The organism is Bradyrhizobium sp. 138, assembly GCF_023074075.1.
Lineage (GTDB): Bacteria > Pseudomonadota > Alphaproteobacteria > Rhizobiales > Xanthobacteraceae > Bradyrhizobium.
This window is the reverse complement of sequence record NZ_JADPKT010000071.1, coordinates 115,343-171,003: the sequence shown is the minus strand read 5'-3', so window position 1 is coordinate 171,003 and position 55,661 is coordinate 115,343. Positions and strand designations below refer to the sequence as shown.

55 protein-coding genes and 2 pseudogenes (2 of these 57 running past the window's edge) are annotated in these 55,661 nt (G+C 64.1%); 36 read left to right on the top strand and 21 right to left on the bottom strand.

Translation table 11 applies throughout. The annotated features are described in order from the left end of the window. Positions 1-274: the 3' end of an Hsp70 family protein gene (locus tag IVA79_RS24185; protein WP_247557555.1), read on the top strand. 1,058 nt of this gene lie to the left of the window's left edge; only the last 274 of its 1,332 coding nucleotides appear in the window; the start codon falls outside the window, past its left edge; its stop codon occupies positions 272-274. A 282-nt stretch (positions 275-556) separates the two neighbouring features. Here IVA79_RS24185 and IVA79_RS24180 read toward each other — a convergent pair whose 3' ends face one another. The 4 genes from IVA79_RS24180 to IVA79_RS24165 all read right to left on the bottom strand — a co-directional run bounded on the left by IVA79_RS24180 (position 557) and on the right by IVA79_RS24165 (position 4,279). Further along, positions 557-1,000, bottom strand: coding sequence for an SRPBCC family protein (locus IVA79_RS24180; RefSeq protein WP_247557553.1), 444 nt, complete (start codon positions 998-1,000; stop codon positions 557-559). Between the two features lie 191 nt (positions 1,001-1,191). Further along, a complete protein-coding gene (locus IVA79_RS24175; RefSeq protein WP_247557551.1) occupies positions 1,192-2,181 on the bottom strand; it encodes a tripartite tricarboxylate transporter substrate-binding protein in 990 nt (329 codons plus the stop codon). Continuing rightward, positions 2,178-3,593 (bottom strand): 3-carboxy-cis,cis-muconate cycloisomerase, encoded by a 1,416-nt coding sequence (gene pcaB, locus IVA79_RS24170; RefSeq protein ID WP_247557548.1) that lies wholly within the window; start codon positions 3,591-3,593, stop codon positions 2,178-2,180. Before pcaB ends, IVA79_RS24175 begins: the two co-directional genes overlap by 4 nt. Next, positions 3,587-4,279, bottom strand: coding sequence for a glutathione S-transferase family protein (locus IVA79_RS24165; RefSeq protein ID WP_247557546.1), 693 nt, complete (start codon positions 4,277-4,279; stop codon positions 3,587-3,589). The genes pcaB and IVA79_RS24165 overlap by 7 nt, the downstream gene beginning before the upstream one ends. A gap of 136 nt (positions 4,280-4,415) precedes the next feature. On the opposite strand from IVA79_RS24165, the gene IVA79_RS24160 reads away from it, so the two are divergent. Continuing rightward, the gene (locus tag IVA79_RS24160; protein ID WP_247557544.1) at positions 4,416-5,390 is read left to right on the top strand and encodes an alpha/beta fold hydrolase; all 975 of its coding nucleotides are present in this window, start codon (positions 4,416-4,418) and stop codon (positions 5,388-5,390) included. Positions 5,391-5,464: 74 nt separating this feature from the next. Here the strand turns inward: IVA79_RS24160 and IVA79_RS24155 are convergent, their stop codons facing one another. The 4 genes from IVA79_RS24155 to IVA79_RS24140 form a co-directional block, all read right to left on the bottom strand. Continuing rightward, complete coding sequence (locus IVA79_RS24155) at positions 5,465-5,662, bottom strand: hypothetical protein (protein WP_247557542.1); 198 nt, start codon at positions 5,660-5,662, stop codon at positions 5,465-5,467. Positions 5,663-6,028: 366 nt separating this feature from the next. Beyond that, entirely contained in the window at positions 6,029-7,306 is a 1,278-nt protein-coding gene (frc, locus tag IVA79_RS24150) for a formyl-CoA transferase (RefSeq protein WP_247557540.1), read from the bottom strand. Positions 7,307-7,367: 61 nt separating this feature from the next. Then, positions 7,368-9,101 carry an oxalyl-CoA decarboxylase gene (oxc, locus tag IVA79_RS24145; protein WP_247557538.1) on the bottom strand — a complete coding sequence of 578 codons (1,734 nt, stop codon included), beginning with the start codon at positions 9,099-9,101 and terminating at the stop codon, positions 7,368-7,370. Between the two features lie 61 nt (positions 9,102-9,162). Beyond that, positions 9,163-9,858, bottom strand: a complete 696-nt coding sequence (locus tag IVA79_RS24140; RefSeq protein WP_166819518.1) for a GntR family transcriptional regulator — start codon at positions 9,856-9,858, stop codon at positions 9,163-9,165. A 351-nt stretch (positions 9,859-10,209) separates the two neighbouring features. Between IVA79_RS24140 and IVA79_RS24135 the strand changes: the two genes are divergently transcribed. From IVA79_RS24135 to IVA79_RS24105, 7 genes and pseudogenes are all read left to right on the top strand, one after another. After that, positions 10,210-12,339, top strand: a complete 2,130-nt coding sequence (locus tag IVA79_RS24135) for an acetate--CoA ligase family protein (protein ID WP_247557536.1) — start codon at positions 10,210-10,212, stop codon at positions 12,337-12,339. Between the two features lie 69 nt (positions 12,340-12,408). Further along, positions 12,409-13,251, top strand: a complete 843-nt coding sequence (locus tag IVA79_RS24130) for an IclR family transcriptional regulator (protein WP_247557592.1) — start codon at positions 12,409-12,411, stop codon at positions 13,249-13,251. Between the two features lie 108 nt (positions 13,252-13,359). Beyond that, positions 13,360-14,328, top strand: coding sequence for a tripartite tricarboxylate transporter substrate binding protein (locus IVA79_RS24125; RefSeq protein WP_247557534.1), 969 nt, complete (start codon positions 13,360-13,362; stop codon positions 14,326-14,328). Further along, on the top strand, positions 14,325-14,810 hold the full coding sequence (locus IVA79_RS24120; RefSeq protein WP_247557532.1) for a tripartite tricarboxylate transporter TctB family protein: 486 nt from the start codon (positions 14,325-14,327) through the stop codon (positions 14,808-14,810). Before IVA79_RS24125 ends, IVA79_RS24120 begins: the two co-directional genes overlap by 4 nt. Further along, positions 14,810-16,309 (top strand): tripartite tricarboxylate transporter permease, encoded by a 1,500-nt coding sequence (locus tag IVA79_RS24115; protein ID WP_247557530.1) that lies wholly within the window; start codon positions 14,810-14,812, stop codon positions 16,307-16,309. The genes IVA79_RS24120 and IVA79_RS24115 overlap by 1 nt, the downstream gene beginning before the upstream one ends. Before the next feature lie 52 nt (positions 16,310-16,361). Continuing rightward, a pseudogene (locus IVA79_RS24110) lies at positions 16,362-17,149 on the top strand (NYN domain-containing protein). Between the two features lie 84 nt (positions 17,150-17,233). Then, positions 17,234-19,036 carry an adenine deaminase C-terminal domain-containing protein gene (locus IVA79_RS24105; RefSeq protein WP_247557528.1) on the top strand — a complete coding sequence of 601 codons (1,803 nt, stop codon included), beginning with the start codon at positions 17,234-17,236 and terminating at the stop codon, positions 19,034-19,036. A gap of 20 nt (positions 19,037-19,056) precedes the next feature. Here the strand turns inward: IVA79_RS24105 and IVA79_RS24100 are convergent, their stop codons facing one another. Together IVA79_RS24100 and IVA79_RS24095 are read right to left on the bottom strand one after the other, a co-directional pair. After that, positions 19,057-19,596, bottom strand: coding sequence for a hypothetical protein (locus tag IVA79_RS24100; RefSeq protein ID WP_247557526.1), 540 nt, complete (start codon positions 19,594-19,596; stop codon positions 19,057-19,059). A 19-nt stretch (positions 19,597-19,615) separates the two neighbouring features. Continuing rightward, positions 19,616-20,275, bottom strand: a complete 660-nt coding sequence (locus IVA79_RS24095; RefSeq protein WP_247557523.1) for a hypothetical protein — start codon at positions 20,273-20,275, stop codon at positions 19,616-19,618. 263 nt (positions 20,276-20,538) lie between these two features. Between IVA79_RS24095 and gcl the strand changes: the two genes are divergently transcribed. The 4 genes from gcl to IVA79_RS24075 all read left to right on the top strand — a co-directional run bounded on the left by gcl (position 20,539) and on the right by IVA79_RS24075 (position 24,518). Next, positions 20,539-22,323: a glyoxylate carboligase gene (gene gcl, locus IVA79_RS24090; RefSeq protein WP_247557520.1), complete on the top strand. Its 1,785-nt coding sequence runs from the start codon at positions 20,539-20,541 to the stop codon at positions 22,321-22,323. Between the two features lie 11 nt (positions 22,324-22,334). Further along, the gene (gene hyi, locus IVA79_RS24085; protein WP_247557516.1) at positions 22,335-23,120 is read left to right on the top strand and encodes a hydroxypyruvate isomerase; all 786 of its coding nucleotides are present in this window, start codon (positions 22,335-22,337) and stop codon (positions 23,118-23,120) included. A gap of 13 nt (positions 23,121-23,133) precedes the next feature. Then, entirely contained in the window at positions 23,134-24,021 is an 888-nt protein-coding gene (locus tag IVA79_RS24080) for a 2-hydroxy-3-oxopropionate reductase (RefSeq protein WP_247557513.1), read from the top strand. A gap of 113 nt (positions 24,022-24,134) precedes the next feature. Then, the gene (locus IVA79_RS24075; protein ID WP_246922329.1) at positions 24,135-24,518 is read left to right on the top strand and encodes a DUF1236 domain-containing protein; all 384 of its coding nucleotides are present in this window, start codon (positions 24,135-24,137) and stop codon (positions 24,516-24,518) included. 43 nt (positions 24,519-24,561) lie between these two features. On the opposite strand, the gene IVA79_RS24070 is transcribed toward IVA79_RS24075, so the two are convergent. From IVA79_RS24070 to IVA79_RS24060, 3 genes are all read right to left on the bottom strand, one after another. After that, positions 24,562-24,939 carry a VanZ family protein gene (locus IVA79_RS24070; protein WP_247557510.1) on the bottom strand — a complete coding sequence of 126 codons (378 nt, stop codon included), beginning with the start codon at positions 24,937-24,939 and terminating at the stop codon, positions 24,562-24,564. Positions 24,940-25,015: 76 nt separating this feature from the next. After that, positions 25,016-25,624 (bottom strand): thiamine pyrophosphate-dependent enzyme, encoded by a 609-nt coding sequence (locus IVA79_RS24065; protein ID WP_247557507.1) that lies wholly within the window; start codon positions 25,622-25,624, stop codon positions 25,016-25,018. Continuing rightward, the gene (locus tag IVA79_RS24060) at positions 25,621-26,187 is read right to left on the bottom strand and encodes a thiamine pyrophosphate-binding protein (RefSeq protein ID WP_247557505.1); all 567 of its coding nucleotides are present in this window, start codon (positions 26,185-26,187) and stop codon (positions 25,621-25,623) included. The genes IVA79_RS24065 and IVA79_RS24060 overlap by 4 nt, the downstream gene beginning before the upstream one ends. A gap of 238 nt (positions 26,188-26,425) precedes the next feature. Between IVA79_RS24060 and IVA79_RS24055 the strand changes: the two genes are divergently transcribed. Beyond that, positions 26,426-27,490, top strand: a complete 1,065-nt coding sequence (locus IVA79_RS24055) for a hydroxyacid dehydrogenase (RefSeq protein ID WP_247557502.1) — start codon at positions 26,426-26,428, stop codon at positions 27,488-27,490. A 106-nt stretch (positions 27,491-27,596) separates the two neighbouring features. After that, the gene (locus IVA79_RS24050; protein ID WP_247557499.1) at positions 27,597-27,809 is read left to right on the top strand and encodes a hypothetical protein; all 213 of its coding nucleotides are present in this window, start codon (positions 27,597-27,599) and stop codon (positions 27,807-27,809) included. Between the two features lie 73 nt (positions 27,810-27,882). Here IVA79_RS24050 and IVA79_RS24045 read toward each other — a convergent pair whose 3' ends face one another. After that, the gene (locus IVA79_RS24045) at positions 27,883-28,362 is read right to left on the bottom strand and encodes an Lrp/AsnC family transcriptional regulator (protein WP_247557496.1); all 480 of its coding nucleotides are present in this window, start codon (positions 28,360-28,362) and stop codon (positions 27,883-27,885) included. Positions 28,363-28,507: 145 nt separating this feature from the next. On the opposite strand from IVA79_RS24045, the gene ald reads away from it, so the two are divergent. From ald to IVA79_RS24030, 3 genes are all read left to right on the top strand, one after another. Then, positions 28,508-29,623: an alanine dehydrogenase gene (gene ald, locus IVA79_RS24040; RefSeq protein ID WP_247557493.1), complete on the top strand. Its 1,116-nt coding sequence runs from the start codon at positions 28,508-28,510 to the stop codon at positions 29,621-29,623. Positions 29,624-29,821: 198 nt separating this feature from the next. Beyond that, positions 29,822-30,040 (top strand): hypothetical protein, encoded by a 219-nt coding sequence (locus IVA79_RS24035; RefSeq protein WP_247557490.1) that lies wholly within the window; start codon positions 29,822-29,824, stop codon positions 30,038-30,040. A gap of 120 nt (positions 30,041-30,160) precedes the next feature. After that, the gene (locus IVA79_RS24030; RefSeq protein WP_247557488.1) at positions 30,161-31,219 is read left to right on the top strand and encodes a putative sulfate exporter family transporter; all 1,059 of its coding nucleotides are present in this window, start codon (positions 30,161-30,163) and stop codon (positions 31,217-31,219) included. Positions 31,220-31,367: 148 nt separating this feature from the next. On the opposite strand, the gene IVA79_RS24025 is transcribed toward IVA79_RS24030, so the two are convergent. From IVA79_RS24025 to IVA79_RS24005, 5 genes are all read right to left on the bottom strand, one after another. Further along, positions 31,368-32,240: an ABC transporter ATP-binding protein gene (locus IVA79_RS24025; RefSeq protein WP_247557485.1), complete on the bottom strand. Its 873-nt coding sequence runs from the start codon at positions 32,238-32,240 to the stop codon at positions 31,368-31,370. Next, positions 32,237-33,148, bottom strand: coding sequence for an ABC transporter permease (locus IVA79_RS24020; protein WP_247557482.1), 912 nt, complete (start codon positions 33,146-33,148; stop codon positions 32,237-32,239). Before IVA79_RS24020 ends, IVA79_RS24025 begins: the two co-directional genes overlap by 4 nt. Further along, entirely contained in the window at positions 33,145-34,566 is a 1,422-nt protein-coding gene (locus IVA79_RS24015) for an ABC transporter substrate-binding protein (protein ID WP_247557479.1), read from the bottom strand. The genes IVA79_RS24020 and IVA79_RS24015 overlap by 4 nt, the downstream gene beginning before the upstream one ends. A gap of 181 nt (positions 34,567-34,747) precedes the next feature. After that, a complete protein-coding gene (locus tag IVA79_RS24010; RefSeq protein ID WP_247557476.1) occupies positions 34,748-35,524 on the bottom strand; it encodes a Crp/Fnr family transcriptional regulator in 777 nt (258 codons plus the stop codon). A gap of 179 nt (positions 35,525-35,703) precedes the next feature. Continuing rightward, positions 35,704-36,009: a gamma-butyrobetaine hydroxylase-like domain-containing protein gene (locus IVA79_RS24005; protein ID WP_247557473.1), complete on the bottom strand. Its 306-nt coding sequence runs from the start codon at positions 36,007-36,009 to the stop codon at positions 35,704-35,706. A gap of 194 nt (positions 36,010-36,203) precedes the next feature. Between IVA79_RS24005 and IVA79_RS24000 the strand changes: the two genes are divergently transcribed. From IVA79_RS24000 to mmsB, 16 genes are all read left to right on the top strand, one after another. Beyond that, the gene (locus IVA79_RS24000) at positions 36,204-36,977 is read left to right on the top strand and encodes a ferredoxin--NADP reductase (protein ID WP_247557470.1); all 774 of its coding nucleotides are present in this window, start codon (positions 36,204-36,206) and stop codon (positions 36,975-36,977) included. A 104-nt stretch (positions 36,978-37,081) separates the two neighbouring features. Then, the gene (locus IVA79_RS23995) at positions 37,082-38,824 is read left to right on the top strand and encodes a fumarate reductase/succinate dehydrogenase flavoprotein subunit (RefSeq protein ID WP_247557467.1); all 1,743 of its coding nucleotides are present in this window, start codon (positions 37,082-37,084) and stop codon (positions 38,822-38,824) included. Positions 38,825-38,851: 27 nt separating this feature from the next. Further along, the gene (locus IVA79_RS23990; RefSeq protein ID WP_212092390.1) at positions 38,852-39,085 is read left to right on the top strand and encodes a ferredoxin family protein; all 234 of its coding nucleotides are present in this window, start codon (positions 38,852-38,854) and stop codon (positions 39,083-39,085) included. 2 nt (positions 39,086-39,087) lie between these two features. Beyond that, entirely contained in the window at positions 39,088-40,065 is a 978-nt protein-coding gene (locus IVA79_RS23985) for a HEAT repeat domain-containing protein (protein ID WP_247557464.1), read from the top strand. 133 nt (positions 40,066-40,198) lie between these two features. Further along, complete coding sequence (locus IVA79_RS23980; RefSeq protein ID WP_247557461.1) at positions 40,199-41,371, top strand: fumarylacetoacetate hydrolase family protein; 1,173 nt, start codon at positions 40,199-40,201, stop codon at positions 41,369-41,371. Positions 41,372-41,948: 577 nt separating this feature from the next. Further along, the gene (gene ytfQ, locus IVA79_RS23975; protein ID WP_247557458.1) at positions 41,949-42,914 is read left to right on the top strand and encodes a galactofuranose ABC transporter, galactofuranose-binding protein YtfQ; all 966 of its coding nucleotides are present in this window, start codon (positions 41,949-41,951) and stop codon (positions 42,912-42,914) included. A gap of 114 nt (positions 42,915-43,028) precedes the next feature. Beyond that, positions 43,029-44,573, top strand: coding sequence for a sugar ABC transporter ATP-binding protein (locus IVA79_RS23970; protein WP_247557454.1), 1,545 nt, complete (start codon positions 43,029-43,031; stop codon positions 44,571-44,573). Further along, a complete protein-coding gene (locus IVA79_RS23965; protein WP_247557451.1) occupies positions 44,570-45,562 on the top strand; it encodes an ABC transporter permease in 993 nt (330 codons plus the stop codon). Before IVA79_RS23970 ends, IVA79_RS23965 begins: the two co-directional genes overlap by 4 nt. Further along, the gene (gene yjfF, locus IVA79_RS23960) at positions 45,559-46,539 is read left to right on the top strand and encodes a galactofuranose ABC transporter, permease protein YjfF (protein ID WP_247557449.1); all 981 of its coding nucleotides are present in this window, start codon (positions 45,559-45,561) and stop codon (positions 46,537-46,539) included. The genes IVA79_RS23965 and yjfF overlap by 4 nt, the downstream gene beginning before the upstream one ends. Beyond that, the gene (locus IVA79_RS23955) at positions 46,536-47,312 is read left to right on the top strand and encodes a FadR/GntR family transcriptional regulator (protein ID WP_247557443.1); all 777 of its coding nucleotides are present in this window, start codon (positions 46,536-46,538) and stop codon (positions 47,310-47,312) included. Before yjfF ends, IVA79_RS23955 begins: the two co-directional genes overlap by 4 nt. Then, positions 47,309-48,235, top strand: a complete 927-nt coding sequence (locus IVA79_RS23950) for a Gfo/Idh/MocA family oxidoreductase (protein ID WP_247557440.1) — start codon at positions 47,309-47,311, stop codon at positions 48,233-48,235. Before IVA79_RS23955 ends, IVA79_RS23950 begins: the two co-directional genes overlap by 4 nt. Positions 48,236-48,237: 2 nt before the next feature. After that, the gene (locus IVA79_RS23945) at positions 48,238-49,314 is read left to right on the top strand and encodes an aldose epimerase family protein (RefSeq protein WP_247557438.1); all 1,077 of its coding nucleotides are present in this window, start codon (positions 48,238-48,240) and stop codon (positions 49,312-49,314) included. Then, on the top strand, positions 49,314-50,192 hold the full coding sequence (locus IVA79_RS23940; protein WP_247557590.1) for an SMP-30/gluconolactonase/LRE family protein: 879 nt from the start codon (positions 49,314-49,316) through the stop codon (positions 50,190-50,192). Before IVA79_RS23945 ends, IVA79_RS23940 begins: the two co-directional genes overlap by 1 nt. Positions 50,193-50,265: 73 nt before the next feature. Continuing rightward, positions 50,266-51,339, top strand: coding sequence for a multiple monosaccharide ABC transporter substrate-binding protein (gene chvE, locus IVA79_RS23935; RefSeq protein ID WP_247557435.1), 1,074 nt, complete (start codon positions 50,266-50,268; stop codon positions 51,337-51,339). 111 nt (positions 51,340-51,450) lie between these two features. Then, positions 51,451-53,028 carry a multiple monosaccharide ABC transporter ATP-binding protein gene (gene mmsA / locus IVA79_RS23930; RefSeq protein WP_247557432.1) on the top strand — a complete coding sequence of 526 codons (1,578 nt, stop codon included), beginning with the start codon at positions 51,451-51,453 and terminating at the stop codon, positions 53,026-53,028. Further along, the gene (mmsB, locus tag IVA79_RS23925) at positions 53,025-54,215 is read left to right on the top strand and encodes a multiple monosaccharide ABC transporter permease (RefSeq protein WP_247557429.1); all 1,191 of its coding nucleotides are present in this window, start codon (positions 53,025-53,027) and stop codon (positions 54,213-54,215) included. The genes mmsA and mmsB overlap by 4 nt, the downstream gene beginning before the upstream one ends. Before the next feature lie 128 nt (positions 54,216-54,343). Here mmsB and IVA79_RS23920 read toward each other — a convergent pair whose 3' ends face one another. After that, positions 54,344-54,769 carry a cupin domain-containing protein gene (locus IVA79_RS23920; protein WP_247557426.1) on the bottom strand — a complete coding sequence of 142 codons (426 nt, stop codon included), beginning with the start codon at positions 54,767-54,769 and terminating at the stop codon, positions 54,344-54,346. Between the two features lie 105 nt (positions 54,770-54,874). Further along, entirely contained in the window at positions 54,875-55,030 is a 156-nt protein-coding gene (locus tag IVA79_RS23915) for a hypothetical protein (protein ID WP_247557423.1), read from the bottom strand. A 111-nt stretch (positions 55,031-55,141) separates the two neighbouring features. On the opposite strand from IVA79_RS23915, the pseudogene IVA79_RS37045 reads away from it, so the two are divergent. Next, a pseudogene (locus IVA79_RS37045) lies at positions 55,142-55,405 on the top strand (hypothetical protein); the annotation flags it as partial. A 74-nt stretch (positions 55,406-55,479) separates the two neighbouring features. After that, on the top strand, positions 55,480-55,661 hold the beginning of the coding sequence (locus IVA79_RS23910) for an HAD family hydrolase (RefSeq protein ID WP_247557420.1). The gene runs 481 nt beyond the window's last position; 182 of the gene's 663 nt are visible here — the first part of the coding sequence; it begins with the start codon at positions 55,480-55,482; its stop codon lies off the right edge, out of view.

Below are 55,661 nucleotides of genomic sequence, written 5' to 3'. Positions count from 1 at the left end.
CGCCGACGACATCGCTCGCCTCGGCGCCACTGTCGACAAGGTGCTGGCCGAAGCCGGCATCACGGCGCGCGAGGTGGAGAAGGTGTTCTTGACCGGTGGCACGTCCTTCGTGCCCGCGGTGCGAAAATTGTTTGCCGAGCGGTTCGGCAACGAGCGGCTGATGTCGGGTGACCAGTTCGAGTCGATCGCCTATGGCTTGGCGCTGATCGGGCACAGTCCTGACCCGGGTCGCTGGACCGCGGCCGGCGGGATCGGGGAGAAGGCGGGCGTGTAGCCAACGGTTGTGCCTCATTCTCCGTCATTGCGAGCGGCTTATCCGCCGAAGCTCGAAGAGCGAAGGCGGAAGCGATGCAATCCAGATTTTTTCCGCGGCGGAAGTCTGGATTGCATCGTCGCAAGAGCTCCTCGCAATGACGTGGAGAAAGCGGCGATCTGATCGAACAGTGCGGTAGGGTGGGCAAAGCGAAGCGTGCCCACGCGTCTGTCGCCGTATCGCGAGAGATCGTGGGCACGGCGCAAGTGCGCCTTTGCCCACCCTACGACGCCAATGCCTTCGCTATTGATTGATCTCGGGCTCGACGAGCTTCGCCAGATTGCGCAGCGATTCCTGCCAGCCGAGATAGCAGGCCTCCGGCGGGATGACGTCGGGGATGCCGGCCTGCGTGATGTCGATCTCGGTGCCGACCGAGACCTTCTTCAGGATCACGGTGACCTGGATCTCGCCCGGCAGATTGGGGTCGTCGAACCTGTCAGTGTAGCGCAGGCGCTCGCCCGGCACGAGCTCGACATATTCGCCGCCGAACGAATGGCTGTTGCCCGTGGTGAAATTCCGGAACGACATCTTGAACGTGCCGCCGACCTTGGGTTCGAAATGATGCACGGTGCAGGTGAAGCCGTTCGGCGGAAGCCATTTCGCCATCGCATCGGCCTCCAGGAAGGCGCGATAGACCTTCTGCGGGCTGGTGGCGAGAACGCGGTGCAGGCGGACAGTGCTGGGCATGGTTGTTATCCTCAGTGTTTGATGGGCCCGAGATTGGCGTCTATGGCCCATTCATGTCACGAGGACGACCGGGGTGGCGCCGATCCGACAGGCGTGTCGGATTTTTTTGTTGGACGTTCTGGCCGGGTTGCTAGACGGCTGCCACATCCAGCGGCGTCATTGCGAACGCCAGCCTGTAGGATCGATCGCACCTATTGATCGAGTCGAATCTGCGCGGTTTTGACAATGTCCTGCCAGCGCGCGATCTCTTCGGCCATCCGCCGCTTGAGCGGTTCGGGACCTCGCTGATCCGGCGGCGGCAGGATCAAGCCGACCAGTTCAAGCCGTCGCCGCACGCCGTCGTCGTCAAGCGCTGCGCGAAGTGCATCGGCGAACCGGTCGCGAATGGCGTCAGGCACGCCTTTCGGCAGGTAGAACGCGAACCAGCTCGACGCGACAAATTGTGGAAGCGCTGCTTCCCGGGCCGTCGGCGTGTCCGGCAATTGCGGAACCCGTGCCGGGGCCGAAACGGTCAGAAAACGTAAGTTGTTGTCGCCCAGGAAGGGAAGAACGTCTCCCAACAGTCCGCAGCTGAAGTCGCTGCGACCTGCGATCAGGTCGGTCATCGCCAGCGCCGATCCGCGATATGGCACCTCCACGGGCTTGATCCCGGTCACCGTCGTGAACAACAGACAGCTGATGTGGCTGATCGAACCGACACCCGCATGGGCCAAGGTGAGGTCCGAGCCGCGCGCCTTGGCGATCGCGATGAACGCCGAGATGCTATCTGCTCCGAGATCGCGGCGGGCGACGACGAGGATCGGTGTTTCCGCGACCAGTCCAATCGGTGTGAAATCAACCAGCGGATCGTAACGAAGATTCGGATACAGCGCGACCGACGCCGCATGCGTGCCGACGTGACCGCTGACCAGCGTATAACCGTCGGGAGCGCTTTTCGCCACGCGCGTTGAGCCGGCCGTGCCGCCCGCCCCGGCGACGTTCTCGACAATGATCGGTTGCCCGAGCTTTCGCGACATGTGTTCGGACACGATCCGGCTCATCACGTCGTTCGGGCCGCCAGCCGCGAACGGGACGACCAAGATGATCGGCCTGGAGGGAAACGGCGGCTCGGCCTGTGCCACATTCAGCGCTGTCAGCACCGCAGCTGCGACGACGACCATGCGCGTGTATTTCAGAATCATGTGGACTCGCTCCGTGTCAACGGTGCCGCCTCTGGCGCGGCGCCGGCTGGTCGATCAGCACAAGCGGCGAGGACACGATCGACCTCACGGCCCGACAGGCCGATGTATCGCGCCGGGTCCGCAGCCTTTTCGATCTCATGCGGCGCGACGTGGGCCGTCACCGCCGGATCGCGCGAAACGCTTTCGGCCAATGTCAGGCCCGAAGCGATGGCGTGCGTGCATGCTGCGCTCACCATTTCGTGCGCATGATGGCGTCCGACGTACGGAGCCAGCGCCATCATGACGGCCTCCGCGGCAATGAGCCCCTTTGTCCGCCCGAGATTGGCCTGCATCGCATCGGGTCTGACGACCAGTCCGCTGCAGAGTCGAACGGCGTTATCCATCGCCCGGGAGATCAGCAGGAACGCTTCCGGCAACAGCGACCATTCGGCTTGCCACGGTCCCGTCGCCCGTTCATGGTCGTGGACCGAAGCGTCGAGCATGGCGCTTGCGAGCCGGCGCAACGACAGTCCAGTGCTGAGAATCTGCTCGCAGACGATCGGATTTCGCTTGTGCGGCATGGTGCTGGAAGCGCCATGGCCCTGGCCGCCCGGCTCCAGCACTTCGCCGATCTCGGTCTGTGCCATTGACGCGATATCGGTTGCGATTTTGCTCAGGCTCGCGGAGATCAGCCCAAGCAGGCATACCGTCTCGGCCAATGCATCGCGCGCGGCATGCCATGCCACCAGCGGCTCGCCGAGTCCGAGTTCGCGGGCCAACGCAGCGCGGACGCGGTCGCCGTCGTCGCCGAGCGACGCGAAAGTGCCGACCGCGCCGCCGAACTGAACCTGCAGGACCCTTGGTTTGAGTTCGGCGAGACGTTGCCTGTGACGCAGAAGGCCCGACAGCCACACGGAAACCTTGAAGCCGAAGGTGATCGGGATCGCGTGTTGAAGCTTGGTCCTGCCGACCATCGGCGTATCGCGATGGAGACGCGCCAGATCCGCAATCGCCGATATCAGGCGCTCCAGTTCGCGGTGGACGAGCTCGAGCGCGTCGCGCATCTGCATCACGAGCGCGGTGTCCATGATGTCCTGACTCGTGGCACCCCAATGAACGAATTCGCCATGGGGTTTACCGGTGAGCCGGATCAACTGCTCGACCAGATTCACGACCGGCAGGCCGGCGCGCAAAGTGCCCGCCGCCAATTCGTCGAGATCGAGGAGTTCAGGACGTGCAGCGGAGGCGATCGCAGCAGCAGCCTCGGCAGGAATGACACCGAGCTGCCCTTGAACCTTGGCCAGCGCGACCTCGACCAGAAGCATGGACTGCAGTGAATTGCGCTCACCGAAAATCGTGCGCATCGGCGCGGTGCTGAAAATATCGGCGAGGTGGCGGCTACCGAAGACCGTTCCGGGCTCGAAACTCAGCATGGCTGTGTCGCGATCATGGATGACCGGACGCGGGCATGTTCAAACCAGTCGGCAAGCCTTGGTCTTTCGGGGCGCCATGACAGGTGCGCTGCGCGAAAGTCGAGATAGCCAAGTCCACAGGCGAGTCCAATGTCGCCGAGGTCGAAGCGCCGGTCATCGAGGTCGAAGCGGGCTTCAATCCATGACAGCGTCCGCGCAATCGCTCGCTCCTGACGCGCAACCCAGTCCGCCCAGCGCAACTCCGATGGCCTGCGCCCTTCGATCGCGCAGATGAAGGTTGCATCTATCAGGCCCTGACACAAAGCGGCGCGTCCAAGGCAGAGCTGTCGCGCAGGCTCCTCCTTCGGGATGAGCTGCGAGTGGGCCGTCAGGCCGTGCAAGGTCTGCGCGATCGTGTCGCTCTCGGTCACAAGCGTGCCGTTGGCGAGAACGAGTGCCGGCACTTTGGAGAGCGGGTTGGCGTCGGTGAAGTCACGCGACTCGAGCCAGGGATCGACCTCAACCAACTGAATTATGTCGTTCAATCCGAGCTCGTAAAGGGCGACCCTTACCTTGCGGGCGTAGGGCGAGGTCTGATTAAAAAATAGCCGCATCGGTATCGGTCCCCACGTCGTCGCGCTCCATTGCGCGACGTACGGCTTGGTACCGATCAGGCTAGATGACCCCTCCGTTTTATAAAAATGCATTGTTGTGATTCATGCGTTCTGAATTGAAGAACGCTGTCGGCGGTGGATCAGCCCCAATGTGTACGCCGCACAACCGAAGTCACAATTCCGCTGCCCTTCATCGTTCAACTCAAGCGTGAAACCAGGGGGACTTCCGTTGCGCAGAGCGCTTTGGGCTTTTGCTGTCATTCTCTGCTGTCTTGCTTCGGTTGCCAAGGCCGCGGGCATTCAGCTGCTCCAATCCGATCCTGCGCTATCAGGCGCAATCTGGTATCCGTGCGCGGCGGAGCCGACGCATGTCGCGCTGGGCAGTCTTTCGGTCGGCGCCGATTTCGACCTGAAGGGCGTGAAGGATTGTCCCGTCACGGGCGCAAAGCTGCCGCTCGTCATCTACTCGCACGGCCGAGGCGGATTCTTCGGTCAGCAGCACGACACGGCGGAGGCATTGGCCGATGCCGGCTTCATCGTCGCCGCGATCAATCATCCCGGCGATACGTTCAGCGATTCCTCAAAGCGCGATACCCTGTCGGTCTGGGGATCGCGTCCCGTGGACATTGTGCGCCTGCTCGATTTTCTATTGAACGACTGGAAGGATAGGGCGGTGATCGATCCCGTCAGGGTCGGATTCTTCGGCTTCTCGCTCGGAGGGACGACCGGCCTCGTGCTGATGGGGACCAAGCCGGATTTTGCGAGGGTCGCCAGTCTCTGCAAGGAGACGACCGGCGTATGCGCCCAGCTTCACAATGGCGAGACGCCGCCTGAGCCGATACACGAAGCGCGTATCCGTACCGCTGTCATCGTCGATCCCGCGCCGGGCGTCCTGACGCAGGAGAACCTCGCCGTCGTCAAGGTGCCGTTCCAGTTCTGGCGCTCGAAGCTCGGCGGCCCCGGCGTCGGCGACGGTTCGGGCACCGCGCGCGTTGCGGAGGGATTGCCGGGCAAGCCCGACGTCTACGTCGTGCCGGCCGGCCACTACGCGTTCCTCGCGCCTTGTTCGGTAGAGCTTGCGGCGGCCGTCCCGCGCATCTGCACCGATGTGCCGGCGGGGTTTGACAGGCTGGCCTTCCACCGCGAGTTCAACGCGGCGGTGGTGAAGTACTTTCGCGAGCAGCTTGCTGACGGCGCACGGTGAGCGCTCAAAGCGCGGCATCCTGTCGATGCTGGCTTAAGCTCTCCAGTGCCGTTTAATCGGCGACAGGACGTTTCCTATTTCGGCAAGCCTTTCCCGGGCAGGCTGCCCGACTTGGCCTCGCGGGCCAATCGCTCCGCCTTCAGTCGTTCGCGATTCTCGTTAAAGGAGTGCTGGTCCTTCGCATAGTCATTCATCGGCTTCTGCGTTTTGACAGGCTTGAACGCCTTGTTGGCTTCGCGCTTGGCGCGATCAGAGGATTGATCTCTCAACATTTCAGCCTCACTTCGATCAATGGGCGTGACCCGCGAGCACCGGACGAGGCGCCTCCCGCCGGCAAGCCGATATGGATTGCCTCCTCACCCTCTGTGGGGGAGGGTGGCTGCTTCTTCAGTGTTGGGCGGGTCTTTTGGCGCAACGCTTGGTCGGTCGCCGTGGAGACGGTGCGCTCGCATTTCCGAGAGCACACAGGTCGAAGGGATAACGGCGCGTTCTTGCGTCGGTTCCCCTGACTCAGTGTTAATTTAGCGTGGACCGGTTCGGCACAAGAAGCGTGCCGATCGGGCGACGCTGTCCCTTTCGATGCGCACGAAAAAAAGGCCGCCGAAACCGGCGGCCTTTCGTGGTCTTGCTGCGATGCCTTACTCGGCGGCCTGCTTCTGTGGCGGCTCGAGCGCGCCGGACTTGTGGATCTCGGCGACCTGATGGTCGCTGAAGCCGAGCACCGAGCGCAGGATCTCGTCGGTGTGCTCGCCGAGCAGCGGCGAGCGCTCCACCTCGCTCGGGCTATCCGACAGCTTGATCGGATTGCCGACCGAGATGTACTTGCCGCGGGTGGGGTGGTCGACCTCGACCACGGTGCCGGTCGCGCGCAGCGACTGGTCCTCGGCGATTTCCTTCATCGACAGGATCGGGCCGCAGGGGATGTCGTCCTTGTTGAGGATTTCCATCGCCTCGAACTTGGTCTTGGTCATCGTCCACTGCTCGATGCGGGCGAAGATCTCGTTCAGCCGCGGCAGGCGGGCGGCCGGCTTGGCGTAGTTCGGATCGGTCTTCCAGGTGGGCTCGCCGATCACGTCGCAGATCTTCTCCCAGACCGGAGCCTGGGTGATGAAGTAGATGTAGGCGTTGGGATCGGTCTCCCAGCCTTTGCACTTCAGGATGCGGCCGGGCTGGCCGCCGCCCGAATCGTTGCCGGCGCGCGGCACGGCGTCGCCGAACGGAATGCCTTCGCCGAACTGGCTGTATTCCCTAAGCGGGCCGTGGGCGAGGCGCTGCTGGTCGCGCAGCTTGACGCGGGCGAGGTTGAGCACGCCGTCCTGCATCGCAGCCGTGACGCGCTGGCCCTTGCCCGAATGCGTGCGCTGATACAGGGCGGTGACGATGCCGAGCGCCAGGTGCAGGCCGGTGCCGGAATCGCCGATCTGCGCGCCGGTCACGAGCGGCAGGCCGTCGCGGAAGCCGGTGGTCGAGGCGGCGCCGCCGGTGCACTGCGCGACGTTCTCATAGACCTTGCAGTCTTCGTACGGTCCCGGGCCAAAGCCCTTGATCGAGGCGACGATCATCTTCGGGTTGATCGCCTGGATCTTCTCCCAGGGGAAGCCCATGCGGTCGAGCACGCCGGGGCCGAAATTCTCGACCAGCACGTCGCACTTCTTGATCAGCTCGGTGAGGACTTCCTTGCCCTTGGGGTTCTTGGTGTCGAGCGTGATCGAGCGCTTGTTGTGGTTGAGCATGGTGAAATAAAGGCTGTCCACGTTCGGGATGTCCTGCAGCTGGCCGCGGGTGATGTCACCCACACCCGGACGCTCCACCTTGATCACGTCGGCGCCGAACCAGGCTAGCAGCTGCGTGCAGGTCGGTCCTGACTGGACGTGGGTGAAATCGAGAATGCGAACGCCCGTGAGCGCTTTGGTCATCGTGTTGCTCCGTACTCTGTCTGCCCCTGCACCCGCAGGGAGTAAGGGTTGAGGGGTGGACTTACTTCTTCTTCTGCAGAACGCTCTGCGGATTGAGGTTGCCGATGCGGCCGCTCTCAGAGCCTGCGGCCGGATCGATCACCGCGTTGATGAGCGTCGGTTTGCCGGACTTCATCGCTTCGCCCACGGCACGCTTGAGCTCGTCGGGCGAGGTGGCATTCACGCCGACGCCGCCGAAAGCTTCCATCATCTTGTCGTAGCGCGCGCCCTTGACGAACACCGTCGTCGCCGGATCGGCGTTGGCGCCGTTGACGTCGGTGCCGCGATAGATGCCGTCATTGTTGAAGATGACGACGCAGATCGGCAGGTTGTAGCGACAGATGGTCTCGACCTCCATGCCGGAGAAGCCGAAGGCCGAGTCGCCTTCCACCGCCAGCACGGGATGGCCGGTCTCGAGCGCCGCCGCGATCGCCTGGCCCATACCGATGCCCATCACGCCCCAGGTGCCGACGTCGAGACGCTTGCGCGGGCGGTACATGTCGATGACGCCGCGGGCGAGGTCGAGCGTGTTGGCGCCTTCGTTGACGAGGATCGCCTCGGGATACTCCTTGATGACGTTCTTCAGCACGCCGAGCGCGCCGTGATAGTCCATCGGCGACTTGTTGTTCATGAGCTTCGGCGCCATCTTGGCGACGTTCTCTTCGCGCTTGGACGAGATCGCCTTGGTCCATTCGGCGGGCGGCGCGGTCCAGCCCGTTGCCATCGCCTGGTTGAAGGCGGAGACGACCGAGCCGATGTCACCGACCACGGGCGCGACGATCTCGACATTGGAGTCCATCTCGCGCGGCTCGATGTCGACCTGGATGAACTTCTTCGGCGCTTCGCCCCAGCTCTTGCCCTTGCCGTGCGAGAGCAGCCAGTTCAGGCGGGCGCCGATCAGCATGACGACGTCGGATTCTTTCAGCACCGTCGAGCGGGCCGCGCCGGCGCATTGCGGATGGGTGTCGGGGAGAAGGCCCTTGGCCATGCTCATGGGGAGGAACGGCACGCCGCTCTTCTCGACGAAGCTCTTGATCTCCTCATCCGCCTGCGCGTAGGCCGCGCCCTTGCCAAGGATGATGAGCGGACGCTTTGCGCTCTTCAAAACATCAAGCGCGCGCTTGACCGAGGCCGGCGAGGGGATCTGCGCGGGCGCCGCATCGATCACCTTGACCAGCGATTTCTGGCCGGCATCGGCGTTCATGACCTGGCCGAACAGCTTGGCCGGCAGATCGAGATAGACGCCGCCCGGACGACCCGAGACCGCAGCGCGGATGGCGCGGGCGAAACCGATGCCGATGTCCTGGGCGTGCAGCACGCGATAGGCCGCCTTGCACAGCGGCTTCGCAATCGCCAGCTGGTCCATTTCCTCATAGTCGCCCTGCTGCAGGTCGACGATCTCGCGCTCGGAAGAGCCGGAGACGAGGATCATCGGGTAGCAATTGGTGGTGGCGTGGGCGAGCGCGGTGAGGCCGTTGAGGAAGCCGGGCGCCGAGACCGTGAGGCAGACGCCGGGCTTCTTGGTGAGGTAGCCGGCAATGCCCGCGGCATAACCGGCGTTCTGCTCGTGACGGAAGGAGATCACGCGAATACCGGCGGCCTGCGCCATGCGGCCCAAATCCGTGATCGGGATGCCCGGCACATTATAGATGGTGTTGATGCCGTTCAGCTTGAGCGCGTCGATGACGAGATGGAAGCCATCCGTCAGCTCCTGCTCGGTGCCCGGTGCCTCGGATTTGGTCGCGGTATTCAGCATGGGCCTTGTCTCCCTGGTCTCTGGTAGTGGGGCGAGTTTTTCGCCCTTCTGGTGAACGTTGCTACGTGAAGAGTTCCTGACCGTGCGCTTCGACGTAAGCGGCAAGGCCGAGGGTGTGGTCGCGGGCGCGCTTCTCCGCGAGCTCGGTGTCGCGCGCCTCCAGTGCTTCGATCATGCCGAGATGCTCGGGCAGCGAGGTCGCGGTGCGGTCCTTGCGTCCGATGGTCAGCTGGCGATAGCCGCGCACGTGCAGCAGGAGGTCGTTGGTGAGATCGACCAGAACCGGCGATTCCGACAGCGAGATCAGCGCCTGGTGGAAGGCGATGTTGGCGCGCGAATATTCCTCGACGTGATCCTCGGGCAGGCGGTCCTTGCCGAAGTCCTTGAAATAGTCGCGCAGCGCCGTGATGTCCTTCTTGCGCGCGGTGGTGGTGATGAGGCGCGCGGCCATGCTCTCCAGCGCCGCCCAGGCGCGGATCATGTCGACGATCTCGCTCTTGGTCCTGCGCACCACCATGATGCCGCGGCGCGGAACCGTTTTCACGAAACCGTCCTGCTCGAGCATCGCGATGGCTTCGCGGATCGGGGTGCGGCTGACGCCCAGGCGCTCGGACAGCGCGCGTTCGTCGAGCATCACCGGCTCGGGCGTCGAATAGATGTCCATCTTGAGGATGGCTTCCTTCAAGGCGTCATACGCCTTGTTCTTGAAGCTGCTCTCCGGGGCAATACGAACGATTGCGATGTCTGCCTCGGCCATGTTCGGCAACGCCTTGGTTGGTTTCCGTAGTGACACGACGAATCTCCTCCAGTGGGAGTCGTCTTTTACAGGATTATTGACGGGAAAGTTTTTGGCATACCACATGCCAGAATGTCAAGCTGGCTATTTTTTGCGGCGTTCTAAGGGGTGCACTGGCTTGACAAGTTGGCTTCTGGCATACCAAATGCCATCGCCAGCCATTTTTGATCCAAGGCGGCGGAGTAAACTTAGGCGTTTAGGCCGCTCCGTTTCGCCAAATGGAACAGAGCGCGGCGAATGGCAAGCATCACGGGCAGCCGCAACCACGCGCGCGCTTTGAAAAGAACGAACTGAGGTCAAGGGAGAACCCACATGTCCAATTCCAAAGATGCCGTCCGCAAGGTGCTTGATCAGGTCAAGGCGGACAACCGCACCAGCCTGACGGCGCCGGAAGGCAAGCTGGTCTGCGACGCCTACGGCATTCCGGTGCCGAAGGAGGGCGTGGCGAAGTCGGCCGGCGAGGCCGGCAAGATGGCGTCTTCGATGGGCTTCCCCGTCGTGATGAAGATCGTCTCGCCCGACATTCTCCACAAGACCGAAGCCGGCGGCGTCATCGTCGGCCTCAAGACGGCCGAAGACGCCGAGAAGGCCTACGAGACCATTCTCGGCAACGCCAAGAAGTACAAGGCCGACGCCAAGATCGAGGGCGTCCAGGTGCAGCAGATGCTGGCCGGCGGCACCGAAGTGATCGTCGGCTCGATCACCGACGGCTCGTTCGGCAAGCTGGTCGCCTTCGGCCTCGGCGGCGTGCTGGTCGAAGTTCTCAAGGACATCACCTTCCGCCTCGCGCCCGCGACCAAGGAAGATGCGCTCTCGATGCTCGACGGCATCCAGGCGCACGAGATCCTGAAGGGCGTGCGCGGCGGCGAACCGGTGAACCGCACGGCGCTCGCCGATGTCATCGTCAAGGTCTCGCAGCTCGTCACCGATTTCCCTGAAATCGTGGAACTCGACCTCAATCCGGTGTTCGCGACGGCGAAGGGCGCGACCGCCGCCGACGTCCGCATCGTCGTCGACTTCGCCTATGTGCCGAAGCCGAAGCCGCGTCCGACCGAAGAGATCGTCGCGGCCATGAGCCGCATCATGCAGCCGAAGGCGGTCGCCGTGGTCGGCGCCTCCGCCGAGGACGGCAAGATCGGCAATTCCGTGATGAAGAACCTCATCAACGGCGGCTACAAGGGCGACATCTATCCGATCCATCCCAAGGCCGCCGAGATCCTCGGCTACAAGGCGTATAAGAGCGTCAAGGACGTGCCGGGCGTGATCGACACCGCGGTGTTCGCGATCCCCGCCAAGTTCGTGGCGGCGGCGCTGACCGAATGCGGCGAGAAGAAAATCCCGGGCGCGGTGTTGATCCCCTCGGGCTTTGCGGAGGCCGGCGCGCCCGAGCTGCAGGCCGAGATCGTCGAGGTCGGCAAGAAGTACGACATCCGCCTGATGGGGCCGAACATCTACGGCTTCTATTATACGCCCGCCAATCTCTGCGCGACCTTCTGCACGGCCTACGACGTCAAGGGCCATGCGGCATTGTCGTCGCAGTCGGGCGGCATCGGCATGGCCATCATCGGCTTCTCGCGCTCGGCGAAAATGGGCGTCTCGGCCATCGTCGGCCTCGGCAACAAGTCCGACATCGACGAGGACGATCTGCTCGCCTTCTTCGAGCAGGATCCGAACACCAATTTGATCGCGCAGCACTGCGAAGACCTCAAGGACGGCCGCGCCTTTGCGGAAGCCGCAAAACGCGTCTCCAAGAAGAAGCCCGTCGTCGTGCTCAAGGCCGGCCGCACCTCGGCAGGTGCGAAGGCGGCGTCCTCGCACACCGGCGCGCTCGCCGGTAACGACAAGATCTACGAGGACGTCCTGGCGCAGTCCGGCGTGATCCGGGCCCGCAGCTTGCGGCAATTGCTCGAATTCGCCCGCGGCGTGCCGGTGCTGCCGACGCCGAAGGGCGAGAACGTGCTGATCATCACCGGTGCCGGCGGCTCGGGCGTGCTGCTGTCGGACTCCTGCGTCGACAACGGCCTGTCGCTGATGTCGATGCCGCCGGATCTGGATGCGGCGTTCCGCAAGTTCATCCCGCCGTTTGGCGCGGCCGGAAATCCTGTGGATATCACCGGCGGCGAGCCGCCGATCACCTATGTCAACACGGTGAAGCTCGGCCTCTCCGACGAGCGCATCCATTCGCTGATCCTCGGCTACTGGCACACCATCGTCACGCCGCCGATGGTGTTCGCCCGCAACATGGTCGAGGTGAAGAAGGAGATGGAGGCCAAGGGTTTTGTGAAGCCGATCGTGGCGTCACTGGCCGGCGACGTCGAGGTCGAGGAGGCCGCCGAATATCTCTACCAGAACGGCATCCCGGCCTATGCCTATTCAACAGAGCTGCCGGTCGAGGTCCTCGGCGCCAAGTACAAATGGGCGCGCGGGGCAGGGCTGCTCTGAGCGCTGTCTCTCCTGTCATTCCGGGTTCGCGCTTTCGCGCGCCCCGGAATGACGTTAGCCAAGGTCGCGATGAGCAAGAACGTGATCCGGCGCAAATCGCTTGAGCCCCGATCTTCCTCGGAGGCGGAGCACGAGGCGCGTGACGGCGGCGTGCAGTCCGTCGACCGCGCGCTGTCGATTCTCGAAACGCTGGCCGAGGACGACGAGGGCTACCGCCTCAGCGATCTCGCCGTGCGCACCGGCCTGTCGGCCTCCACCGTGCACCGCCTGCTGGCGACATTGGAAAGCCGCCGCTTCGTGCAGTTCGACCGCGCCGAATCCAAATGGCATGTCGGCGTGCGCAGTTTCACGGTCGGCGCGAGCTTTGCGCGGCGGCGTAATTTCTCCGCGCAGGCGATCCCTTATTTGCGCAAGCTGCGCGATCTCACCCGCGAGACCGCCAATCTCGCCGTGGTCGACGACGAATTCATCATCGTGCTGACCCGCATGGAAAGCCGCGAGATCATGCGCTCGCTGACCAAGGTCGGCGGCCGCGTCCCCATGGTGACCTCAGGCGTCGGCAAGGCGGTGCTTGCGACCTATTCCGACGAGGACGTCGGCGCCGTCATCCGCCACCACGGCATGCCCAGATTGACCGAGAAGTCGATCGTGCGGCCGAGCGACCTGTTCAGGGAGCTCGAGAAGATCCGCAAGCAGGGCTTTGCGCTCGACGATGAGGAGGCGCAGATCGGCCTGCGCTGCGTGGCTGCGGTGGTATACAACGCTCTGGCCGAACCGCTGGCCGCAATCTCGGTATCCGGCATGACCAGCCGGGTCACCGACGAACGATTGCCGGAAATCGGACAAATCGTGCGGGATGTCGCCGCCGAGCTGACGGCTGCGCTTGGCGGGGTGATCCCGACGCCACGCTAACCTCGCTTCCCCTCGGGGATGTCTCTGGACAGCATCGGCCGTTTTGGCTGATATGCGACCAAACGACACAATGCGGCAAACGTCCGCATGAGCCTGGAGAACGTCCTCATGTTTCAATTTCCCGCGCGCCTTGTCGGCGCAGCCGTCGCGCTGACCCTTGCGGCAGCGACGCCTTCCCTTGCCCAGCAGCTCGAGCTCAAGCTGATGGCGCCGGCCGCGCCCGGCGGCGGCTGGGACCAGACCGCACGCTCGATGCAGCAGGCGCTGGTGGCTTCTGGCGTCGCGCGCAGCGTGCAGGTCACCAACGTTCCCGGCGCCGGCGGCAGTGTGGGCATCGCGCAGTTCGTCAACGGCGCCAAGGGCGACGGCAACCAGATGATGGTGAACGGCTTCGTCATGGTGGGCGCGCTTGCCATGAACAAGTCGCCGGTGACGCTGGAGCAGGTGACGCCGATCGCGCGTCTCACCGAGGAAATCCAGGTGATCGTGGTGCCCGCCAATTCGCCGATCAAGAATGCGCAGGATCTCGCCGCTGCAGTGAAGGCCGACATCGCCAAGGTCACCTTTGCCGGCGGCTCGGCCGGCGGGGTCGATCATGTGATGGCGGCGTTGTTCGCCGGCGCGGTCGGCGCCGACGCCAAGAAGATCAACTACATCCCGTTCTCCGGCGGCGGCGAGTCGCTCGCCGCGATCCTCGGTGGCAAGGTCACCGCGGGCATTTCGGGCCTCAGCGAATATGAAGGGCAGATCAAGTCCGGCAAGCTGCGCGCGATCGGCGTGACCTCGGAGAAGCGCATCGCCGGCAGCGATATCCCGACATTCAAGGAGCAGGGCATCGACCTCGTGATCGCCAACTGGCGTTCGGTCGTGGCGCCTCCCGGGATCACGCCCGAGCAGCGCAAGACCTTGAGCGACGCGGTCGAGAAGATGGTGAAGTCGGACGCCTGGAAGGAAATCCTCAAGCAGAAGGGCTGGGAGGACGCCTATCTCGGTGGTGACGCCTTCGCCGACTTCCTGAAGAAGGAAACCGTGCGCGTCACCGACGTGCTGAAATCGGTCGGCCTCGTCAAGTCATGAACTCAGGCGATCCGGTCCAACCGCCGCGGCGCGTCGATCGCGCCGGCCTCGTCATCGCCGCCTTGCTCGCGGCGCTCGCCGCCGTGCTGGTCTTCGACTCGCGCGGCCTGCCATCCACCGCGATGTACGGCATGGGGCCGGAGGCGATGCCGGTCGTGATCGCCACCGGCCTTGCGCTGCTCGCGATCGGCAATTTCGTCGAAGCGCTGCGCGGCAATCTGCCGGCGCGCGAGAGCGCCGATCCCGTGCCGGTGGTTCTGATCCTCATCGGCCTTGCGCTGCTGATCGCCATTATCGGCTTCGGCGGCGGCTTCATTCTGGCGACCTCGGCGCTGTTCGTAACGACGTCGGCGGCGTTCGGACGACGTGCCATCCTCGTCGACAGCGTCATCGCCCTCGTGATGTCGACCCTGATCTATCTCGCATTTGACCGCCTGCTGACGCTGAGCCTTCCGGCCGGACCTCTGGAGCGACTGCTGTGATGGACACTTTTGCGGCGCTGGCCCACGGCATGGCCGTCGCCGTCCAGCCGATGAATCTGCTTTACGCGCTGATCGGCGTGTTCCTCGGCACCGCCGTGGGCGTGCTGCCCGGCATCGGACCGGCGCTGACGGTCGCGCTGCTGCTGCCTGTCACCTACAAGCTCGACCCCGGCGGCTCGCTGATCATGTTCGCCGGCATCTATTACGGCGGCATGTATGGCGGCTCCACCACCGCGATCCTGATCAACACGCCCGGCGAAAGCGCCTCGATGGCGACCGCGCTCGAAGGCAACAAGATGGCCAAGGCGGGCCGCGGCGGGCCGGCGCTCGCGACCTCTGCAATCGGCTCCTTCGTCGCCGGCACAATCGCCACCATCGGGCTCGCCTTCCTTGCACCGTGGCTGGTCGATGTCGCCGTGCGCTTCGGCCCCGAGGATTACTTCGCGCTGATGTGCGTTGCCTTCGTCACGGTGTCGGCGACCTTCGGTGATTCCCCGATCCGCGGCCTGACCAGCCTGTTCATCGGTCTGACGCTCGGCCTCGTCGGCATCGACAAGCTGACGGGTCAGGCGCGGCTTGCATTCGGCGTCCCTGAATTGCTCGACGGTGTCGAGGTGACGACTCTCGCGGTCGGCCTGTTTGCGGTCGGCGAGGCGCTCTACGTCGCATCGCGCCGCCACCACACCGAGGAGAAGCTCGAGCCGGTGCGCGGCTCGTTGTGGATGACAAAAGAAGACTGGAAGCGCTCGTGGAAGCCCTGGCTGCGCGGCACCATGTTCGGCTTCCCGATTGGCGCGCTGCCGGCCGGCGGCGCGGAGATCCCGACCTTCCTGTCCTATTCGACCGAGAAGCGGCTGACGAAACATCCCGAAGAATTCGGCAAGGGCGCGATCGAAGGCGTCGCCGGCCCCGAGGCCGCCAACAACGCTTCCGCAGCCGGCACGCTGGTGCCGCTTTTGACGCTGGGCCTGCCGACTTCGGCGACCGCCGCGATGATGCTGGCGGGCTTCCAGCAATACGGCCTCAACCCCGGGCCGCTGCTGTTCGCCGAGCGGCCTGACCTCGTGTGGGGCCTGATCGCCAGCCTGTTCATCGCCAACATGATGCTGCTGGTGCTCAACCTGCCGCTGGTTGGCCTATGGGTGCGGCTGCTCGCGATCCCGCAGCCGTGGCTCTATGCCGGCATCCTCGTGTTCGCGACCATGGGTACCATCGCGGCAAAGCCGTCGGTGGTCGAATTGTCGATGCTGGCCGGCTTCGGCGTGCTCGGCTTTCTGATGCGGCGGTTCGATTTCCCGATTGCACCCGTCGTGGTCGGCCTGATCTTGGGCCCGATCGCCGAGAGCCAGTTGCGCCGCGCGCTGGCGATCAGTCTCGGCGATCCCATGACGCTGGTGCAGAGCCCGATCTCGGCGACGCTGCTCGCGGTGGCGCTGGTTGCGCTATTGGCCCCCTTTGTGCTGAAGGGGCTGGGCCGGTTCAAGGCGAACGAGGACTAACCGTTCTGGCGCACTTGCCTTCTCGTGTCGCGTCCATTCGTGGGGAACTTTCATGCCTTCCGAGCTCCGTTCGCCCCGTCTCGCGGTTCTGATCGACGCCGACAATGCCTCCGCGAAGATCGCGGACGGATTGTTCGAAGAGATTGCCAAGATTGGCGAGGTCAGCGTACGCCGCATCTATGGCGATTTCTCCAATGCACGATCCAGGGGTTGGGCCGACATCCTGTCGAAGCACGCCATCATCCCCCAGCAGCAGTTCGCCTACACGACGGGAAAGAACGCCTCCGACATCACGCTGGTCATTGATGCGATGGACCTGCTTCACAGCGGCCGGTTCGACGGCTTTTGCCTGGTGTCGTCTGACAGCGACTTTACTCGCCTGGCTGCCCGCATCCGGGAGCAGGGCATCGACGTCTTTGGGTTCGGCGAGCAGAAGACGCCGGAAAGCTTCCGCCAGGCCTGCCGCAGATTCGTTTACACCGAGAACCTCCTTGCCGGACCTGCAAATACGCAGGACACCACCTCCAGGTCGGTATCGCTTGCGCCGCCCGATGCGGCCACGCCCATCATCAAGAAGGTCATCACCCAGATGGAGAGCGAGGACGGCTGGGTTGCTCTCGGGGAGGTCGGCCGGCAGCTTGCCAATCTCGCGTCCGATTTCGATCCGAGGACGTTCGGCTTCCGAAAGCTGAGCGACCTCGTGCGGAAGACAAATTCCTTCGAGAGCAGAAGGGGCGGTCGATCCGGATTCGGGTCAAGCCCGCTGCCGCACAGACTTCGAGACCGCGGAACTCGCGCCGAAGGGCAGCAACGGCAGGCGGTTCGGCGCCTAAAGCGTAAGCAGGGCGTGCGGCTATATTTGAGCTTGCCCGGTCTGGCGCACGGCGTAACCATCGCTGGGCCGTAACGCCACGCGAGGTCCCGATGCCCAAACTTACCCGCTTTGCCGTCGAACCGCTGCACGCGATGACCCGGCGTCTGGCCGATGTGGCCTCCGCGCGTCTCGCGCCCGATCTCGTCGTCACGGGCGCGCGGGTGCTCTCGACCTATTCGGAGCGCATCCATCAGGGTCGGGAGATCTGGATCACCGGCGGCCGCATCGCCGCGGTGAAGCCTTCGGGCGCGGCGAAAAAGGCCTGGAGCGATGTCGCGACTTACGACGCGGCCGGCGGCATCATCGCGCCGGGCCTGGTCGATCCGCACATCCACATCGAATCCTCGATGGTGACGGCCTGCGCCTACGCCGAGGCTGCGCTGCTTAACGGCACCACTACGATCTTCTGCGACAGCCACGAGATCGGCAACGTCATGGACGTCGCCGGCGTCGAGGCGATGCTGGAGGACGCGCGGCAGGCGCCGCTCTCGATCTTCCTGACCGTGCCGAGCACGGTACCGGCGACCTCGGCGGAACTGGAGACGGCGGGCGGCGACCTCACGCCGGACAAGATCGCCGGCCTGTTCGACCGCTGGCCGGAGGCTGTCGCGCTGGGCGAGAAGATGGACTTTGTGCCGGTGACGATGGGCGACGAGCGTAGTCACGCCATCCTCGCGGCCGCCTTGAAGCGTGGCCGTCCCGTCTCCGGCCACGTCTATGGTCGCGAATTCGTCGCCGCATATGCGGCGAGTGGGGTCACCGACACCCATGAAGCGATCGACCGCGACATCGCCGACGATTTGCTCGACGCCGGCGTCTGGGTGTTTTTGCGCGGCGGGCCGCCGACCACGCCCTGGCACTCGCTGCCGCAGGCCATCCGCACGGTCACCGAGCTCGGGGCCTCACACAAGCGCACGGCCGTTTGCACCGACGACCGCGACGCCGACGATCTCCTGCTGTTCGGTCTCGACTGGGTGGTGCGTGAAGCCGTGAAAGCCGGCATGTCGCCGGAGCAGGCCTGGTCGATGGGCTCGCTGCACGGCGCAACCCGCTTCGGCATGGATGACGACATCGGCGGGCTCGGCGGCGGCCGCCGCGCCGACCTCGTGCTGATGGACGATCAGCTCAAGCCGCAATGCACCTGGTATGGCGGCGAGCTGGTGGTCGAGCATGGCAAGATCACGACCCTGCTCGATCAGGCGCTGTCGCAGCGCTATCAATATCCGAAGGCGGCCTATGCGACCGTCAAGCTGCCGGAGACGATCAAGCTGACGCCGGAGCTGCCGGCGAAGGCCTGCACCGTCAATGCGATCAAGACGGCGCTGCCGGGCATCACGTTGATCCACGAGAAGGTCGCGATCGAGCCGGCAAAGGACTGGCCGTCGCTGTTTGCACGTTACGGCCTCTGCTTCGTCACGGTGGTCGAGCGCCACGGCAAATCCGCCGGCAACGTCGCCTACGGCCTGCTGAAGGATTTCGGCCTCAAGCGCGGCGCAGTTGCCTCCAGCGTCGGGCACGATAGTCACAATATCATCGTCGCCGGGACCAACGAGAGCGATATGCAGATGGCGATATCGGCCATCAAGGAGCGACAGGGCGGTGTCTGCGTCGTCGCCGACGGCCAGGTGAGGGCCCTGGTGCCGCTGCCGATCGCGGGCCTCCTCTCCGACAAGCGCGTCACGGAGGTGGCCGAAGAGGTCAAGGCGTTGAAGAAGGAATGGGCCGAGGCCGGCTGCACCATTCCCTACATGGGCTTCAATCTGATTCCGCTATCGGTCATTCCGGAAATTCGCATCACCGACAAAGGCCTCGTGCTGGTGCCGCAGATGGAGCTGGCGCCGCTGTTCGAGTGAAGCGGCGGCGTCTGGCGCGATCAGACGTGTGAAATTACCCCGCGGATGACCGTCGCATACAGGATCATGGTGGCGATGGATGCAAGGGCAAGCGCAATGCCGCCCTTGAGTGAGAGCGGTTCAAGCGCAATCGTCCGGTGGCCTGACAGATAACGTTGCAGCGCGAATAGCAGAAATGGAATGCCGATCAGGAACGATTGAAAGTAGATCGCCAGGCCGAGGCCGATCAGTACACCGATCCATCCCATGATGACGGCGAACGTTCGGTTCACCGAGCCGACGAGTGCATTGAGAATCAGACCGCCATCGAGGGGATAGATCGGCAACAGGTTGGCAGCGTTGATGATCGCGAACATCTGCGCTGCCTCGAGCAGCTCGATCTTGCCGGTCGTCTGATACATGGCGAACAGACCGAGCGTTGGGATGAGGCTGAATCCGGGTCCCATCAGCGCGATGAATCCCAGCCGGCCCTCACACCGATAGGCGGTCTTTGGAATCACTGCGCCGCCGAAGAACGGGATGAGATAGATGCCGTGAACTCCGACGCCGGTCATCAGCATCGCCATGGCGTGTCCGGCTTCATGCACTGCGATGACGATTGATAGCAGCAGGGCAGATTTCCAGCCAAACAAGTAGCAGAAGCTGAGCAATGCCAGAACCGATAGCACCAATCCGTGATTGGCGATTGCGGCAAGCTGGCTGTGCGTACCGGCTTCCAATTCGCATTGCTGCTTGATTCAACTGCGCCATTCGGCGCAGGCCGATCGGATATACGATCCGGTCGCTGAAGGAGCGGATCGTCAGCTCGTTGACCATGGTGAGTGCAGTCCCCTCGGGGGTCGCTTCAACCATCAGCCCGATCTCGCGATCGCGACCGTCTTCCGGCGGAATCGAGAGCGCGTGCTCGACCGCCCGCGAGGTCAATATGCCCTGGTCGGTGTTGCGTTCAATCTCGCGCGAGACCGCCTGCGCCGTGGGTTGGCCGCTGACAGCGACACGAGTCAGCCAAAGACCGTCGCCGTCGGGCAGGGGGCCGTGCGAAATCTCGATGATCGGCGGCCCGTTCAAGACGATCAGTTCAGCGGTGTTGAACCGCCACACGGCGTCCCGCGACGCCCTGATCAGGACAGTGGATGCAAAACGCGGTCGATTGCGCGACCGCAAGGCATCGAGGAGACCCTGCAGGACATAAAAAGCGACGCGCAACAATTCGATCGGTAACGCCAGCAATCTGAGCATATGGGAAGACTTCCGATAGACGTCTTGAGGTCATGCAACTTGCGTAAGCGGCTGGCGTAACCCGGTCAAGCCGCGCTCGGCAGGCTGCACAGAAGGATGCGGCCGCATCCCGGTTTTCACTGGTCGACCTATCTAACCAATTGAAGCGTCCACTGTTTTTCCGGCAGCTGCCGCATCGTGGAAAATAAAATCGATCTCGTTGAGATCGCGTCCTGCGCACCTGATGATCTCGCTCGCTGAGGCAACTTAGAGCGAGGTCCGATATGGCGAAGATGCGAGCTATCGATGCTGCCGTGCGAATTCTGGAGAAGGAGGGGATCTCCACTGCCTTCGGGGTTCCCGGCGCTGCGATCAATCCGCTTTACTCGGCGCTGAAGAAGCGCGGCTCGATCCGCCACATCCTGGCGCGCCATGTCGAGGGCGCCTCACACATGGCGGAGGGCTACACCCGCGCCAAGGCCGGCAATATCGGTGTCTGCATTGGAACCTCGGGGCCGGCCGGCACCGACATGATCACCGGGCTCTATTCGGCGATCGCCGATTCCATCCCGATCCTCTGCATCACCGGGCAGGCGCCGCGCGCGCGGCTCTACAAGGAGGATTTCCAGGCCGTCGATATCGAGTCGATTGCAAAGCCCGTGACGAAATGGGCGGTGACGGTGCGCGAGCCGGCGCTGGTGCCGCGCGTGTTCAGCCAGGCGTTTCATGTGATGCGCTCAGGGAGGCCGGGGCCGGTGCTGATCGACATGCCGCTCGACGTGCAGCTCGCCGAGATCGAGTTCGACGACGAGACCTATGAGCCGTTGCCGGTCTACAAGCCCGCCGCCACGCGCAAGCAGGTCGAGAAGGCGTTGGAGATGCTCAACGCAGCCGAGCGTCCGCTGATCGTGGCGGGCGGCGGCATCATCAACGCCGACGCTTCCGATCTGCTGGTCGAATTCGCCGAGATCGCCAACGTGCCTGTTGTCCCGACCCTGATGGGGTGGGGCGCGATCCCCGACGATCACGTGCTGATGGCCGGCATGGTCGGCCTTCAGACCAGCCATCGCTACGGCAACGCCACTCTGCTGGAATCCGACTTCGTGCTCGGCATCGGCAACCGCTGGGCCAACCGCCACACCGGCTCGGTCGAGACCTACACCAAGGGCCGCACCTTCGTTCATGTCGACATCGAGCCGACCCAGATCGGGCGCGTGTTCAATCCCGATCTCGGCATCGTCTCGGACGCGAAGGCCGCGCTCGAGCTGTTCGTCACCGTCGCCAGGGAGTGGCGGCGTTCAGGCAAGCTCCGCGAACGCCAGGCGTGGCCCGCTGCCTGCCGCGATCGCAAGAAGACGATGCTGCGCAAGAGCCATTTCGACAACGTCCCGATCAAGCCGCAGCGCGTCTATGAGGAGATGAACAAGGCGTTCGGCCGCGACACCACCTATGTCACCGTGATCGGCCTGTCGCAGATCGCCGGCGCGCAATTTCTCGGCGTCTACAAGCCGCGCAACTGGATCAATGCCGGGCAGGCGGGGCCGCTCGGCTGGACATTGCCCGCCGCGCTCGGCGTGCGCGCGGCATGCCCGGATCGCGAGATCGTCGCGCTCTCCGGCGACTACGACTTCCAGTTCCTGATCGAGGAGCTCGCAGTCGGGGCGCAGTTCAACCTGCCCTACATCCACGTCGTCGTGAACAATTCCTATCTCGGCCTGATCCGCCAGGCCCAGCGCGGCTTCGAGATGGACTATCACGTCCAGCTCTCCTTCGAGAACATCAACGCGCCCGAGATCGGCGTCTATGGCGTCGACCACGTGACGGTCGCCGAAGGCCTCGGCTGCAAGGCGATCCGCGTCACTGACCCCAAGGACACGCAGGCGGCGTTCGCAACCGCGCGTGAATTGATGGCCAAGCATCGGGTGCCCGTGGTGGTCGAATTCATCCTCGAGCGCGTCACCAACATCGCCATGGGCACGGAGATCGACAACATCGTCGAATTCGAGGAGGTGCTGGACCTTCCGCTCGACGAGGTCGGCACCACACGCGTGCTGCAGCCGGCGGAATAGGAGACAGCATCATGCCCAAGTTTGCCGCCAACCTCACCATGCTGTTCAACGAGATGCCGTTCCTCGACCGCTTCGCGGCGGCGAAGGCGGCGGGCTTTGCCGGGGTCGAATATCTCTTCCCCTATGATTTCGACAAGGCGCAGCTGCGCGAGCAGCTCGAGGCCCACGGGCTGACACAGGTGCTGCACAATCTCCCCGCAGGCAACTGGGCGGGGGGCGAGCGTGGCATCGCGATCCTGCCCGATCGCACCGCCGAATTCCGCGACGGCGTATTCCGCGCCATCGACTATGCCAAGGCGCTCGATTGCGAACAGCTCAACTGCCTCGTCGGCATTTCGCCCACTGACGCCGATCCGCGCGAGCTTCAGGAGACGCTGGTCGGAAACTTGCGCTTTGCGGCCTCGACACTGGCGCGGGAGAACATCAAGCTGCTGGTCGAGCCGATCAACACGCTCGACATTCCCGGCTTCTATCTGAACGGCACCGAGCAGGCGGTGCAGCTGATCTCGGAGGTGCGGTCGAACAACCTCTTCATCCAGTACGACATCTATCACATGCAGATCATGGAGGGCGATCTCGCCCGCACCATGCAGGAATATCTGGCGCAGATTGCCCACATCCAGCTCGCCGACAATCCCGGCCGCAACGAGCCGGGCACCGGCGAGATCAACTATCCCTTCCTGTTCCGCCATCTCGACGCGATCGGCTATCGCGGCTGGATCGGCTGCGAGTACAAGCCGCGCACCACGACGCTGGAAGGGCTTTCCTGGCACGCCGCGCAAACCTTCGAGACCTGAGGAAACGTAGATCATGATCGATATCGGCTTCATCGGACTTGGCACCATGGGACGGCCGATGGCCGGCCATCTTCTGGCCGCGGGCCATCGCGTTCTCCTGCACGACGTCGCGCCGGTCGCGTCTGAGCTGATTGCTGCAGGCGGCATCGCCTGCAAGTCGGCCAAAGAGGTCGCGGAGGAGGCGGACGCGGTCATCATCATGGTGCCTGATACCCCGCATGTGGAAGCCGTGTTGTTCGGCAAGGACGGGGTCGCGAGCGGCATTTCCAAGGGCAAGATCGTCGTCGATATGAGCTCGATCTCGCCGCTGGCGACGAAGGAGTTCGCGAAGAAGATCGAGGCGCTGGGGGCTGACTATCTCGACGCGCCGGTGTCGGGCGGAGAGGTGGGCGCGAAAGCTGCGAGTCTGACGATCATGGTCGGCGGCCCCGAGCGGGCCTTCGGCACCATGAAGCCGATCTTCGACAAGATGGGCAAGAACGTCACCCATGTCGGCGCCAATGGCGACGGCCAGACCACGAAGGTCGCAAACCAGATTATCGTCGCCTTGACGATCGAGGCCGTGAGCGAGGCACTGCTGTTTGCATCCAAGGCCGGCGCAAATCCTGCGCTGGTGCGCAAGGCCCTGATGGGCGGCTTTGCCTCGTCGCGCATCCTTGAGGTGCACGGCGAACGCATGGTGAAGCGCAATTTCGACCCCGGCTTCCGCATCGAGCTGCACCAGAAGGATCTCAACCTCGCGCTCGAAGGTGCGCGTGCACTCGGCCTTTCGCTGCCGAGCACGGCGGTGGCGCAGCAATTGTTCTCGTCCTGCACCGCCCATGGTGGCAAGGCATGGGATCATTCGGCGATGGTGCGAGCGCTGGAACTGATGGCGGGGCACGAAATCGCCGCATCCTGAACTGTTACGGCGTAACAGTCTCCTGATTTGGGCACGTCTTGGCGTGGGGGAACCGGAACAATGCGCCGGTCCCGCGGTTGAAGGCGCATAACAATCACTGGAGACATGAGGACATGAAAACCCGTCTTGCGATTACGTTGGCTGCCGCGTCGCTGCTGGCGTCGAGCGCAGCCTTTGCCCAGTCGACGACCGAACAAGGCGCCAGGGATGGCGCGCGCGCGGGTGGCGATATCGGCGGTCCGGTCGGCGCGATGGTCGGCGGCACCGTCGGTGCGGCCGTCGGCGCAGGTCTCGAAATTCCGAATGCGATTCTCGGCGGAATCCCGCGAAGTGACTCGGTTGTCGTGGAGGAGCGCGTTGTCGTCGGCGAGCCGCTGCCGCCGACCGTGGTACTCCGCCCGGTGCCGAACTACACCGAGTATCGCTATGCGGTCGTGAATGATCGCCGCGTGATCGTCGAGCCGCGCACCCGCCGCGTCGTCAAGATCATCGACTGATCGGCGGCAATTTATGCGTTGAAAAGACGGGCCCTGCGGAGCGTCACTCCGCGGGGCCTTCGCTTGTCACGGCGGAGCCTGTGCGAAAGCGCGTGAACAGCCAGTCGGCCGCGGCCGCGAGCGCAAAGCCGATGCAGGCAGTCAGCGCGTCGACCAGAAAATCCTCCAGCCGGGCGTGGCGTCCCGGTGCCCAAAACTGCATCAGCTCGAGCACGCCGATCAGGACGACCGCGGCCGCCACGCTCAGCAGGCGCCGGCGCGGATAGGCGAGGCCGAAGGCCAGTCCCACCAGGATGAATGCAAGCGCATGTTCGCCGTCCTGGCCGAGGTCGGAATGGGGGCGCAGGCCGGGGGGACCGAGGGTGGCGAAAGTCACGGCGGCCGCGAGCAGCCAGGCAATGGCACGAACCAAAATGGACATCTGGCTCGCTTAGCACAGATCTGCAGCGGGCTGGAACAGTCACCTTTCAGATCGCCGTGTAGTTAATGACGCAACGTTAAAGCGGCTCGCGCACACCGAGCCCGTGCATGAAGCGCTCCCGGATCTGCACGGGATCACGCCTTGTGGTGCCGACACCGGGCTTGTCGTCGATGCGGACCGCGATCAGGCTCGGTTCGGCGGCGGACATCGCCGCTTCGACCAGGCGTTCGAAATCCTCCTCGTCCGCAGCCCAGGCGCTGTTGGAGAGGCCGGAGCCGAGGGCAATGGCAACGATGTCGGCAACGCTTGCCGCAGGTGTCGGCTGCGCGCCGGTAATCTGGTAGATGCCGTTGTCCATCACGATCATGATGAGGTTCTTCGGCTTCAGGCTCGCAATCGTCGAGAGCGCGCCGAGCTGCATCAGCAGCGAGCCATCGCCTTCGAGTGCGAAGACACGGCGGTCGGGCTGCGCCAGCGCGACGCCGAGCGCAATCGGGAAGGCGAGCCCCATGCTGCCCAGCATGTAGAAATTCTGTGGGCGGTGGCCGGCGGCCCAGAGGTCGAAATTGGTGTTGCCGATGCCGCCGATCACGGCTTCCTCGTTTTTCAGCTTCGCGATCAGGCGCGAGGTGACATCGAAGCGGTTCATGATCTTGGTGTTGCGATTCTCCATGGCCGGGCTCATTTGTCGAACACCTTGCCACCGGTGAGCAGCGGGTTGAGGATCAGCGCAACGGGCGCCTGTGTCGTGACGGCCTGCTTGATCGAGCGGTCGGTGATGAATTCGAGCTCGTCGAGCCGGGTGATGGTGTGGTGCTCGAGCGCCAGCGAGTCCAGCACCGGGCGCATGGTGCGGCAGACCAGCGACTGCCCGTAGTTGAACTCGCCGAGCGTGCCGCGCTCGGAGACGAACATGATCAGCGGGATCTGATAGGGCACCGCGAGCGAGGCAAGGACGTTGGCAAGCGTGGCAAAGCCGGAGGTCTGCATCAGCACCGCGCCGCGCCGGCCGCCCATCCAGGCGCCCGAAACGATGCCGACCGCCTCTTCCTCGCGCGCGGTGGCGAAGGTGGTGAAGAAGGGATCGGCGTGCAGGCTCTTGATCAGCGGGGTCAGCACGCGATCGGGCACGTAGGGGACGAGGTCGATCTCGTTTCGTTTCAGGGTCTGCAGGACGATCTCGTGCCAGCTCCTGTCACCGGACCCGTGTGCCGCCTGGGGCGAAGTCTGCTGTTCCGCAATCGCCATTGCGTTCTCCCTCGCGCCGCGCATGCTTCTTGGTCTTGGCCGTTACGGCGGTCTGCCGAACTTGACGCAGCGGGCGGGATTGTCAACATGTCGCGGCCAGCACCGTGATCTGCGCCGGAAGACCTGCCGTGGCTGGCACCGCCATGTCATATGTGTGCGACGAAAACATGGGAGGAAGCACGGAAGGGGCGCGCGCGGCGCTGGCCTTGCTGATCCCTGGAGAGCCGGAAGGGTCCTGATGTCGGTCAACAGCAAGCGTGTCGTCTACTCCAATTATTTGGCCAATCCGATCTATATTGACATCCTCAAGGCGCGGCCCGACGTCCGGCTCGATCGCATCGAGAACGCAAGCTCCGAAGATGTCTATGCGCCGCTCCTCGGTGCTGCCCATGTCTACCAGGTCGGCGCCGCCCGCGACGAGCTCGCCCCGCATTTCCATGTCGATGCCGCCTTCCTGAGGCGCGCGCCGAACCTGCTGCTCGTATCCAGCAACGGCGCCGGTTTCGACCCGGTCGACGTCGAGGCCTGCACGGCAGCCGGCGTCGTGGTCGTCAACCAGTCCGGCGGCAACGCCCATTCGGTTGCCGAGCACGCGCTGGCGATGATGTTGACGCTGTCCAAGCGCATCATCCAGTCGGATCGCCGCCTGCGCCGCGAGCGCGACGTCAACCGCAACGATCTCGTCGGCAACGAGGTCGAGCACAAGACCGTCGGCATCATCGGCCTCGGCAATGTCGGCCGCCGCATCGCCGCGCTGTGCAAGGGCCTGCTTGGCATGAAGGTGCTGGCTTATGATCCGTACCTCACCGCCGAGGTGATGGCGGAGCGGGGCGGGGAGAAGGTGGAACTGGACGAGCTGCTACGCCGCGCCGATTTCGTCTCGATCTCCTGCCCGCTCAACAAGGGCAGCCGCAACATGATCAGCGTGCGTGAATTCGCGCTGATGCAGCCGCACGCCTACTTCATCACCACGGCGCGCGGCTTCATCCACGACGAGGACGCGCTGCTCCAGGCCCTGCGCGACAAGCGCATCGCCGGTGCCGGCCTCGACGTCTGGTCCAAGGAGCCCCCGCCGCCGGAGCATCCGCTGCTGCAGTTCGACAATGTGCTGGCGAGCCCGCACACCGCAGGCGTGACCATCGAAGCGCGCCAGAACATGGGCCGGATTGCGGCCGAGCAGGTACTGGACACGCTCGACGGCAAGCGCCCGCCGCGCATCATCAATCCCGAGGTGTGGGCGGCTTATGTGGAGCGGTTCAAGCAGGAGTTCGGGGTGATGCCGGGGCAGGGACAGCCGGAATGATCGGGCGGGCGAGAAATCGCGCTCCGACCTTGATCCGCGTCAAAATCTCCCTCCCGCATCCGGCCTAAATGGGATTAGAGTGCCGCCGGGGCAGGCAGGAGGTCCCATGTCAACTTTTGTCGTCAGGTTCATGAAGGACGTGCTCGGCCAGTACGGCCGGCAGATCGAGGTGTGCCAGGGCACGCTCGAGATCGACGCCTGCGATGAGGACGAAGCCAAAGAGCGGGCGAAGGCGAAGTTTTGCAAGGATCAAGCCTTGCACCACTGGTCGCTGCATGCCGACCGCATCCAGGTCAGACCGGCTGACTTTCCGTCCTGAGTTCTACCGGCCCGTGCCGGAATGGAAGCTGTGGCGCGCTTGACAATGCGCCCCGCGCAGCAACCCGCTTCAGCTAGCGTTTCGCCTCGCCGAACACCACCGTCGGCACCGCACGGTTGACGATCTCGCGCAGCGCGAAGCTCGATTGCACGCGCGCGACGCGCGGCAGTCGGGACAGTTCGGTGCGGTGGATGCGCTCGAAATCCTGGATGTCTCGGGCGAGCACGATGAGGATGTAGTCGTCGGTCCCCGACATCAGGAAGCAGCGTACGACGGAGGGGCATTTCACCACCTCCGCCTCGAACGCCTTCAATGCATCATCGCTCTGGCTTTCCAGCGCGATGCGAACCAGCACCGTGGTGGTGAGGCCGAACTGGGCGAGGTCGAGCGCGGCCTGGTAGGCCTGGATGTAGCCGTCGTCTTCCAGTGCCTTCTGGCGCCGCGCTAGCGCCGTGCTTGATAACCCGACCTTGTTGGCAAGCTCGGTATGACTGGCACGCGCATTGGTCGTGAGTTCCGCGAGGATCGCGAGGTCTTTCCGGTCGAGGGCCAAGGTTTCGTTTCCAGCGTGAAAGGGCACTTCAGCGCCGGAAACCGGCGCGGGCCTGCCGAAACTAGCGGATATTTGCACGAAACCAAACCGGCCCCATCGCTACGATGAGGAACAGAATCAAGGCGTTGGCAAAGGAGCCGGGAAGATGCGCGTCGGTGTGCCCAAGGAGATCAAGGTGCAGGAATATCGCGTCGGGCTCACCCCTGGCGCCGTCCGCGAATATGTCGCGGCCGGTCACGAGGTGACGGTCGAGACCGGCGCCGGCGGCGGCATCGGCGCGTCTGACGAGGTGTATCGGCGGGCAGGCGCCGCCATTGCCGAGAGCGCCCGCGACATCTTTGCCAAGTCCGACATGATCGTGAAGGTGAAGGAGCCGCAGAAAAGCGAATGGGCCCAGCTCCGGGAAGGCCAGATTCTATTTACCTATCTTCATCTTGCACCGGATCCGGAGCAGGCCAAGGGCCTGCTTGCCTCCGGCTGCACCGCGATCGCCTATGAAACCGTCACGGACGCGAACGGTCATCTCCCGCTGCTCGCCCCGATGAGCGAAGTCGCCGGCCGCCTCGCCATCGAGGCCGCCGGCGCCGCGCTCAGGCGCTCGGCCGGCGGTCGCGGCTTGCTGCTCGGCGGCGTGCCTGGCGTGCAGCCGGCGCGCGTCGTCGTGCTTGGTGGGGGCGTGGTAGGAATGCAGGCGGCCCGCATGGCCGCAGGCCTCGGTGCCGAAGTCACGGTGATTGATCGCTCGCTTCCTCGTCTGCGCCAGCTCGACGATCTCTTTGCCGGACGGGTGCGCACCCGCTTCTCGACGATCGAGTCGGTTGAGGACGAGGTGTTCGCCTCCGACGTCGTGATCGGCGCGGTGCTGGTGCCGGGCGCGAGCGCGCCGAAGCTTGTCACGCGCGCGATGCTGACATCGATGCGGCCCGGCGCGGTGCTGGTCGACGTCGCCATCGACCAGGGCGGCTGCTTCGAGACCTCGCATCCGACCACGCATACCGATCCGACCTATGAGGTCGACGGCGTCGTGCATTATTGCGTCGCCAATATGCCGGGCGCGGTGCCGGTGACCTCCAGCCAGGCTCTGAACAACGCGACGCTGCCATTCGGCCTGATGCTGGCGAACAAGGGCTTTGCCGCGGTGCTGGAAAATCCGCATTTGCGCAACGGGCTGAACGTCCATCGCGGCCGGATCACCAACAAGGCGGTGGCGGAGAGCCTCGGGCTGGAATTCGCGCCTGTCGGAAGTGGGCTGGCGGCTTAGAGGCCGCAACCTCGTCAACGCGAGCGTAACCAAGCCGCCGCAGGTATCCAAACAGGCCGGAAGAAGAAAACCATTGTCCCGGGGGTATACGCCGGAAGGACTTTCCCCTCCAGAGGACAAAAACGCCAATCGCTTCCATTGCCGTTTGGGTGGGAAACGACGACATTCCCATCAGAATTTGATGGATTGGCTACGGTCATGGAACGCACTGGATTTGAGCCCTTCGGCGAGCAGCTGGTGTCCGCAACGGACGCCCAGCCGAAATCGCGCGGGTCGAAGCTCCTGTTGCGGGCCGGCACCACGCTGTTCTGGTCGCTGGTCGCCGGCATCGTGCTGGCACGTGCGGCCTTCTTCGAGCCGGGCATCTACGACGGCTTCAGCCGGGTGGCCTCGCTGGCCAAGAACCTGATCTTCTAAGGCTCGCCCTGCGCGTTATTCCGGGCTGAGGAGAGAACTTCCCTCGGCCCTGATATGTCGAAAACTTATTCCCCAATCGGACGTCGCTGCGTATAAATCCTTCTCCCCTGGGAGAGATTTGTGTCGCAGAATCAAGCATCCAGCCCGGCCGATTCCAAGCCGACCACTGCCATCAGCCGTGTCGTCGCGCTGATTCCCGGAATTCTCCTCTGCATCGCCGTCGCCGGTGTTTCGGCCCTGCTGGAGCGGGCGGAATTGGGCGTGTTCGAGCATCCCTATGTCGAGGCGCTGGTGATGGCGATCCTGCTCGGCATGGTGCTCCGCAGCTTCTGGAAACCGGCGCCGCGCTGGCAGGCCGGCATCGCCTTCAGCGCCAAGCAACTCCTCGAAGTCGCCGTCATGCTGCTGGGGGCCTCGATCAGCTTCGCCGCCATCGCAGCCTCGGGGATCGCGCTGCTGGCATCGATCGCCGCCGTCGTCGTGGTCGCGCTCTGCGTCTCCTTCGGCCTCAGCCGCATGCTGGGCCTGTCGACGCGACTGTCGATCCTGATCGCCTGCGGCAACTCGATCTGCGGCAATTCCGCGATCGCTGCCGTGGCGCCGATCATCGGCGCCAACAACGACGAGATTGCATCCTCGATCTCCTTCACCGCCATCCTCGGCGTGATGATGGTGCTCGGCCTGCCGCTGCTGATTCCGCTGTTGCAATTGTCCGCGACGCAATATGGCATCCTCGCGGGCCTGACCGTCTATGCGGTGCCGCAGGTGCTGGCCGCGACGGTCCCGGCGGGGCTCGTCTCGACGCAGATCGGCACGCTCGTGAAACTGATGCGCGTCCTGATGCTCGGGCCGGTCGTCGTCGGCCTGTCGCTGGTTGCCTCGCGCTGGCAGAGCGACGCCAAGAAGACCAATGTCGGCTTCTTTCGCCTGGTCCCGTGGTTCATCCTCGGCTTCCTCGCGCTGGCGACTCTACGGTCACTGGAGATCGTGCCGGCCACCGTAGTGGGACCAGTGACGAAGATCACCGGCTTTCTCACCGTGGTGTCGATGGCGGCCCTCGGCCTCGGCGTCGACGTGCGCGTGCTCGCCAATGTCGGGGGCAGGGTGACGGCCGCAGTCACGCTGTCGCTGATGCTGCTGCTCGGGATCAGCATCGCGCTGGTGCACTGGTTCAAGTGAACAGAGCAAGACTGCCGTAGGCAGAGCAAGACTGCCGTAGGGTGGGCAAAGGCGCGAAGCGCCGTGCCCACGATTTCCGCCGGTGCGCAGGATTGGTGGGCACGCTTCGCTTTGCCCACCCTACGAGACCGTCAGCGGGACAGGTGATTCAAATCACATCAGCCAGCGAATGGCCATGCAGCTCGATGCTCAGCCCCTGCATGCCCATATCGTTGATCTCTCCTCCCATCGCCTTCAGGCTCTCTTCGCGGATCAGCGACATCAGCCCGCGGCGCAGGGCCAGGAATTCCGAGGACATCATCATCGATTGCTGCCGCGGACGTTCAAGGGGAATCGGGATCTCCGCCTTGATCGAGCCGGGGCGCGCGGTCATGCAGTAGACGCGGTCGGAGAGGAAGATCGCCTCGTCGATATCGTGAGTGACGAACAGCACCGAGATCTTCAGCCGCTGCCACATGTTGGTGAGGATCTGCTGCATGATGACGCGCGTCTGTGCGTCGAGCGCGCCGAACGGCTCGTCGAGCAGCAGCACTTTCGGCCCCGTCGCCAGCGCACGGACGATGCCGACGCGCTGCTTCATGCCGCCGGAGAGCTTTTCCGGATAATGCTTCTCGAACGCTTCGAGACCCGCGAGCCCCAGCAATGTGCGTGCCGCCCGCTCGCGCTGGGAGCGCGGCATGCCGCGCATCTTCAGGCCGAACTCGACGTTCTCCCGCACCGTCTTCCAGGGAAACAGTGAATATTGCTGGAACACCATGCCGCGTTCGGCGCTGGGGCCGTTCACGCGCTCGCCGTCGACGGTGACGATGCCCGTGGTCGGCTTGAGGAAGCCAGCGACCGCATTGAGCAGGGTCGATTTTCCGCAGCCGGAGGGCCCGACGATCGAGACGAACTCGCCGGGCTTCACATGGATCTGCGTGTCGGTGACGGCCTGCACCGCTCCCTCGATGGTCTCGTAGGCGAGGGAGAAATTCTTGACCTCGATATGGCCCTTCGGCGGGCTGGCAAGCACCTCGCTCATGTCGACCTCCACGGCATCACCAACTGTCCTGCGCCTCTGATCAGCAGGCTCGACCCGAGGCCGAGCACGCCGATCGCGATCATGCCGAGCGCGATGTCGGCATACTGGACCAGCGAATAGGCTTCCCAGGTGAAATAGCCGATGCCGTACTGACCGGAGATCATCTCGGCGGCGATCAGCGACACCCAGGCAACGCCCATGCCGACGGTGAGGCCGGTGAAGATGTGCGGCAGCGAGGCCGGGAAGTAGACCTCGCGGAAGATCGAGCGCTCCCGCGCGCCGAGACACTGCGCCGCGCGCACCAGCACCGGATCGACCAGCGACATGCCGTGCAGCGTGTTGACCAGGACCGGGAAGAACGAGCCGAGAAAGGTGATGTAGACGATGCTCTGCTCGTTGGTCGGCCACAGCATGATTGCCATCGGCACCCAGGCGATCGCCGGAATCGGCCGCAGCACCTCGGCGACCGGGAAGATCACCTCATGCACCAGCTTGAAGCGGCCCATGATCAGGCCGAGCGGCACGCCGACGATGGCGGCGAGCGAGAAGCCGATGAAGATGCGCCGGCAGCTCAGCACGATGTGCATCAGGAATTTGGGATCGTGAATCGCCTTGGTGAAGCTGGCATAGACCGCAAGCGGCGAGGGCACGTTGGTGAAGCGCACGAAGAACACGACGCGATAGGTCGTGAGCAGATGCCAGACCAGGAGGAACGCGAGCAGCGAGGTGATGCCGATCGCGGTCGCGCGCAGCCCCGCTCGGTTGAGCCGGTACCAGCGCAGCGCGAGTGTCCCGAAGGAGGACGGCGTCGTGGGCGGGGGGATGACGGCGGGCGCAGGGCCCGCCTCCGCAACGGCTGGTGCCGGCATGCTGTCCTTGGAATGTCTGAGGAGGGCGGGACCGCTCACGTCTTGCCTCCGCCGACGGCGGCCTTCACCGCGTCATCGAAGCCGAGCACCTTGCCGCTGATTTTGGCGGCGTAGGCTTCGGCATCCTTCTTGAGCAGGAAGGGCGCCACGTCGCCATTTCCGACCGCGAAGAAGGCCTGGTCGGCGAACAGCTTGATGCCGCGGGTGGTATCGAAGACATAGGCGACGTTGATCTTCTTGCCCTTGGCCTTGTAGTCGGCGTACGCCCCGAGGGTGCAGGCGGCGGACGAGAAGGGCATGATGCCGGCATCATCCACCCAGACCTCGCCGGCCTTGCGCGGATCGGCGATCGGCTTCTTGCAGAAGAAATCTTCGCCTGAAATCTCGTAGTTTTTGGTGCGCGCAAGCTGTGTGTCGTAGTCGAGCTTCATCTCGGCATAGGCCTTGCGGATGTAGCTGTCGTCGACCCATTTCTTCGGATCGAATTCCTTCATGCGGCCGAGGTTCTGCAATACCTTGACGTCGGCGGAGGCGGCATCGATCAGGGCGGGCTTGATCGTGGGATCAGTGGTCATGTTGCCGCTGGGGCCAAGGAAGATGTAGACCACTTCCTTGTTGATGCCGGTCCATTCCTGGATCTTTTCGGCGGCGAGCTTGGGATCGTCGCGCAGCCATTGGTTGGCGGCGATCACCGCCTTGAAATAGGCGACGACGACTTCCGGATATTTTTCGGCGAAGTCGGTGCGCACGACGATGCCGTGGAAGGTCGGCAAGTTCGTCTCGACGCCGTCAAAGATCTTTCGCGCGAAGCCGCGGAAGGGCAGGAGCTCGGCGAAGGGGACGAAGTCGGCATGCGCGTCGATCTTCTTCTCCTGCAGGTTGGTCGAGCCGACCTCGGGGCTCTGGCTGACGAGCTGGAAGAAATCGGAAGCATAGCCGCGGTCCTGCATCGCCTTCAGCACCATGCCGTGCGCGGCGGAGCCGAACGGAACGCTGACGAGCTTGCCTTTGAGATCGGCGAGGTCGTAGTAGGACGAATCCTTGTGAACGACGAGGCCATTGCCGGAGCCTTCGAGGCTGTAGGCGGCGATGCCCATCAGCCGGCTCTTGCTCTCGGGGTTGCTCTCGAACGTGAAGCCGTTCACGATCAGTGGGTAGTCGCCCATCATGCCGATCTGCAGCTTGTTCGCCATCATCGCGTTGGTGACGGGCGGGCCCGACGTGAAATTCTGCCACTCCAGCTCGAATTTGATGTTGGCGTATTTGCCTGATGTCGGCAGATATTTCTCGAGGAGATGCAACTGGCGGATGACGACGCCGGCAGTCACCGTGTTGGTGGTGGTGTCCTGCGTTCCGATGCCGAGCGTCACGGTTTCCGCGGCGGCCGGCTGCGCGACCAGAAGCGCCAGCGACGTCACCGACATCGCGATCGAGAGCGTGGGAAGATGGCGGACCATTCTCATCCTCATTCGGTTGGATGTGCTGTGGTTGCCATGATTGGGTGAGGGCCCAGACAGGGCAAATCCGGAATGACCGCCGCAGTCGATTAGTTGCCGGGAAAAGCTGATTGCATACTCCTTGGGCAGTCCTGTACTATAAAGCCGCTTGCCTGTGCACCGGGCCTGATCGCAAACTCATTCAGTCAGATGCGTGTCCACGCATCTCCTCCAGCACGTCGGTGCGGCAGACCACGATCTGCGACCGCTTCGTCAGCACGATTCCCTTCTCCTGCATGCGCTTCAGGCTGATCGTGACCCATTGCCGGGTGGCGCCGACCATGTGGGCGATGTCGGCATGGGTGAAGGCTGCGGCGATCACGCGCCCGTCGGCATCCTCGACGCCATAGAGCTCGACGAGATGGAGCAAGAGATGCGCAAGGCGCTGCGTGATCGAGCGCGTTCCCAGCATCTGCGCCAGCGCCGAATAGCATTTGCCCTTGAAGGTGAGACCCTCGATCAGGCCGATCGCGAGATTCGGGATCTCGACGGCAAGGGACCGCAGTTCCTTTCCGGGCAGGTGCACCACGCTGCAATTGCTGGATGCGACGCCGGACCATTGATGCACGGTGCCTTCGAACACTTCGGGACCGCCGACGAAATTGCCGACGTGCCAATAGGCCAGCGTGATCTCGCGCCCGAGCGGAGAGGTGTAGAACACCCGGATACGGCCGCTCTCGATCAGCCAGATACCGTCATGCCGGCCGCCCTGGCTGAACAGCGTCTGGCCGCGGTTGAGCACTTTTCGGCGGCCCTGCTTCAGCACCAGCTCCCGCTCGCGCGGCGAGAGCTTGTCCATCAGCGGCGGTGGTCCGCCGATCCATTGCTGGTTCTCCGTGAGCAGCAGCGAGGAGCTGCCGACAGGTCGGACTGCCGGGGGAACAGCCCCGCGAACCACATTGGCGGCCTGCAACATCATCTGCCTCCGGAACGTTCAAATCGTTCTAAAGAGGAGCAATGTCTGTGCCAGATTTACTCAGCTGTCGTCGCCCGGTTTGACCGGGCGATCCAGTATTCCAGAGACAGCCATGAGTTACGGAGGGGCTGCGGCGTACTGGATTCCCCGCCTTCGCGGGGAAAGACAGCGGAGCAAGAGACCTAGCGCCCCGCCAGGCTCAGCAAATACGACTTCGGGTAGATCCCCCTGTTGTGCCCATCCGAAAACGCGATGTTCAGCCCGTAGCCGAGATCGCCGATCTCGGTGATCGCAATCCCCGGAAACGCTTCCGGAAAGCGGCCGTCGAAGCGGGCGCGGGTGCAATGGGCGCATTTGCAGGAGAGGCGGAGTGTTTCGGCCGACACGCTCAGCGCGTCGTCCTGGGAGGTGTGGACGAGAAGTGCGGCAAGATCGGCGCTCGCTTCATAGTCGGCCACGGTCGGTGCCACCAATGCGGTCATGGTCATGACGAACCTCCGGCTTCTATCTATGTCGGCGCGGGCGGGCACGAATAGCAACTAATTGCCGGCGCGGGCATGGTCGCGTGCCTTCAGTTCGATCACCAGTCGCAAAATGTGAAACTAATCGACCGGGAATTTCACTTCCGAATTGCCGGACTCTCCTCTTGCCGCGACCTTGGCGTCATCGAGAAGGAGAGACCATGAGCGCATTTCAGAGGGAAACGGTTCTGTCGGTCAGGCACTGGACCGAATCCCTGTTCAGCTTCACTGCCACACGCGATCCCGGCTTTCGTTTCCAGAATGGCCAGTTCGCGATGATCGGGCTCGAGGTCGAAGGCAAGCCCTTGATGCGGGCCTACAGCATGGCCAGCGCCAACCACGAGGAAGCACTCGAATTCTTCTCGATCAAGGTGCAGGACGGCCCGCTGACCTCGCGCCTGCAGAAGATCCGGGAAGGCGACATCATCCTGGTCGGCCGCAAGGCGACGGGCACGCTGATCACCGGGAACCTCAACCCGGGAAAGCGCCTGCTGCTGCTGTCGACCGGCACCGGCCTTGCGCCCTTCGCCAGCCTGATCAAGGACCCTGACGTCTATGAGAATTATGAGACGATCGTGCTCGCCCATGGCTGTCGCCAGGTTTCCGAGCTCGCCTATGGCGAGCATGTCGTCGAAGGCCTGCGCGATCACGAGTTCTTCGGGCCCCTGATCCGCGACAAGCTCGTCTACTACCCGACCGTGACCCGCGAGCCCTTCAGGAATCGCGGCCGCATCACCGATCTGATCGCGTCGAACCAGATGTTCGACGACATCGGGCTATCCGGGCTCGATATCGAGACCGATCGCATCATGCTGTGCGGCAGCCCGGCGATGCTCGAGGAACTGCCCGCGATGTTCTCCGCGCGCGGCTTCGTCGAGGGCAATCACAGCCAACCCGGCCATTTCGTGATCGAAAAGGCCTTTGTCGAGCGCTGAGGCGCAAATCGCATCCCGGCGACAACTAATTGCTATCGCCGGCAAGCCCCCTGAACAAATCTGATGCAAAGGCGCCGGAGATGCCGGCGAACCAGGAGCAAGCGATGGCACTAGATCAGATCGTCGACGGACTTTCGGAGGTTTCCTGCGATGTGCTCGTCATCGGCGGCGGCACGGCGGGCCCGATGGCGGCGCTGAAGGCGAAGCTGAAGAACCCGAAGGCCAACGTCGTCCTGCTCGAAAAGGCCAACGTCAAGCGCTCCGGCGCGATCTCCATGGGCATGGACGGGCTCAACAACGCCGTGATCCCCGGCTACGCGACGCCGGAGCAGTACACCAAGGAAATCACCATCGCCAACGACGGCATCGTCGACCAGAAGGCGGTCTATAAATACGCGCAGAACTGCTACAGCATTATCGAAGAGCTCGATAGCTTCGGCATCCGCTTCCTGAAGAACGAGAACGGCGACTACGCGGTCAAGAAGGTGCACCACATCGGCACCTACGTGCTGCCGATGCCGAACGGCGAGACCGTGAAGAAGGCGCTGTACCGCCAGCTCCGCCGCGCGCGCATCCTGATCTCCAACCGCTATATGGCGACGCGGCTGCTCAAGTCGGCCGACGGTCGCATTGCCGGCGCGGTGAGCGTCAACACCCGCACCGCCGAGATGCTGGTGATCAAGGCCAAGGCCGTGATCCTGTGCATGGGCGCCGCTGGCCGCCTCGGTCTTCCGACCTCCGGCTACATGTTCGGCACCTACGAGAACGCCGCCAATTCCGGCGACGGCTACGCCATGGCCTATCACGCCGGCGCCGCGCTCGCGAACCTCGAATGCTTCCAGATCAACCCGCTGATCAAGGACTATAACGGCCCGGCCTGCGCCTATGTCGCCGGTCCCTTCGGCGCCTACACGGCGAACAACGAGGGATCGCGCTTCATCGAATGCGACTATTGGTCGGGTCAGATGATGCTGGAATTTTACAACGAGCTCCTCTCCGGCAAGGGCCCGGTGTTCCTCCAGCTCAAGCACCTGCATCCCGACACGATTTCCGAGATCGAGTCCACACTGCACAAGGTCGAGCGTCCCACGCGCGGGCTGTTCCAGCAGGGACGGGGCGTCGACTACCGCAGCGAGTCGATCGAGATGCACATTTCCGAGATCGGCTTCTGCTCCGGCCACAGTGCTTCCGGCGTGTTCGTCGACGACAATGCGCGCACCACCGTGCCCGGACTCTACGCCGCCGGCGACATGGCGAGCGTGCCGCACAATTACATGCTCGGCGCCTTCACCAACGGATCGGTCGCCGGCATCGACGCCATGGAATTCGCCGACAGCCATGACTTTGCGGAATTCGACGTCGCCGACGTCGCGGTGGAGCGTGACCGTGTGATGGCGCCGACGAAGCGCGAGGATGGCATTCCGCCGAACCAGATCGAGTACAAGACCCGGCGCCTCGTCAACGACTATCTCCAGCCGCCAAAGGTCACGCGCAAATACGAGCTCGGCATGCGCCGGCTGGCGGAAGCGAGGGAAGACATGCAGGAGCGCATGATCGCGCGCAACGCGCATGAGCTGCTCCGCGCGCTCGAAGTGCAGTCGATCATGGACTGTGCCGACATGGCCGCGCACGCCTCGCTCTACCGCGAGGAGAGCCGCTGGGGCCTCTATCACTGGCGCACGGATTTTCCGGAGAAGGACAACGAGAACTGGTTCTGCCACACGCTACTGAGCAAGCGGGATGGCAAGATGACCAGCGAGAAGCGCGCCGTCGAACCCTACGTCGTGCCGATCGCGGACGACGAGAAGGACCTCTACGACAAGCAGCGCATCCGCGCCACCGCCTGACCCATCGCGAAACAACAGGAGACAACGATGCCCCTCGCTTCCTTTCAGACATCGGTTCCGGTGGTCGTCGATGACGCCAAATGCATCGCGGACAAGGGGTGCACGGTGTGCGTCGACGTCTGCCCGCTCGACGTGCTCCGCATCAGCGACATGACCAACAAGGCCTACATGGCCTACGACGAATGCTGGTACTGCATGCCCTGCGAAGCGGATTGCCCGACCGGAGCTGTCACCGTCAACATTCCCTATCTCTTGAGGTGATCATGTCGAGCCCGTTCGAATCCTACGACGATCTCGAAGACGCCGACGAGCGGCTTCAAGCCGCCGATCCCGCGGAACGTCGCGTCGCCATCATCGCGCTCGGCCATTCCGGTGATCCCGCAGCCGTTGCGCATCTCGCCAACATGGTCGCAGATCCCGATGCCGGCGTGCGCCAGCAGGTCGCAATGGCGCTTGGGGAGTTCGATGGACCGGAGGCGGCAAGTGCGCTGGTGATGCTGCTGGTCGATCCGGAAAGGATCGTCGCGTCGGCCGCGGCCGACAGCATGGCCGAGTTCAAGGATCCCGCCTGCGCTGACGTGATCCTGCCGCTGGTGAAGCACGCCCACGCCTTCGTACGCATGGGCGCGCTGCGTGCGCTGAAGGAACTACGCCGCAAGGACACGCTGAAGCCGGCGCTGGAAGCGCTGCAGGATGCAGACCCCGCCGTGCGCGTGCAGGCCATCGGCGTGATCGGATTCCTCAAGCTGGAGGAATCCATCCCCGCGCTGACCGCGCTGATCAACGATCCCGATGCCCATGTGCGCCGCGCCGCGGTGAGCGCTCTGGCGTTCTCGCAGATGAAGCCGGCCGCAGAGACGATCACGCGTGCGTTGAAGGATTCGGACTGGATGGTCCGCGAGATGGCCGCGGAAACCTTGGGCCTCAACGTGAACGGCTCGCTCGCCGCCGAACAGCTCGTCGCCTGCCTTGCCGACGAGTTCTGGCAGGTGCGGCTGAAGGCAATCCGCAGCCTCGGCCGGATGAAGATCGAGCGCGCGGTGCGGCCGATCGGCAATTGCATCAACCACGACCAGGCGAATTTGCGGAAAGAGGCGGCCGCGGCGCTCGGCGAGATCGCGCATCCCGATGGCGAGGCGTTCCTGGCCGTCATCGCCGATGACGGCGATCCCGACGTGCGCAAGAATGCGCGCTGGGCGCTGCAGCAGATTGCGGCGCGCAAAGCACGCGCAGGCGCATAAAGGCGCGGGCTGGGGCATAGCGGCCCTTCGCCGCCGCTCTGGACATCCGGAGCCAGACGTTTATTGGTCTTCGCCAATGGGATCGGCTGCCGAGTGGACGCGGCCGGTCCTTAAAAGCAGCGAGGACGCGGCCATGACGACATTGACGGTGAAAGACCTTCTCCCCGAGGATGGCACAAGGGGAACGCTGGCCGGCCGCGTCTGGCTGCCGCAGGTGAATGGTCCCGCCGTGGTCGCCGTGCGCGGCGACGGCGTGTTTGACGTCACCGCAAAATTTCCGACCATCAGCGCGCTCTGCGAAGAGGACAATCCGGCCAAGGCGCTTGCCGCGACCAGGGGCGAGCGCATCGGCGATCTCGAGGCGATCGTCGCCAACACGGCGCCCGATGGGCGCGACCCGAAAAAGCCGTGGCTGCTGGCGCCGGTCGATCTGCAGACGCTGAAGGCCGCGGGTGTCACCTTCGCCATCTCCATGCTGGAGCGCGTGATCGAAGAGCGGGCAAAGGGCAATCCGGCCTCGGCTGAGGCGATCCGGAAAGAAGTGACGCGGCTGATCGGCGACGATCTGTCGAAGCTCAAGCCGGGTTCGGACCAGGCCATGCACCTGAAGCAGGTGCTGATCGACCAGAACGCCTGGAGCCAGTATCTCGAAGTCGGCATCGGTCCTGATGCCGAGGTCTTCACCAAGGCGCCGACCTTGTCGTCGGTCGGCACCGGCATGGATGCCGGGCTGCATCCGAAATCGACCTGGAATAATCCCGAGCCCGAGCTGGTGCTGTTCGTCTCCAGCCGCAGCAAGATCGTCGGTGGCGCGCTCGGCAATGACGTGAATTTGCGCGACTTCGAAGGACGTTCGGCGCTGCTGCTGTCGAAGGCCAAGGACAACAACGCCTCCTGCGCGATCGGCCCGCTGCTGCGCCTGTTCGACGACAGCTTTACGCTCGACGACGCGCGCAAGCTCGACATCAGTCTGAACGTAACGGGCACGGACGGTTTCGTCCTCGACGGCCATTCCTCGATCAGCAAGATCAGCCGCGATCCGACCGACCTCGTCGCGCAGACCATCGGCAAGATCCATCAATACCCCGACGGCTTCGTGCTGTTCCTCGGCACCATGTTCGCGCCGGTTAAGGATCGCGACGCGCCGGGGCAAGGGTTCACCCACAAGCGCGACGACATCGTCACGATCGCAGCGCCAGAGCTCGGCAAGCTCGTCAACCGCATGCGCACCAGCGACGAGTGCGAGCCCTGGACCTTCGGCATCGGTGCGCTCATGAAGAACCTGGCGCAACGGAAGGTGATCTAGCGCACTGTGCTTCGCCTCTCCCCGCTTGCGGGGAGAGGCCGGAATTGGCGCAACGCGCGAATTCCGGGTGAGGGGGATTTTCCGCGACTCGATCTGTTCAACGAACGCAGGACTCCATCCGCACCGTCATTGCGAGCGCAGCGAAGCAATCCAGAGTGCCGCCGCGGAAAGATTCTGGGGTGCTTCGCTGCGCTCGCAATGACGCGGAGGGGAAGTTGCGAGCCTGTCCTTCACCGTGATTGCGGAGAGGCCCCTCATCCCAACCCTCTCAGCGCGAGCGAAGCTCGTCGCGACCCGGTAAGAACGGGGCGAGGGGGGCGCACCTTTGCTCGGGCGGGCATGAAATTCCCTTCATCTCCCCGTTGCATTCCCGGAACAAATTCGCTCTGAGCGTGTCATAGAGCCGCCTGCCAACGCCACGTGCGTTTTTCCCCTAAATAGTCAAATAATATGACTAGTCGGAACCCATCTTCCGTGAAATAGTGCCTCCCGCCGCCTCAAAGGGTCGGCCTGCGGGTGCCATATTACCAACCGGCGCCCGAGATAACACCAGATGATTTCTTGGGAGACACGCCTGATGACCCTCAAAGCCCTCTTTGCGGCCAGTGCCACGGCCGCGTTGCTGCTCGCGCTGCCCGCCAACGCCGGCCAGCTCACCATCGGTTTTTCGCAGATCGGATCGGAATCCGGCTGGCGCGCGGCCGAAACCTCGGTCTCCAAGCAGGAGGCCAGCAAGCGCCAGGTCAACCTCAAGATCGCCGACGCGCAGCAGAAGCAGGAGAACCAGATCAAGGCGATCCGTTCCTTCATCGCGCAGAACGTCGATGCGATCTTCCTCGCGCCCGTCGTCTCGACCGGCTGGGACTCGGTGCTGAAGGAGGCCAAGGAGGCCAAGATCCCGGTCGTGCTGCTCGACCGCGACATCGATCCCTCCGGCAAGGAGCTCTATCTCACCGCCGTCACCTCCGACAGCGTGCATGAAGGCGCGGTCGCCGGCGACTGGCTCGCCAAGACCGTCGGCAGCAAGCCCTGCAACATCGTCGAGCTGCAAGGCACGGTCGGCGCCAGCGTCGCCACGAACCGCAAGAAGGGGTTCGACACCGCGATTGCCAAGCATGCGAACCTGAAGGTGGTGCGCAGCCAGACCGGCGACTTCACCCGCGCCAAAGGCAAGGAGGTGATGGAAAGCTTCATCAAGGCCGAAGGCGGCGGCAAGTCGATCTGCGCGGTCTACGCGCATAACGACGACATGATGGTCGGTGCGATCCAGGCGATGAAGGAGGCCGGTCTCAAGCCAGGCAAGGATGTCCTCACCGTCTCGATCGACGCGGTTCCTGATATCTTCAAGGCGATGGCCGCCGGCGAAGCCAATGCGACCGTCGAGCTGACGCCGAACATGGCGGGCCCGGCGCTCGATGTCGTCGCGGCCTTCAAGGAGAAGGGCACGGTTCCGCCGAAGTGGATCCAGACCGAGTCCAAGCTCTATACGGCCGCTGACGATCCGCAGAAGATCTACGACAGCAAGAAGGGCCTCGGGTACTGAGGCGGGCGTCGCCGGACCGCGCTTTGCGGTCCGGCACCCTCTTCGAAGCCGCTGCGCGAACGAATAGGCTGGGTGTCCGCAATGTCGGCGGGCGCCGGTGGGAGTGACGTCGCCATGGAGAACAGCCCCGATTCTGCTCCGCCTCTGTTGGAGGTGCGCGGGATCAGCAAGAGCTTCGGCGCTGTGCGCGCGCTGCAGGAGGTCGACTTCACGTTGCGCGCCGGCGAGATCCATGCGTTGCTCGGCGAGAACGGCGCCGGCAAGTCGACGCTGATCAAGGTCGTCACCGGAGTATTCCCGCGCGACGCCGGCATCGTCAGGATCGGTGGTGAAGAGATCGCGCCGCGCGCGGCCAAGGCCGCGCTGGCGGCGGGCATCGCCACCGTCTACCAGGAAGTCAATTTGCTGCCGAACCTCTCGGTGGCGCAAAACCTGTTCCTCGACCGCCAGCCGATGCGCTTCGGCATTGTGCGCGAATCTGACATGCGTCGCCGCGCCAAAGCGCTGCTGGCGGATTTCGGCCTGGATATCGACGTCGCCGCACTGCTCGGCAGCTATTCCGTCGCCATCCAGCACGTCACCGCGATCGCCCGCGCGGTCGACCTCTCGGCTCGCGTGCTGATCCTGGACGAGCCGACCGCGAGCCTCGACCGCCACGAGGTCGAGATTCTCTTCGGCATCATGCGCCAGCTCGCAAAGCGCGGTATCGGCATCGTCTTCGTCAGCCACTTCCTCGATCAGGTCTACGAGATCTCCGACCGCATCACGGTGCTGCGCAACGGCCGCCTGGTCGGCGAGCGCGAGACTGGTTCGCTGCCGCGGCTCGAGCTGATCCGGATGATGCTTGGTAGAGAGTTGGCGGAGACCACCAGTGCACGAGCCTCGGCAGGCGAGCACCGGGCACGCGAGGTCTGCGCCAGCTTCGAGAATTACGGCAAGGCCGGCTATGTCGCGCCGTTCAATCTGGAGCTGCGCCATGGCGAGGTCGTCGGCCTCGCAGGCCTGCTCGGCTCGGGCCGCACCGAGACGGCGCGACTGGTGTTCGGCGCCGAGCGCGCCGATGGCGGGCTGGCGAGGGTGGAGGGCGCGCCCGTGCGGCTCCAGTCGCCCCGCGACGGCGTGCGCCACGGCTTTGGCTATTGCCCGGAGGAGCGCAAGACCGACGGCATCGTCGCCGAGCTCACCGTGCGTGAGAACATCGTGCTCGCGCTCCAGGCCAAGCGCGGTCTGCACCGCCCGCTATCGCGCCGCGAGCAGGACGAGATCGCGCGCCGCTACGTCAAGATGCTCGACATTCGTCCTGCCGATCCCGAACGCCCCGTCGGCCTGTTGTCCGGAGGCAATCAGCAGAAGGTGTTGCTGGCGCGCTGGCTCGCGACCTCGCCGCGGCTCCTGGTGCTGGACGAGCCGACCCGCGGCATTGACGTCGGTGCGCATGCCGAGATCATCCGCCTGATCCGCGAGCTCTGCGATGACGGGCTTTCGCTGCTCGTGATCTCCTCCGAGCTCGACGAGATCGTGACCTATTCGGATCGCGTCGTGGTGCTGCGCGACCGCGCCCATGTCGAGGAGCTCGCGGGCGAAGCGATCGACGTCGGCAACATCCTCGCCGCTATCGCCGCCGACGGCGCGGCTGCAGCGCATGAGGCCCACGCATGACAGCGCTGTTGCCGCGCCGCGGCCTTGCCCAGATCCTGGCGCTGATCGTGATCCTCGCGGTCGATCGCGTGGTATCGCCGCAATTCTTCGACCTGCGCCTTCAGGACGGCCGGCTGTTCGGTAGCCTGATCGACGTGCTCAACCGCGGCACGCCGGTGGCGCTGCTCTCGCTTGGCATGGTGCTGGTGATCGCAACGCGCGGCATCGATTTGTCGGTCGGCGCGGTGATGGCCATTTGCGGCGCGATCGCCGCAAGCCTCGCCGACACCCATAGCCTCCCGGTGGTGCTGGCGGCCGCGCTTGGAGCGGGCCTTGCCTGCGGATTGTGGAACGGATTTCTCGTTGCGGTGCTCGGGATGCAGCCGATCGTGGCGACGCTGATCCTCATGGTGGCGGGGCGCGGCATCGCCCAGCTCATTACCGAAGGGCGCATCGTCACCTTCTCCTCGCCGGATCTGGTCTGGCTCGGCAATGGCGCGGTGCTTGGCCTGCCGGTCCCGGTCGCGATTGCGCTCGGCATGGTGATCCTGACCGGCGTCGTGGTCCGCGGTTCCGCGCTCGGGCTGCTGATCGAGGCGACCGGCGGCAATGCGCGGGCGAGCGAGCTTGCCGGCGTCGGTACGCGCGCTATGATCCTGGCGGTTTATGTCTGGTGCGGCGTCTGCGCCGCGCTTGCCGGCGTGATCGCGGCGGCCGACATTATGGGGGCGGATGCCAACAATGCCGGCCTCTGGCTCGAGCTCGATGCGATCCTGGCCGTGGTGATCGGCGGCACCTCGCTGTTTGGCGGCCGCTTCAGCCTCGTGCTCGCCGTGCTTGGCGCGCTGATCATCCAGACCATGAACACTGGAATTCTGCTGTCCGGCTATCCGCCGGAATTCAACTTGCTGGTCAAGGCAGTGGTGGTGCTCGCGGTGCTGCTGTTGCAATCACCGAAGCTGACCGGCTTTGCTGGCATCGTGGCGCGGCTGCGGAGGACCAAAGCATGAAAGGCCTGCCGCCCGTCCTGATCACGGCCATCGTGCTCGTCGCGGGCTTTGTGCTCTGCGCGGTGCAATTTCCCAACATCGCCTCGACCCGCGTGGTCGGCAATCTCCTCACCGACAACGCCTTCCTCGGCATCGTCGCGACCGGCATGACCTTCGTCATCATCTCCGGCGGCATCGATCTCTCCGTCGGGTCGGTGATCGGATTCACCACCGTCTTTGTCGCGCTGGCGATCGACCGCTGGGGCATGCCGCCGCTCGTCGCCTTCGTTGCCATCCTCGCGCTGTCGGCGGCCTTTGGCGCGGCGATGGGCGCGGTGATCCACGTCTTCGATCTGCCACCATTCATCGTGACGCTCGCCGGCATGTTCCTGGCGCGCGGCGCGAGCTTCCTGCTGTCCACCGAATCGGTGCCGATCACGGCACCGGTCTATTCGACGGTCTCTGACTTTGCGCTGCGGATGCCCGGCGGCGGGCGATTGACCGCGATAGCGATCATCATGCTCGTGATCGTCATCGGCGGAGCCTTGCTGCTGCATCTCACCCGGTTCGGCGCCAATGTCTATGCGCTCGGTGGCAGCCGGGCCGCCGCAAGCCTGATGGGCGTTGCTGTCGGCAAGATGACGGTCAAGATCTACATGCTGTCGAGCCTGCTGGCAGGGATCGCCGGCATCGTGTTTTCCTTTTATACCAGCGCCGGCTACTCGCTCTCCGCCGTCGGCGTCGAGCTCGACACCATCGCCGCCGTCGTGATCGGCGGTACGCTGCTCACGGGCGGGCAGGGCTCGGTGATTGGCACCTTCCTCGGCGTCCTGATCCAGGGCCTGATCCAGACCTACATTAATTTTGATGGTACGCTGTCGAGCTGGTGGACCAAGATCGCGACTGGCGTCTTGCTGTTTGCCTTCATCGCCTTGCAGCAGGGATTGGTCGCGCTCGCGCGCCGGCCGGTGAGGAAGAGCCTTGGAGCCGCGACATGACTTCGCGTATCGTCGTCATCCCGACGCGGCGGGCTCACTCCAACCATGCGGAGGTCGCCCGCTCGATCGGCGTCGACATCATCGCCGGTCGCTACGCAGAGGGGACGCGGCTGCCGGGGGATGCCGAGATGATCGCGATGTTCGGCGTGTCGCGGCCGGTGCTGCGGGAGAGCGTGAAGACCCTGGTCGCCAAAGGCTTGCTCACCACCAAGGCGCGGGTTGGCACCGTTGTGCGGGAGCGTGGCGCCTGGAACATGTTCGATGCCGACGTGCTGGCCTGGCATCTCGATGCCGGCATCGACAAGCGTTTCCTCAACGACCTCGCCGAGATTCGTCTTGCGGTCGAGCCGCGCGCGGCGATGCTGGCGGCCGCGCAGCGCTCGGAGGAAGATCTCGCCGAGCTTCGGCGAAGCATGGAGCGCATGCGGCACGAAGCTTCCGACTCGGTCGGCTTTGCCGATGCCGACCTCGCTCTTCACGTCGCCGTGGCGCGCGCCTCCGGCAATCTGTTCATGCGCTCGATCGGCCACGTCATCGAGGCCGCTCTGCGTGCCTCGTTCTTGCTCAGCGCCCCCGTGGAATCGGAGGACCGAGACACCGTGCTGCTTTGGCACCAGAAGATCGTCGATGCGATCGCAGCGGGCGATGCCGAGGCCGCCTCGGAGGCGATGGTCTTCGTCATTCACAACGGCATGCATCGCCACGAGGACGCCGTGATCGAGACCGCGCCGGCCGAGGCGTTGCCATCCGTGGAATCTGGAGAGAGATCGTGACCGAACTTCGCATCGCCATCGTTGGCTTTGGCAAGATCGCGCGCGACCAGCATGTCGGCGCGATCACTGCCGTGCCGGGCGCGACGCTGACCGCGGTCGCCAGCCGCAACGCCTCGCTGCCGGGACTGCCGCACTTCGCCACCATCGAGGAACTGCTGGAGAAAGGGCCTGATGTCGACGCGGTCTCGCTCTGCACGCCGCCGCAGGTGAGGCGCGCGCAGGCCGCCGCGGCGCTCAAAGCCGGCAAGCACGTGATGCTGGAGAAGCCGCCGGGGATCGGCGTTGCCGAGCTCGATCCGCTGATCGCGATGGCGGCGGAGGCACAGCGAACCTTGTTTGCGACCTGGCATTCGCGACATGCGCCGGCGGTCGAACCCGCGCGACAATGGCTCGCTGGGCGACGCATCACGTCGGTGCACATCGACTGGAAGGAAGACGTTCGCGTCTGGCATCCCGGGCAGGGCTGGATCTGGGAGCCGGGCGGCCTAGGCGTGTTCGACCCCGGCATCAACGCGCTGTCGATCCTGACCAGGATCCTGCCCAAGCCGGTGTTCGTCACAGCGGCAGACCTTGCCTTTCCCGCCAATTGCCAGGCGCCGATCGCGGCGAATCTGACGCTGACCGACATCGACGGCTTGCCCGTGACCGCCGAGTTCGACTTTCGCCAGACCGGGCCGCAGAGCTGGGATATCCTCGTCGAAACCGATCAGGGCCGGCTGATGCTGTCTGGTGGGGGCCGGCGCATGGCCGTCGACGGCAAGGTGCTTGCCGAGGCGCCCGATGAGGAATATCGCGGACTGTACCGGCGCTTCGTCGAGCTCACGGCGACGGGCGCAAGCGACGTCGACCTGACGCCGCTTCGTCTCGTCGCCGACGCCTTCCTGCTCGGCCGGCGTACCGTCGTCGAACCGTTTGTGGACTAGACATGGCTGGCTCAAAAATCGAAAGAGATGTCTTTGGGACGCTGCCGGACGGCCGCAACGTCGAGCGCATCGTGCTGCGCGGTGAGGGCGGGTTCGAGGCGCGGATCATCACCCATGGTGCGGTGCTGCAGGCGCTGATCGCGCCGGATGCCAAGGGCGGCCACGACGACGTCGTGCTCGGCCATGACGCATTCGCCGGCTATCTTGCCGAACGAAAATTCTTCGGCGCCACCGTCGGCCGCTACGCCAACCGCATCGCCAAGGGACAGTTTTCGCTCGATGGTGAGACGGTGCAGCTTGCCGTCAACAACGGGCCGAATGCGTTGCATGGTGGCCTCGACGGCTTCGATCGCAAGCTCTGGGACATTGCGGCGGTCGATGATGGCGCCAAGCCCGCGGTGACGCTGACCTATGTCAGCCCGCATGGGGAAGAGAACTATCCCGGCCGGCTCGACATTCGCCTGACCTATCGCATCACCGGGCCGACCGAGCTGTCGCTGAGCATGGAGGCGCGGACCGACCGGCCGACCATCGTCAACCTGACCAACCACAGCTTCTTCAATCTGGAAGGCGCGACGTCAGGGATGCCCATTCTCGACCACAAGCTGACGGTCGCCGCCGAGCATTTCCTCGCCATCGATCCCACCGCCATTCCGTTGCCGGAACCGCCGCGTAGCGTTGCCGGCACGCCATTCGACTTCCGCAGGGCAAGGCCCGTGGGCGAGCGCATCCGCGAGAATGACCAGCAATTGCAGAACGGCAGGGGCTACGACCACACCTACTGCCTCGCCCGGGATGGCAAGCTGGCGCTCGCCGCGCGGCTGGAGGCGCCGCGTTCGGGGCGGACCATGGAGCTGTTCACCGACCAGCCTGGCCTTCAGGTCTATTCCGGCAACTATCTCGACGGCACAATTTCGGGGAAGGGCGGCAAGCTCATCCGCCAGTCGGACGCCCTGTGCCTGGAGCCGCACATCTGGCCCGATGCGCCGAACCGGCCGGATTTTCCGAGCCCGCGCCTTGAGGCCGGCGAAGTCTACCGCCATCACACGGTCTATCGATTCGGAGTGAGGACGCCATGATGGAGCAGGTGCCGACCTCGGTTCTCTCGGATGATCCCTGCCATCTCGGCGAGGGGCCGACCTATGACGTAACCTCCGATACCGCCTGGTGGTTCGACATCCGCGAGGGACGGCTGTTCGAGGCGCGCCTCGGCAGTGGCAGCATCCGCGTCCATGCGCTCGGCCGGATGGCGAGCGCGCTCGGGCGCATCGATGCCGAACGGCAGTTGATCGTCGCCGAGGACGGGCTTTACATCCGCAAGCTCGCCGACGGCACGATGACGCTTTTGCTTCCGCTCGAAGCGGACAATCCCGCAACGCGCTCCAACGATTGCCGCGTGCACCAGTCCGGCACGTTCTGGATCGGGACCATGGGCAAGAAGGCCGAGCCGAAGGCCGGGGCGATCTACGCGCTCCATCGCGGCAAGATCTCGACGCTGTTTCCAGGCATCAGCATCCCCAATTCGATCTGCTTCTCGCCGGATGGCGCCACCGGCTATTTCACCGACACCCCGCGCGGCGTGCTCTACGCAGTCCCGCTCAATCCCGCGACCGGCCTGCCGCGCGGCGAGCCGGAGGTGCTATTGTGCCACACCGGCATCGGCGGCCTCGACGGGTCAGTGTGCGATGCCGACGGTAGGATCTGGAATGCCTGCTGGGGCGCGAGCCGTATCGATGTTTATTCTCCGCAAGGCGAGCGTCTGCGCTCGTTGAGCGTGCCGGCAAAGCAGGCGAGCTGCCCCGCTTTTGTCGGGCCCGATCTGTCGCGCCTCCTCGTCACGTCAGCCTGGCAGGATCTGGACGCGGCTGCACGCGCCGCCGATCCGCAAGCCGGTTGCACTTTTCTACTAGAGGCATCCGCGCGCGGTCGCGCGGAGCCCGATGTCAAGCTCGCATAGGAGACCCGAAAGCAGCCCACGACGACGTTCTCGACGACACGAAGAAACAATCTGACACCCAAGGGAGTAAAACATGCTGAAACTGAAGACGACATTCCTCGCGCTGGCGCTGGCCGGCGCTGCGTCCATGGCCGCAGGCGTCACCGCGTCCGCCCAGGACAAGGCGACCGTCGGCATCGCCATGCCGACCAAATCGTCGGCGCGCTGGATCGACGACGGCAACAACATGGTCAAGGTGTTGAAGGAGCGCGGCTACAACACTGACCTGCAATATGCCGAAGACGACATCCCGAACCAGCTCTCGCAGGTCGAGAACATGGTGACCAAGGGAGCGAAAGCGCTGGTGATCGCCGCGATCGACGGCACCACACTGTCCGACGTGCTCAAGCAGGCCAAGGCCAAAGGCATCACCGTGATCGCCTATGACCGCCTGATCCGCGGCACGCCGAACGTCGACTATTACGCGACCTTCGACAATTTCCAGGTCGGCGTGCTCCAGGCGCAATCGATCGAACAAGGCCTCGGCCTGAAGGACGGCAAGGGCCCGTTCAACATCGAGCTGTTCGGCGGCTCGCCCGACGACAACAACGCCTACTTCTTCTACAACGGCGCCATGAGCGTGCTGAAGCCCTACATCGACAGCGGCAAGCTCGTCGTCGCCTCGGGCCAGATGGGCATGGACAAGGTCGCGACCCTGCGCTGGGACGGCGCCACCGCCCAGGCCCGCATGGACAATTTGCTCAGCGCCTACTACGGCAACAAGAAGATCAACGCCGTGCTGTCGCCCTATGACGGCATCTCGATCGGCATCATTTCCTCACTGAAGGGCGTCGGCTATGGCAGCGCCGATCAGCGGATGCCGATCATTTCGGGTCAGGATGCCGAGGTGCCCTCGATCAAGGCGATGCTGCGCGGCGACCAATATTCGACCATCTTCAAGGACACCCGCGACCTCGCCAAGGTGACCGCCGACATGGTCGACGCCGCGCTCGCCGGCAAGCAGGTCACGGTCAACGACACCAAGACCTACGAGAACGGCGTCAAGACGGTGCCGTCCTATCTGCTCAAGCCGGTCGTGGTCTACAAGGATAATTGGGAGAAGGTCCTGGTCGACAGCGGCTACTACAAGAAGTCGCAGTTCCAGTAGATTTTTTGCTCTGTCATTCCGGGGCGATGCGAAGCATCGAACCCGGAATCTCGAGGTTCCGGGTTCGCCTACGGGCGCCCCGGAACGACGACGATTTAAGGACGCGATGCCATGACCGCCATGCTGGAGATGCGCAACGTCAGCAAGAGCTTTGCCGGTGTGCAGGCGCTGCGCGACGTTAACTTTTCGGTTCACGCCGGGCAGATCCACGCGCTCGTCGGTGAGAACGGCGCCGGCAAGTCGACGCTGATGAAGGTGCTGAGCGGTGTCTACCCCCACGGCAGCTATGAGGGCACCATCATCTTCGAGGGCGAGGAGCGGCGCTTTCGCGACATCAACGATTCCGAGGCGCTCGGCATCATCATCATCCACCAGGAACTGGCGCTGATCCCGCTGATGTCGATCGCGGAAAACATCTTCCTGTCGCATCCGCCGTCGAAGCTCGGCGTGATCGACCGCGACGAGGTCTACCGGCGCACGCGTGAGCTGTTGGCGCAGGTCGGCCTGAAGGAATCCCCTGACACACTGATCACCGATCTCGGCGTCGGCAAGCAGCAACTGGTCGAGATCGCCAAGGCACTGTCCAAGCGGGTGCGGATGCTGATTCTGGACGAGCCGACCGCCAGCCTCAACGAGGCCGACAGCGCCGCGTTGCTCGAACGGCTGATGACGTTTCGCGAGCAGGGCATCGGCTCGATCCTGATCTCGCACAAGCTCAACGAGGTCGCCAAGGTCGCCGACCACATCACGGTGCTGCGCGATGGGCGCACCGTCGACAGCATCGACTGCCGTGCCGAGCCGATCCAGGAAGACCGCATCATCCGCAGCATGGTCAACCGCGATATGGCTCACCGTTTCCCGGAGCGTAGCGCGAAGGTCGGCGAGCCCGTGCTCGACGTCGCGAACTGGTCGGTCTATCACCCCATCCATCCCGAGCGGCAGGTGATCAAGAACGTCAATTTCAGCGTCAAGCGCGGCGAGGTCGTCGGTATCGCCGGATTGATGGGCGCCGGCCGCACCGAATTCGCCATGAGCCTGTTCGGCCGCTCCTGGGGCACCACGATCAGCGGCTCGCTCCGGCTCGAAGGCAGGGAGATGGTGCTGCCGAGCGTCGCGGCCGCGATCGACGCCGGCCTTGCCTATGTCACCGAGGATCGCAAGCAACTCGGCCTGATCCTCGTCGACGACGTCCGCAAGAACATTACGCTGGCTAGCCTCGACCAGGTCGCCCCAGGCCGGGTGATCGACGACATCGCCGAGCTGAAGGTCGCAAGCGACTATCGCACCCGCATGCGGATCCGCTGCTCCGACGTCTACCAGGAGACCGGCCAGCTCTCCGGCGGCAACCAGCAGAAGGTGGTGCTGTCGAAATGGCTGATGACCGACCCCAAGGTCCTGATCCTGGACGAGCCGACGCGGGGCATCGACGTCGGTGCCAAATACGAGATCTACTGTATCATCAACGAACTGGCGGAAGCCGGCCGCGGCGTCGTGGTGATCTCCTCGGAGATGCCCGAGCTGCTCGGCATCTGCGATCGCATCTGCGTCATGAACGACGGCGCGTTCGTCGGCGAGTTCAAGGGCGCTGATGCGACACAGGAAAAGATCATGCGCGCCATCATGCGCAATGAAAGAAACATTGGGAACGCCGCGCCCGCGGCGGCGGAGATGGGAGGAATGCAGCCATGACCGACAAGACGGTATCGCTGCCCGAAGAACGCCGGCACGGCAGCTTCATCAAGAACAATTTGCGCAACTACGGCATGCTGATGTCGTTGATCGCGATCATGCTGTTCTTCCAGGTCATGACCAGCGGCACGCTGCTGCAGCCGCTCAACCTGACGAACCTGGTGCTGCAGAACAGCTACATCGTCATCATGGCGCTCGGCATGCTGCTGGTGATCGTCACCGGCCACATCGATCTGTCGGTCGGCTCGGTCGCCGGCTTCGTCGGCGCGGTGGCCGCCGTTCTGATGGTGACGTACAAGGTCGACTATACGCTTGCCTTCATCGCCTGCCTGTTGCTGGGCGCGGCGATCGGCGCGGCGCAGGGCTATTGGGTGGCCTTTTTCGGCATTCCATCCTTCATCGTCACGCTGGCGGGCATGCTGGTGTTCAAGGGGCTCGCGCTCGCGGTGCTGCAGGGACAGTCACTCGGCCCGTTTCCGGCGACGTTCCAGAAGCTGTCCTCCGGCTTCATTCCGGAGCTTCTGCCCGAGGCTGGCACGCTGCATCCGACCTCCATGCTGATCGGTGCCGTGCTCGCGCTCGGGCTGGTCTATGCCAGCGCCAAGGGCCGCTCGCGCGAGCAATCGCATGGCATTGAGGTCGAGCCTTATGCGTTCTTCCTGGGCAAGAGCGTTCTGCTCGCCTGCGCCGTGCTCTATTTCACCTATCTGATCGCCTCGCATCGCGGTTTGCCGAACGTGCTGGTCATCATGACGGCTTTGATCGCACTTTACGGCTTCGTCACGCGGCGGACCGTGATCGGCCGGCAGGTCTACGCGGTGGGCGGCAATGCGAAAGCGGCAAAACTATCGGGCATCAAGACGGAGCGGCTGACCTTCTTCACCTTCGTCAACATGGGCGTGCTCGCCGCGCTCGCCGGCCTCGTCTTCGCCGCGCGTCTCAACACCGCGACCCCGAAGGCCGGCCTCGGCTTCGAGCTCGACGTCATCGCCGCCTGCTTCATCGGCGGCGCTTCGGCTTATGGCGGCGTGGGTCGGGTCGGGGGAGCCGTGGTCGGCGCCATGATCATGGGCGTGATGAACAACGGCATGTCCATCCTCGGCATCGGCATCGATTACCAGCAGGTCATCAAGGGCCTGGTGCTGCTGGGGGCGGTGTGCATCGATGTCTATAACCAGCGGCGGTGAGACCGTCGTAGCCCGGATGGAGCGGAGCGCAATCCGGGTTCTGTCCGCTCGGCGAGACTTCCCGCATTCCGCTGCGCTCCATGCGGGCTACGGTCCAAACCGTCGACCGCTACTGCGTCGTGAACAGCTCAAGACTGCAGCACCGGTACCAATCCGTAGCGCAGCATTGTCTCCTTCATCTTTGCCGGATCGGGTGTACCGGCGGCTAGGAGGGTCGCCATTTCCTTGAAATATTGCGGACCAAGCGCGCCGGGGGTGAGTATGCACAGACAGGTCGCCGGCCGGGGCGAACGATTTGTGAAGCCGTGCACCACGCCGCGTTTGATGAACGCGGTTTCGCCCGGCGCCACGTCGACGTCCGTTCCGTCGATCCGCCAGGTCGAGATACCGCTCAGTCCATAGATCGTTTCGTCCCAGCGATCGTGATAGTGAGGGATGGGCATGCGCGCGTTCGGCTGGAGGGTCATCTCGAACAGATCGAGACTGCCGGCGGTATCGTCCTTGCTCCGCAGAAAGGTCAGCTGCAGCGCACCAAGATTGATGATCTCAGGCATGGCGAACTCATCGGGTCGTGTGCGGTAGCGAACCTTACCGCGTTACGGCAATGCGCCAAAGCGCTCTGTTGGCGGAATGGGCTGCGACGCTTTCGCACCCGACGATTATTGCGTCGTCAAGAGCACCACGGCGATGGCAACCGAGAGGCTCACCGCAGAAACCGTTGCGACCGTCGATAGCACCCCCATTCGCCGGAGCGCGATCGCGAACGCGATGATGATGGGGGTCGCGGTCATCGGCCCGATTTGTGCATCGCTCATCGCATCGCTCGCCATTTTGCGGAACCGCCGGATGCAGCCAACCTATGACGGCGGGACAGGTGGAACGTTGCGATAGCGCAAACGCGCCTCCGGCCGGTTGCAATATTTGTGCGACGACAAGTCGGAATCGCCATCGGGTGAGGCCCGGCCCATGTTCGACTTCATCACTACGAGGGCCGCTTCGCGGTCGAGGACACCCGCAAGTCGGTCCAGGAGGAGCGCTGGCTCGGCATCGCCGCCTTCGGCGTCACGGTGGACGCAACCGCGCAACCCTACTTTCCGACCCTGTTCGGCCGTGGCGGCTATGCCATCGTCGGCAATATCAAGCGGCTGCCCGCGGCAATGCCGGCGATCTACCGGCAGGTCGCGCACTGACGGCGGAAATCCCGAGGCTGACGGATTTGGGGTGAGCTATTGCTCATCAATTGGGTATATGATCGAATAGCTGGATGGACCACGGCCGGTCAAGACCCGATCTGATCATCTTCGATTGCGACGGCGTGCTCGTCGACAGCGAGCTGTTGAGCTGCCGGTGCCTGTCCGAGGTTCTCTCCGAGTTCGGCATCACGCTCAGCGTAGAGCAGGCGCTCGAGCTCTTCCTCGGGCGCAGCACCAAGGCAGTCGAGCAGCA

What these genes read in the sequence shown, in the direction of transcription:
- IVA79_RS24180 (WP_247557553.1), bottom strand. Translation starts at nt 1,000, where the DNA reads ATGCCCAGCACTGTCCGCCTGCACCGCGTTCTCGCCACCAGCCCGCAG.
- IVA79_RS24175 (WP_247557551.1), bottom strand. Translation starts at nt 2,181, where the DNA reads ATGATTCTGAAATACACGCGCATGGTCGTCGTCGCAGCTGCGGTGCTG.
- pcaB (WP_247557548.1), bottom strand. Translation starts at nt 3,593, where the DNA reads ATGCTGAGTTTCGAGCCCGGAACGGTCTTCGGTAGCCGCCACCTCGCC.
- IVA79_RS24165 (WP_247557546.1), bottom strand. Translation starts at nt 4,279, where the DNA reads ATGCATTTTTATAAAACGGAGGGGTCATCTAGCCTGATCGGTACCAAG.
- IVA79_RS24155 (WP_247557542.1), bottom strand. Translation starts at nt 5,662, where the DNA reads ATGTTGAGAGATCAATCCTCTGATCGCGCCAAGCGCGAAGCCAACAAG.
- frc (WP_247557540.1), bottom strand. Translation starts at nt 7,306, where the DNA reads ATGACCAAAGCGCTCACGGGCGTTCGCATTCTCGATTTCACCCACGTC.
- oxc (WP_247557538.1), bottom strand. Translation starts at nt 9,101, where the DNA reads ATGCTGAATACCGCGACCAAATCCGAGGCACCGGGCACCGAGCAGGAG.
- IVA79_RS24140 (WP_166819518.1), bottom strand. Translation starts at nt 9,858, where the DNA reads ATGGCCGAGGCAGACATCGCAATCGTTCGTATTGCCCCGGAGAGCAGC.
- IVA79_RS24135 (WP_247557536.1), top strand. Translation starts at nt 10,210, where the DNA reads ATGTCCAATTCCAAAGATGCCGTCCGCAAGGTGCTTGATCAGGTCAAG.
- IVA79_RS24130 (WP_247557592.1), top strand. Translation starts at nt 12,409, where the DNA reads ATGAGCAAGAACGTGATCCGGCGCAAATCGCTTGAGCCCCGATCTTCC.
- IVA79_RS24125 (WP_247557534.1), top strand. Translation starts at nt 13,360, where the DNA reads ATGTTTCAATTTCCCGCGCGCCTTGTCGGCGCAGCCGTCGCGCTGACC.
- IVA79_RS24120 (WP_247557532.1), top strand. Translation starts at nt 14,325, where the DNA reads ATGAACTCAGGCGATCCGGTCCAACCGCCGCGGCGCGTCGATCGCGCC.
- IVA79_RS24115 (WP_247557530.1), top strand. Translation starts at nt 14,810, where the DNA reads ATGGACACTTTTGCGGCGCTGGCCCACGGCATGGCCGTCGCCGTCCAG.
- IVA79_RS24105 (WP_247557528.1), top strand. Translation starts at nt 17,234, where the DNA reads ATGCCCAAACTTACCCGCTTTGCCGTCGAACCGCTGCACGCGATGACC.
- IVA79_RS24100 (WP_247557526.1), bottom strand. Translation starts at nt 19,596, where the DNA reads ATGCTGATGACCGGCGTCGGAGTTCACGGCATCTATCTCATCCCGTTC.
- IVA79_RS24095 (WP_247557523.1), bottom strand. Translation starts at nt 20,275, where the DNA reads ATGCTCAGATTGCTGGCGTTACCGATCGAATTGTTGCGCGTCGCTTTT.
- gcl (WP_247557520.1), top strand. Translation starts at nt 20,539, where the DNA reads ATGGCGAAGATGCGAGCTATCGATGCTGCCGTGCGAATTCTGGAGAAG.
- hyi (WP_247557516.1), top strand. Translation starts at nt 22,335, where the DNA reads ATGCCCAAGTTTGCCGCCAACCTCACCATGCTGTTCAACGAGATGCCG.
- IVA79_RS24080 (WP_247557513.1), top strand. Translation starts at nt 23,134, where the DNA reads ATGATCGATATCGGCTTCATCGGACTTGGCACCATGGGACGGCCGATG.
- IVA79_RS24075 (WP_246922329.1), top strand. Translation starts at nt 24,135, where the DNA reads ATGAAAACCCGTCTTGCGATTACGTTGGCTGCCGCGTCGCTGCTGGCG.
- IVA79_RS24070 (WP_247557510.1), bottom strand. Translation starts at nt 24,939, where the DNA reads ATGTCCATTTTGGTTCGTGCCATTGCCTGGCTGCTCGCGGCCGCCGTG.
- IVA79_RS24065 (WP_247557507.1), bottom strand. Translation starts at nt 25,624, where the DNA reads ATGAGCCCGGCCATGGAGAATCGCAACACCAAGATCATGAACCGCTTC.
- IVA79_RS24060 (WP_247557505.1), bottom strand. Translation starts at nt 26,187, where the DNA reads ATGGCGATTGCGGAACAGCAGACTTCGCCCCAGGCGGCACACGGGTCC.
- IVA79_RS24055 (WP_247557502.1), top strand. Translation starts at nt 26,426, where the DNA reads ATGTCGGTCAACAGCAAGCGTGTCGTCTACTCCAATTATTTGGCCAAT.
- IVA79_RS24050 (WP_247557499.1), top strand. Translation starts at nt 27,597, where the DNA reads ATGTCAACTTTTGTCGTCAGGTTCATGAAGGACGTGCTCGGCCAGTAC.
- ald (WP_247557493.1), top strand. Translation starts at nt 28,508, where the DNA reads ATGCGCGTCGGTGTGCCCAAGGAGATCAAGGTGCAGGAATATCGCGTC.
- IVA79_RS24035 (WP_247557490.1), top strand. Translation starts at nt 29,822, where the DNA reads ATGGAACGCACTGGATTTGAGCCCTTCGGCGAGCAGCTGGTGTCCGCA.
- IVA79_RS24025 (WP_247557485.1), bottom strand. Translation starts at nt 32,240, where the DNA reads ATGAGCGAGGTGCTTGCCAGCCCGCCGAAGGGCCATATCGAGGTCAAG.
- IVA79_RS24015 (WP_247557479.1), bottom strand. Translation starts at nt 34,566, where the DNA reads ATGGTCCGCCATCTTCCCACGCTCTCGATCGCGATGTCGGTGACGTCG.
- IVA79_RS24010 (WP_247557476.1), bottom strand. Translation starts at nt 35,524, where the DNA reads ATGATGTTGCAGGCCGCCAATGTGGTTCGCGGGGCTGTTCCCCCGGCA.
- IVA79_RS24005 (WP_247557473.1), bottom strand. Translation starts at nt 36,009, where the DNA reads ATGACCATGACCGCATTGGTGGCACCGACCGTGGCCGACTATGAAGCG.
- IVA79_RS24000 (WP_247557470.1), top strand. Translation starts at nt 36,204, where the DNA reads ATGAGCGCATTTCAGAGGGAAACGGTTCTGTCGGTCAGGCACTGGACC.
- IVA79_RS23995 (WP_247557467.1), top strand. Translation starts at nt 37,082, where the DNA reads ATGGCACTAGATCAGATCGTCGACGGACTTTCGGAGGTTTCCTGCGAT.
- IVA79_RS23990 (WP_212092390.1), top strand. Translation starts at nt 38,852, where the DNA reads ATGCCCCTCGCTTCCTTTCAGACATCGGTTCCGGTGGTCGTCGATGAC.
- IVA79_RS23985 (WP_247557464.1), top strand. Translation starts at nt 39,088, where the DNA reads ATGTCGAGCCCGTTCGAATCCTACGACGATCTCGAAGACGCCGACGAG.
- IVA79_RS23980 (WP_247557461.1), top strand. Translation starts at nt 40,199, where the DNA reads ATGACGACATTGACGGTGAAAGACCTTCTCCCCGAGGATGGCACAAGG.
- ytfQ (WP_247557458.1), top strand. Translation starts at nt 41,949, where the DNA reads ATGACCCTCAAAGCCCTCTTTGCGGCCAGTGCCACGGCCGCGTTGCTG.
- IVA79_RS23970 (WP_247557454.1), top strand. Translation starts at nt 43,029, where the DNA reads ATGGAGAACAGCCCCGATTCTGCTCCGCCTCTGTTGGAGGTGCGCGGG.
- IVA79_RS23965 (WP_247557451.1), top strand. Translation starts at nt 44,570, where the DNA reads ATGACAGCGCTGTTGCCGCGCCGCGGCCTTGCCCAGATCCTGGCGCTG.
- yjfF (WP_247557449.1), top strand. Translation starts at nt 45,559, where the DNA reads ATGAAAGGCCTGCCGCCCGTCCTGATCACGGCCATCGTGCTCGTCGCG.
- IVA79_RS23955 (WP_247557443.1), top strand. Translation starts at nt 46,536, where the DNA reads ATGACTTCGCGTATCGTCGTCATCCCGACGCGGCGGGCTCACTCCAAC.
- IVA79_RS23945 (WP_247557438.1), top strand. Translation starts at nt 48,238, where the DNA reads ATGGCTGGCTCAAAAATCGAAAGAGATGTCTTTGGGACGCTGCCGGAC.
- IVA79_RS23940 (WP_247557590.1), top strand. Translation starts at nt 49,314, where the DNA reads ATGGAGCAGGTGCCGACCTCGGTTCTCTCGGATGATCCCTGCCATCTC.
- chvE (WP_247557435.1), top strand. Translation starts at nt 50,266, where the DNA reads ATGCTGAAACTGAAGACGACATTCCTCGCGCTGGCGCTGGCCGGCGCT.
- mmsA (WP_247557432.1), top strand. Translation starts at nt 51,451, where the DNA reads ATGACCGCCATGCTGGAGATGCGCAACGTCAGCAAGAGCTTTGCCGGT.
- mmsB (WP_247557429.1), top strand. Translation starts at nt 53,025, where the DNA reads ATGACCGACAAGACGGTATCGCTGCCCGAAGAACGCCGGCACGGCAGC.
- IVA79_RS23920 (WP_247557426.1), bottom strand. Translation starts at nt 54,769, where the DNA reads ATGCCTGAGATCATCAATCTTGGTGCGCTGCAGCTGACCTTTCTGCGG.
- IVA79_RS23915 (WP_247557423.1), bottom strand. Translation starts at nt 55,030, where the DNA reads ATGAGCGATGCACAAATCGGGCCGATGACCGCGACCCCCATCATCATC.